We start from the raw sequence: 57,671 nt of genomic DNA, 5'->3' as shown, positions 1-57,671 counted from the left end.
AAACTCACATAGCTCTTATATGTTTTCTTGGTTTGCGAAACTTAAAAAACAATTAAATCAAGAAAATGTAGATTTAGGCTTAGACCCAGTAAGAAATAAAAAATTTGGAAATAGCTATAATCCGAGTATTAACGAGTTTAAATTAATGAACGGTGAATTACCTAACCAAGTGTTTGGTAATTTCTCGCTTTCACCATTTTTAGCTTCTAGACCGAAAGGCACCATGAAAGCTTCTATGTTAGGCATGGCTAAAGCACATTTACCTTCAAATTTCACTGGAGCAAATAAAAGTGTTTTAGGAGGTGGAGTTGGCGGTCTTCCCCCTAATCAACCTCCTGGTGGAGGAGATAAGAAATCAGGAGGTATTTATCCTCCTGTTAAGAAAAAAACTCTTAGAGTTGTACCTTTTCAAACATATAGGTTAAGGCTTATACCAGGAGGGCCTTATACACATTTTGTTGACTTGCCTGATTTAAATAGTCCATATGCAAGAAACCTGCTGGTAGAAAGAAAGTATACTATATATGATATCCATACAGAGAGTGTGTATTGTATAGGTTCATTTGATTTGAGCCAAAACATGCTGTCAATAGCAGTCATTATGGAGTCATTTTCATATTACCATAACGGTATTGGCTATATTTTTGAGTTGGATCGTGTTGCTGAGTATGTTACTGGTCAGTATGAAACACACTTTAGAGTTAATTTTGATTGTGTTTCTAATCCAATGATAGTTTCTTGTGGGGAAAGTTATGATACCATACTTGGGCAAATTAATTATAATAGCAGATTTTTTCATATAGCTCTTGAGAATATGAGTGAGATTAGTTATAGGATAAGTTATCGGGGAGCCACATGTATTTTACGTCTATTTGCTCCATTGATAGATGGCGACGGTTATATTAATGACCAGGAGACTTTTGAGATTAACCAGGTGTCCACTTTTGATCCAGCGCATCCTTTTAATAACATTGCTGATATCAGGTTTAGTAGAGGCTTAGCGCCTGCAGGACAAGTTGTACTAGAATACGTACATGGTAATCCAAACGCAAATCTAAATCTAAATCCAAATTGGAGAAATACTGGAGTTGTAATGCCTTCAATATCTTTACCACAAGTTAATAGAATTTTCTATTTCTAAATAAAAGATATAAACTTTGGTTATTTAGATTTAGACCAAATTTTTGTTATTTCTTGGTTTAAAACGCTGTAAAATAAGGCGTATGTCGCTATGAAATATTGGAGTTCAAAGAACATTAGAAAGATGTTTATATGACCCTGCTTTGAGCAAAAGCAGAAATTGATCTTAATGAGAAATAGTTATTTAATACCAATTCCCACACATATTATTACTTTCTAACTTTGTATTTCATACCTAATTTAATCCTTTAATATTTGCCAATAGCTACTGCTATTGCCTGCACATCAAAAACTTAAATTAGTCATAAACTCCTTTGTGATAAATGCAACAATTTATGTTGGAATTGGTATAAGATTATTTTTTAATAATTATATCTGGAAAGAAATGCTTAACACAGTTAGTGTAGTCACCTGTTTTGAAAGCTGAGAATGGCGTTTGGTAACCTACTAGTTTACATGCGTAAGATTTACCTTCAGGGTTTTTAGCTACCCAACTATAGTCTTGTTCCCAATAAATGTTAGTAGCACCAGCGCCTGCAGCATCAAATTGTTTCATTAGTTTACAACCTAATACTTCATCTGCTGGTATTTCTACACCCAGGTATTTGGCAAAATTCTCATAGTAGTTGATACGGTTCATAGATTGAGCAACCTCTACGCTGCCACCACATTCTACACCACCATTGATAATTTGGGTTGTAACACCAAACCCTGGGGTTAATCCGTTAGTCTTATCAGCAGCGTTTGGTTTCCATGTACCATCAATTACGTGTAGCATAGAAGGTTTTGGAGGTTGCGGGTATACAAAGAAAAACACAGCAGAAGCTAAGTTTAACCATGTATCTGCAACTAATTCTGGATTGTCTAATAATACTCTTACGTCACCATACATAGCTTCTGAGAAAGGACCATAGTTATAGTTGTAGCTCAACTGTTTTGCGCCTCTACCAAAATATGATTTAAAGTCACCATTTTCAAATTTTCCACATGGCCAAGTTTGCCCTTGCCAAGTGTCAGGGTTACATTCGCCATTGTAGCCACCACGCATGTTTTCATCCCACCCCATTTCACGGACATGAACTAGACCTTGACGCCATTCTGGAACTTCCCAGTGTATTGTGTGTCCACCAGTTTCTTGAGTAAAATGTGCAAACATAGTAGCTAGTGATTTACGACAGATAGCATCAGCATCCCTACCATCATCATAATTTCCACAGAAAGCTGGGAATTTAGCAACAGCTTTTAAAAAGTTTTCGTAAGTATATTCTGGTGATCGTTTAGGAAATATGTACTCCCAATCTTTTTCAGAAATTATACTCTCAACTCTTTTTACGTTTTCTGGGTTGCTAGGATCTTTAGCTTTAACTGCTTCGACAATATTATTATCTCTAGTTCGGATCGAGTTTTTAATTTCAGTCATCAATGGATCACTAGTTAATTCAGCTTCTTTTGCATCTAGTTCTGCTTGGGTAGTTACATATTCATCACTTGGATCAACTGGATCAACTGGATCAACTGGATCATCAGGGTTGCTAGGGTCATAATTTTCCCAAGCCATATACCAAGCACTTCCTGTACCTGGAGCATAAGCCCAAGCTGCTCCTGAACACCAAGCTGCTACTCCATCTTTACAACTATAAAGTTTTCCATCTTTTTTGACTATATCTCCACTTTTGTATGTAGTAGCTTCTGAATATTGTGGGTATTCTGAACCTGGATCAACTGGATCAACTGGATCAACTGGATCAACTGGATCAACTGGATCAACTGGATCAACTGGATCAACTGGATCAACTGGATCAACTGGATCAACTGGATCAACTGGATCAACTGGATCAACTGGATCAACTGGATCAACTGGATCAACTGGATCAACTGGATCTGCAGAACCAGCTTTAAAATCTTGAACACTAAAATCAGGAGCACTAGGAGAAAATTGTATAGTAGCAGATTCTCCTTTTTTTAGAATCGTTGGGTTACCACCCCAATCCTTCGAAGTTATAGATACAGAACTACCATTAGTCTCTAGGTCAGTATTACCTAGGTTCCAAACGCTATTTACTTTTACTCCATTAGTTAATTTAAAGCTAATAGGGTTTTTAACTAAGTCAGTATCTCTATCACAACTAAATTTGATACTAGCTGTCCAACCTGTGTTAACTTCTTCAGTACTACAGTTAGCAAACGCTGCTGTACTTATTAAAGCTAAAGTTATAGTAGAAATTACTTTCATTTTTAAGCGCATATTTTATTCCTTTGATTTATTGTTATATCTCCTCTTAAGAGCGGAAATATTTTATAATATGAGCTTTAGAAAAGCTAGAGAATAAATGGTTTTCAACTTGTTAGATTTTAATAGCATACTTGTTATTTATGATATGGATGCCCTTCTAAAATAGTGTGTGCTCTATATATTTGCTCTGCTATTATTATCCTAACTATAGGATGGGGGAAAGTCATTTTTGAAATAGAAATTTTATCTTTAGCTAAATTTTTAATGCTTTGATCAATACCATCTGGACCACCAATTAAGATTACAATATTTGGATTGTTAAGTTTCCAAATTTGCATTTTGTTAGCTAATTCCTCAGTAGATATTATCTTAGATTGAACATCTAATATGACTAGATAATCATTTTCATTAAGCCGGTTTAGTATAGTTTTTGCCTCCTGTTCTAACCACAGAGTAGGGTTACCAGTTTTAGTACGCTTTGCTATTGGTAACTCTATAAGTTCAAGAGGAATAGCTTTACTGAGGCGCTTTTTGTACTCTTCAAAACCATCTGTTACCCACTTAGAAGGTTTTTCACCGAGTGATAAAATTTTGATTTTCATAATTATCTAGTAAAACAGAAAAGGTTACCTTGGGAAAATTCAGGATTATATTGGTAGCCCTCAACTTTAAAATTTTTAATATCTTGGATATTCTCGACTCTATTTTCAAGGATAAATCTAGTCATCAATCCACGAGCTTTTTTTGCGTATATGCCTATGGTTTTGTAAGAGCCATTTTTATTTTCCTTAAAGTCTATGTCTAGCCAGTTAGCCTCTAAAAGCTTTTTATCAATAGCTTGAGAATACTCATTGGAAGCTAGGTTTATAAGGGTTTTATCATTTTGCTTTTCAAAAAAAATGTTTAACTGAGTAGTTATTTTATTTTGCCAGTATTTGTATAGTATTTTGTTATCTATTTTGATTTTTGTACCCATTTCTAATCTATATGCTTGCATTAGATCAAGAGGACGTAAGAGTCCATATAATCCAGATAATATTAACAAATGTTCTTGGGCGTAGTTGATAGTTTTTTCATCTAAAGTTTCAGCATTTAAACCTTTATAAACATCACCATTAAAAGTAAATATTGCAGCTTTTGAGTTTGTGCTATCAAAGTTAGTTGGTTCAAAACTATTATGCTTGTCAAAAACTTCTTGTGCCAACTTAGGGCTTATTTTCATTAACTTTTCAATTTCTTCAATTTCATAGTGTTTGAGCTTATTTATCAACTCTTTGATTTCTTGCTTAAATTTGGGCTGTGTAAAATTATAGTTTGCTTTTATTGGCTCAAAGTTTTGGCTCTTTGCAGGAGAAATTACGACGATCATTTGTTTAACATTTATTTAAAAATTCACTTTGCTAAATAATACCAATTTATGAGCAATAATGGAATTTGCAATGAGAACTTGTAATTTAAATCTATCTCTAGTAATATGTAGCCTGCTGACTTGGTTTCCACGCAATGATAGATTGTGAACCCCGCCAGGTCCGGAAGGAAGCAACGGTAACAGTTGATTCATGTGCCGTGATAAGGCTAAGTCAGCGCTTCGAAGAAATACTCTTTTATAAAATTTGCCCTTATTTGTGTTCTAAAGATTCCCTAATAATTTATGGCGTTTTACATTTTATTTACCTTTACTTTCTGTATGGCACACCCAGAGGGACTCGAACCCCCGCATCCGCCTCCGGAGGGCGACGCTCTATCCAGTTAAGCTATAGGTGCATAAGCATATGATATAAACAAAAAGTGCTTTTGGCCAGCTTTTGGTCAATTTAATTATGACATTAGCTCAAATATTAGGTTTGCTTTCTTAAAGCAAAACCGTCTTTGGTAGATTTATTACTCTAGGCTGTGCCATTTCTGGCTATTATGCTTATTAAAAATCCTTAGGGCTTATTAAAAAAAGACAAGTTGATAAATAACTAACTAACTAATTTGATATAACTAGAATATAATTAACCAGTTAAAACTTTAAACATATGATGGTTAATATTTACCGAAGTTAACAAGGGAGCTGCTAATATGCCTAGATTTTTTTATCAAAATGAAGTAAGAAACATCGGTTATAAGGGACAATTTTTAGATACTTCTAAATTTTTTACAGAATTTAGCCAAGGAGAAATGTTTTCTCAAGGACTATGTTTAACTTTGAGTATTTTACTTGGAGAGTTAATAAAAGGTCAAAAGAAACCTACACATTTATTATTTAATTATATTTCTCAAAACGCATCAGAAATAAAAGGTAATTTGACTAAAACAGATAAATTATTGAGTTCTGTACATAAAAAGCAAAATTCTTATAATAAAAAGATTAATATTAACTTCTTTAGTCATAATCTAGACAAAAATTTTAACGTGTTCGATTTATGGGGTGATTTTACACGACAACAGTTAACGGACAGTATAGATACTATATCAAAACAGTTATTTGCAAACGATAATTTTAAGATTGTTAAAAATTGGTATATTTTAAATGAGATATCTCGACAGAATACTATTTATAACCAAATCAATAACCAGCTTAGTCGTATGGCTGAAAGCTTAAATGATTATAGAGGTAGAAAAGGTTTGTTTATAGTATCATTTTCATTTGGTTTATTTATTAAGAAGGATTCTAAGCCAGCAATAGTTTCTTATGCTGGTAGAAATTTTCATAAAGATATAGAAGTGGCATCTAGTAAGAACCATTCTTGTTTACTATATATTTCTGGTGATTCTTTTCTTTTTTTTGACCCTAATATAGGAATTGTAAATCAAGATATAAGAAATATAGAATCTTTTTTCTCATACTTATATGCATATTATGATCTTGTTAATACAGATGAGAATGTCTTTTTCTTTCATGAGATCGAAATGAATTAATTTCTAATGTGGTTTTAAAACTTATGTAGACTAAGAGTTGCGTAAACTGTATTAGGACGTATAAAAAAACAAAAAATTACCTTGAAAAGAAATTTTTAGTCACAATATCTAGCTTTGCAAGTCTATAGAATTTAGGTGAGTCTATAGTTGCATAAGATTTGAGATTTTCTATAAATAACAAAGGAGTAAGATCGTTATGAATATTAGACCATTACAAGATAGAGTGTTAGTTCGTCGTGCAGAAGAAGAAACAAAATCTGCAGGTGGAATTATCTTAACTGGTAGTGCTCAAGAAAAGCCAAGTCAAGGTGAGGTAGTAGCTGTTGGTAACGGTAAAAAGCTAGAAAGTGGTGCTACCCAGCCTATGGATGTAAAAGTTGGCGATAAGGTGCTATTTGGTAAATATTCAGGTAGTGAAGTAAAGGTAGGTGATGAAACTCTTCTGATGATGTCAGAAGATGACATTATGGGTATTATTGGGTAACTTAAAAGTCTTACAAATTTTAAAGGAGAAATAATATGGCAGCAAAAAAAGTTTTATTTTCGGATGAAGCACGTGTAAAGATGTTAGACGGGGTAAATACACTAGCTAATGCAGTTAAAGTAACCCTAGGACCAAAAGGGCGTAACGTTGTATTAGACAAGGCATATGGTGCTCCTGCTATAACTAAAGATGGCGTATCAGTAGCTAAAGAAATAGAACTAGAAGACAAGTTTGAGAACATGGGCGCTCAAATTGTAAAAGAAGTAGCATCAAAAACAGCTGATGTTGCAGGTGATGGTACTACTACAGCTACTGTTCTTGCTCAAGCTTTACTTACAGAAGGTTTAAAAGCTGTTGCTGCAGGTATGAACCCAATGGATTTAAAAAGAGGTATCGATAAAGCAGCTGCTAAATTAGTAGAAGAATTAAAAGTACTTTCAAAGCCTTGTTCAGATGCTAAATCTATAGAGCAAGTAGGTACTATATCTGCTAACTCTGACTCTACAGTTGGTAAAATCATTGCTGATGCGATGGCAAAAGTTGGTAAAGAAGGTGTTATAACTGTAGAAGAAGGCAAAGGTTTTGAGGATGAACTAGATGTGGTAGAAGGTATGCAGTTTGATAGAGGTTACTTATCTCCATACTTTGCTACAAACCAAGAAAACATGACTACAGATTTAGAAAGTCCATACATCTTGCTTGTAGATAAGAAAATTTCTAATATTCGTGAGTTACTTCCAGTATTAGAAGGTGTATCTAAATCTGGCAAAGCATTGCTAGTTATCGCAGAAGATGTTGAAAGTGAAGCTTTAGCAACTCTAGTAGTAAACAATATGAGAGGAATTGTTAAAGTATGTGCTGTAAAAGCCCCTGGTTTTGGTGATCGTCGTAAAGCTATGCTAGAAGATATTGCAATCTTAACAGGTGCTACAGTAATTTCTGAAGATCTTGGTATGAAACTTGAAGAAACTAATATGGAGCATCTAGGCACAGCAGGTAGAGTACAAGTAACCAAAGACGATACCACTATAATTGATGGTGCTGGTGATAAAGATGCAATAGCTAATAGAATTAAACAAATTAAGGCGAATATCGAAGAAGTAACTTCTGATTATGACCGCGAAAAATTACAAGAAAGATTAGCTAAGCTTTCTGGCGGTGTAGCAGTGATTAAAGTTGGTGCTGTTACAGAAGCTGAAATGAAAGAGAAAAAAGACCGTGTAGATGATGCTTTACATGCAACTCGAGCAGCTGTTGAAGAAGGTATCGTGCCAGGTGGTGGGGTTGCTTTAATTAGAGCTCAAAAAGCTTTAGAGGGCTTAAAAGGTGACAATGAAGACCAAAATCACGGTATCCTACTACTAAAAAGAGCAATAGAAGCTCCTCTTAGACAGATCGTAGCAAATGCTGGTGGAGAACCTTCTGTAGTTGTAAATGAAGTAAAAGCTAAACAAGGTAATCATGGCTACAATGCTGCAAATGACACTTATGGTGATATGGTTGAGATGGGTATCTTAGATCCTACTAAAGTTACTCGTTCTGCTTTACAGCATGCAGCATCAATTGCAGGTTTGATGATCACTACAGAAGCAATGGTTGGTGAGATCAAAGAAGATGCTCCAGCTATGCCTATGGGTGGTGGCATGGGTGGCATGCCAGGGATGATGTAATTTATTCTAATTTTATTTGTCTTTTTATATAATTTTTTCTTATTATTAAACTTAATTTGACCTATAATAATATATATTAATTACAAAATAGGTGTTCTTATGGGTTTATCTTCTTCAGATAATAATAAAGTTCTTGGTTTTAAAGACGTCACTATTATGGCTGTTACAGCTAACTTTGGTATTAGATGGATACCAGTAGCAGCATGTTTAGGGGCTTCAGCTGTATTCTTTTGGATACTTGGTGCTTTGATTTTCTTTCTACCATTAGTAGTTATAGCTGTTCAACTGTCCAGGAAGTATCCTGATGAAGGTGGTATGTATGCTTGGACAACCAGAGCCTTAGGTGAAAAATCTGGTTTTATGGTCGCTTGGCTATATTGGGTAAACACTATATTTTATTATCCAGCTGTGTTGATGTTTTTAGCAACTAACTTTGCTTATTTTATAGGCCACCCTGAGTTAGTTAACAATAATTATTATATAGTCATAGTAGTATTAAGTGCTTTTTGGCTAGTTACATTTGTTAGTTTTTATGGTCTAAAAGTTAATAAATATCTTGTTGACGTTGGTGGGATACTTGGTTCATTTATACCTGCTATAGCTATTATTGTTTTAGGGTTTGCTGCTTATTTTGTAGCTGGTAAAAGTGCTACTGATTTTTCAGCTTCTAATTTTATACCACAGGGTAGTACGTGGGGGAATCTATCTACGCTTACTATTATAATGTTTGCTATGGCTGGTATAGAAATTATTCCGACATTTGCTAATTCAGTTAGAAATGTAAAAAGAAATCTTTATTATGGATTATTAGCATCTGCCTTTATATTATTAGGTTTATATATATTGGGAACTGTAGCCTTAAATTTAGTTTCTTCTCCCGAGAGTATTAATGGAACCTCTGGATTAATGACTGCTTTTGAAATAATCGGTCATAGATTTGACTGGGCATGGTTTCCAAAACTAATGGCATTTTTACTAACATTTGCTGAACTAGCAGCTGTAAGTATATGGTTATTGGCACCTGTGGTTATGTTTTTTAAGTGTACACCAAGAGGAATTTTGCCAGAGTGGTTACATAAAACAAACAAACATGACTCTCCAAAAAACGCTCTAGTAGCTATGGGCGTTTTGGTTACAGTTATAGTATTGTTGACTAGCTTTTTACCATCAGTAAATGTTATGTATCAAGCACTAATATTGATGGCAACAATACTTTACTTTATACCTTATTTGTATTTGGTAATTGCTTATATAAAGCTTATGAGTAATAAGTTTAGGTATTTATTAGGTTTTTTAGTATTTGTTTCAACAACACTAGGTATTTTATTTAGCTTTCAACCACCAAGTGATATTCAGACATTAAGTGAAATGCTTATATATGAATCAGAGCTTATCATTGGTCCAGCTATATTTATATTAATAGGGTGGGGATTATACAAGTTTAGAAAGTAATTTTTATAAGTTAATCCTTAAACTCTAGCATAAGTTTGCATATAATTCATTGTATGGGACTGTTGCAAACCAAAATTATATGTTTCTAACTGTGTTAAAAATATTCTTAAAATGCTCATTTACTACATGTAAACTGCGCTTTTTCGAATATTTTTGCCTTGTTACGACCCATCTAATTCCAGCTTGCAACAGTCCCTGTATATATTTGTATGGTTAAACTGGAAACTGTGAAAAAATCGGTCGTCATCTCCATGCAAATGGAAATCTCTGGACTGTTATAGGTGCTAAAGATGAAAAAAATAGTTATAATAGGCGCTGGTTTTGTTGGTATAAATTGTATACAAAAACTATCTAAATATAGTGACCAATTTGAAATTACTTTATTAGATAAAAGTAACCATCATGTGTTTCAACCTATGTTATATCAGGCAGCTACTGCTTTTATACCTTTGAATTCCGTCGTAGCTCCTATTAGAAAAGTACTGCATAATAAACCTAACGTTAAATTTAAGATGGGTGAAGTAATAGATATCTGTCCCAGTAAACAAGTAGTAAAAACCTCAGAAAATGTTTATAAATATGACTATCTAGTAGTAGCTCCAGGGGTTGAGTATGACTATCTAGGTAATGATGAATGGAAAAATTATACACTATCTTTAAAAACAGCATATGATGCTCAAAAGATTAAATCCCATATTATAAAGCAATTTGAGTTAGCAGAAAGTGCTAGCTCCAAAACTGAAACACTTAAGCATCTAACTTTTATTATAATTGGCGCAGGAGCAACAGGCGTTGAGATTACAGGTGCTTTGTTGGACATGCTTTTAACTGATGTTTTTGAAACTTACACTAGTTTTACTGTAAAAGATGTAAATATCCATTTGGTTGATTGTGGGGATAAAATCCTATCAGCTTTTCCTAAGAAATTATCTGATTATGCTTATTATTCATTGGTAAAACGTGGTGTAAAAATCCATTTGAATGAAACAGTTATTGATATTTCTGAACACTGTGTGCAAACAGATAAATCTATCTATCAGGGTGCTACTATTATATGGAGTACTGTTTTAAAAGGAAAACCCTTAGGGTCATGGATGGAGAAACAAATGTCAAAAAGTAAAGTAAATGTCTTACCAGATTTGACTCATAGTGAGTACAGCAATATTTATTTGGGGGGTGATATTTCTAGATGTACAGATAACCCTTTACCTGGATTAGCTTCTGTAGCTAAGCAGCAAGGCAAATATATTGCTAATCATATTGTTAAAAGGAACAAGTCAAAGCAATATAAAAATTTTAAATATAGGGATCTAGGTACTATGGCTATAATACAAAAACACTCTGCTATAGCTAGGATATTTGGTTTAAATCTTACAGGTAAATTAGGTTGGTTTATATGGGGTGGTGTGCATATAACTTTTTTGGTTAGCATAAGAAATAAATTTGTTGTTAGCTTTAACTGGTTAAGTTACTATTTGTTCAATAGGATAGGTTCTCCAGAAATCTTGGAGCCTGACAAGAAAGAAAATCATAAGGTAAACTTTGATAAAGATAAAATCTAGTATTTGCTCAGAAAAGTATCCATAAGTTTGCTAGTAAGTATTCTTTTTAAAATAGCCATGATTACCGTAGCTTTTGTTATGTAGTATCTTGGTTTTGGCTTATTTGAGTTTATTATTTTTTCTACTACTTTAGCTACTGAAATAGCAGATTCATTAAAAGGAACTTTTTTGTGTTTACCAGCTAGTATTTTTTCATATTGGAGCTTATGAGCTGATTTTTCAAACTCAACATTTTTGATAGTTTTTAATGAGTTCTCCCTAAACTTACTCGTAATTGGTCCTGTATTTAGAGTGCTCATGTATATGTCAGAGCCTTTAAGCTCTAATCTCATAGTGTCGGCTAGACCTTCAACAGCATATTTACTAGCGTTATAAGCTCCGCGATATTTCATTGCTATAAGACCTAGTACTGAGCTGTGTTGGATAATTTTTCCATATCCTTGCTTACGCATTATTTTTAGAGCTTTTACTGTTAAATTATGCAGTCCAAAAACATTAGTTTCAAACTGTTTTTTAAGGTGTTTTGTTTCAATATCTTCTAGAGCACCAGCTTGTCCAAAGCCAGCATTGTTAAATACAACATCAAGTGTTCCATTAGTTTTCTGTAAAATGTTGGCTAAAGCATTATCAATATGCTTATAGTTAGTTACATCAATTAGATATGTTTCAAAGCCTTCTGCATTTAGGATATCAACATCTTTTTGTTGTCGCGCTGATGCAAAAACTCTATGCCCTAAATCTCTAAGGTATACAGCTGTAGCATAACCAATACCACCGTGGGAACAACCTGTTATTAATATATTATATTTTTTCATTGGGATCTTTATGCTAGCTAATAGTTAAGAGCAGTTTAAGTTAAAAGTGCTATTATGTAAATATTGTAGACATTAGTATATGGATTTATAGGGGTTATTATTTTTTTTAAACTTTCTTAGTAATTTTTTAAATACACCCTTTTCATTATCATGTTCTTGTTTTGTCTTTCTCATTCTCATTTCTTCAACCTTTGATTGAAGTCGTTGTTCGATGTCATCACGCATTGATGTGTCTTTTATTTTAGTGTATTTAGCAGGTGTACAAGTTTCTATAGCTAGAGAAAATGAATTATCAAATTCTTCGGTAGGATGTTGTATTGAAAATTTGTTTACTACTATAACATATATGCCATTTTCATTTTTTTTGACAAAGCCTTGGTCTCTTAGTGCCCGACGGTACTTGTAGATAGTGCTTTTGGAAATCCCAAATGAACTAGCTAATTTTGCAGGACTCGCATTTTTTTCTATAGCCTTAAGTATAGACTTCTTTATTATAAATTCATTTTCATACGGTATTCTCATGATATAAATAAATACTTTGATTAGTTAAATTTTATTATAACTTAAAGTTTAGGATTATACAACTTGTCCAGTAACCCAACCAGAAGACCAAGCCCACTGGAAATTATAGCCTCCAAGCCACCCAGTTATATCAACAACTTCACCTATAAAATATAGATTTTTAACTTTCTTAGATTCAAGAGTTTTAGAGGAAAGCTCATCACAGTTTATACCACCTAGAGTTACTTCTGCGGTACGGTAGCCTTCGGTAGTCTGTGGGTAAATAACCCAGTTGTGTAGCTTAGAGACTACTAGGTTTATTTCTTCATTGGATAGGTCACATATTCTTTTAGACAAAAATTCTTCATCAATAAAAGTAGTCACAAAATTTTTTGGTAATAATTCAGTTAAAGTATTTTTAAGTATGCTTTTAAGACCAGATTGTTTTTTCTCTACTAAGAAATCTTGAATACTAACCTTAGGCGATAAGTTTATATTTATAGCTTCGCCAGTATTCCAATAAGATGATATCTGTAAAATAGCTGGTCCACTTAATCCTTTATGAGTAAATAAAATATTTTCATCAAAGCTAGCTTTATCATTAGAGACATTACAGAAAATTGAGATGCCTTTTAGCTCTGCAAACTTTTGTTGATCTTCTTTGCTAAAAATAAAAGGCACAAGTCCAGCTCTTTGAGAGTTTACTTTTAGTCCAAATTGTTTTGCTATTTTATAACCAAATCCAGTGGCTCCCATAGTTGGTATTGAAAGGCCTCCAGTTGCTATAACTAGAGATTCACAACTATAATCCAAAGTTTCTGTTATCACATTAAAACAGGTTTGTTGTTTGTAAATTTTATTAATTTTAGTTTCTAGTTTTATCTTGACATTATATTTATCACATTCAGCTAGAAGCATATTTACTATATCTTTAGCCTTATTATCACAAAAAAGTTGTCCTAAAGTTTTTTCATGGTAAGGAATATTATAATCACTAACTAAACTAATAAAATCCCACTGTGTATAACGGCTAAGAGCAGATTTCATAAAATGTTGGTTATCAGATAAATATCTATCAGGAGCAACATTGTAGTTTGTGAAATTACAACGTCCGCCACCAGACATTAAAATCTTTTTACCGACTTTGTTAGCATGATCTATAACTAAAACTTTACGTTGTCTTTTGCCTGCTTCTATAGCACACATAAGTCCAGCAGCTCCAGCGCCTATTATAATTACATCATAGTGACTGTTGTGTTGTGTTAACATCAGAAAAAATAAAAATATATACTCTTAAATAAATTTAGTAAGTATACCAGTTGTTTGAAATTTTTTTAGGAAAAAGAAATGTATAAAAGAGTGAGAAATTAATATCTACCTTGTTGAATCATTGCTTCAGCTACTTTTTCAAATCCTGCTAAGTTAGCACCAGCGACTAGATTATAACCAAGACCATATTTTTCACTCGCTATTCTGCAAGAGTCAAAAATATTAGCCATAATCTGCTGTAGCTTGGTTTCTACCTCTTCAGCTGTCCAAGCAATTCTAGCAGAGTTTTGGCACATTTCTAAACCAGAAGTTGCAACACCACCAGCGTTAGCGGCTTTACCAGGAGCAAGGATTATACCTTCATTCATCAGGTATTCTATAGCTTCGTTTGTTGTTGGCATGTTAGAAGCTTCAACTATATATTTAACACCTGATTGGATAAGTTTTTCAGCATCTTCAACGCCGATTTCGTTTTGAGTTGCGCATGGAATAGCGATATCCGCGTTGATTCCCCAAGGTTTTTGGCCCGCGTGGAAAGTAGCGCCAAACTTATCAGCGTAATCTTGCATGCTAGCTTTACCTTCACGAATTTTTAATAAAAATTCGATCTTCTCATTTCCAATAATACCAGCTGGATCATGTACAAAACCTTTTGAACCTGAAATTGTAACAGCTTTAGCCCCAAGTTGGTCAAGTTTTTTACATACACCCCAAGACACATTACCATAACCAGATACAACCACTGTTTTACCTTTTAGTGATACACCATCATGTCTTAGCATTTCGTCTAAAAAGAAAACAGCACCATATCCTGTAGCTTCTGGGCGGATTAAGCTTCCGCCAGATTCTAGAGACTTACCAGTTAAGACACCATTTTCAAAAGCGCCACGAATTCTTCTATATTGGCCATACATATAACCAATTTCTTTTCCACCAACTCCAATATCACCAGCTGGAACATCAATATCAGGGCCAATATGTCTTTGTAATTCAGTCATAAAGCTTTGACAGAAATTCATAATTTCAGTATCTGTCTTATCCTTAGGATCAAAGTCAGAACCACCTTTACCGCCACCTAGAGGTAAAGTAGTAAGACTATTTTTAAAAATTTGTTCAAAGCCTAAGAACTTAATAATTCCAGAGTAAACGCTTGGATGGAATCTAATACCACCTTTGTAAGGTCCAATAGCACCGTTAAACTGGTATCTATAACCTCTATTTACTTGTACATTACCATTTCTATCGACCCAAGGCACTCTAAAAGTAACGCCCCTTTCTGGCTCTACTATTCTACCTAGTATATTTTCTTCTATATATTTAGGATTTTTTTCCAAAGCTGGTTTTAAAGTATGAAGAACCTCTTTGACTGCTTGAATAAATTCTTTTTCATGAGAGTCTTTCTTTTCAACTTCAGCTATAATCTTTTCGATATATTCTTGTGCTTGCATGTATGCTTCTCCTTATTGTTTAGCATTTCGTAAGGTACATATTTTTAATTTTGTACCTTATTTTAGTATTTTTTGTTTAAACCAAACTAGTCTACAACTAAGTTGAGTTAATTGGTATCATTTTATAATAAATTTTTAAGTATTAGAAATGAAAGGTTACCAATTTATCGTTTAAAATATCTTTGCAAAATAGTTGATATTACATAATCACTATAATCTAGGATCAAAAGTTAAAGAATATTTTATTTAGGGGTTAGTATGCAGCAGTTAAATAGAAAGATTTCAACGTTATCACTTACCATGTTGAATATTTCCGCAATAATAAATTTAAGTTCTATTGCTTATATGGCAACTATAGGACTTCAAAGCATTTTCTTTTATCTAGTAGCTGCTATTACATTTTTGCTACCAACAGCGCTTATATGTGCTGAGCTTAGTAGTATGATTACGCATAATAATGGAGGTGTCTTTAGTTGGGTTAAAGCAGGCCTTGGTGAAAAGGCAGGTGTATTGGCTATGTGGTTGGAATGGTTTAATAATGTAGTTGGCTTCCCTAGCTCAGTTACTGCTTTGATAGCTACTTTTTCTTACATAGGGTTCCGTGGGTTTGCTGAAAATACACAGACTAGTTTTTCCTTTTGGTTAGCTATGGTAGCGGTATTTATAGTTATCAGTTTGTTTAATTGTTTACCATTTAAAAGAGTTATTATCTTAAATATAACCGGGGCTATTTTTGGTATGATTGTGCCTGGAGTTTTACTAATAGCTGGAGCGATATATTTTCTAGCAACAGGACAAAACAATTTAGAGTATTATGGCTTTAATGAGATATTGCCTGTTTTTTCTTTAAGTACATATGCATTATTAGTCAAGACATTCTCTTCTTACTCAGGTATACAATCGGTTGCTTTTCATATGACTAATATCAATAACCCTGAAAAAAATATTCCTAGGTCAATATTAATGGCGGTTGTAATTATAGTATCTTTAACTATTTTAGCCACAATATCTTTAACAATTATTATTCCTGTAAAAGACGTAAATGTATTAAATGGTTTAATACAAGGGATATCCCAAGTGTTAAATATTATTGGTTTAGCAAATGCTAAACCTTTAATAGTAGTGTTGATAACTGTAGGAATGTTAGCAGCTCTTAGTACCTGGATTTTAGGTCCAGCTAGAGGTATGCAAACAGCAGCAGAGCAAAAATTTTTCCCAAAAATTATGTCAGGAAAAAACAGATTCGGTATGCCAGTTAATATGTTAATGATTCAGGTACTTATTGTTGTGGTTCTATCTTTAACTTTTTTAATTATGCCTTCGGTATACGCAGCATTTGCTCTGCTGGTGGCTATTACATCGCAGTTTACTGTAGTTATGTGGATTATGGTATTTATCTCTGCTATCAGGCTTAGGTTTACTAAGCCAGGTATTTATAGGGTATTTTATGTTGGCAAACGAAATACAAATTGGCTACTTATAGCAATGTCAGTAGTTGCGATAGTGATGTGTATACTAGGCTTTATATTAGGGTTATTTCCGCCTGCTTTTTCTCGGGTAAGTAATGTTTTTCAATACACGGTAATTTTAGTGATAGCAGATATAATAATTATAGCTATACCTTTAGTTTGGATATGGTTGCATAGAAAACGTATCATCTAAAATTTAAGGAAAATTACTTTCACAATTAAGTAAAAACCCCTTTTTATCTATTCCTCCAGTATACCCGCCTAACTTCCCATTAGCGTTTATAACCCTATGACAAGGGACTATTATAGATATAGGATTTTTTCCATTAGCATTTGCTACAGCCCGATAAGCTTTAGCTTTATCGATATTTTGAGCTTGTTCCAGATAACTAATAGTTTTACCATACGGGATTTTTAGTAATTCTTGCCAGGCCTGTTTTTGAAAGTCAGTACCTACTAGTTTTAATGGTATATTGAAACTTTTTAGTTGGCTTTTAAAATATGCTTCTAGTTCTTTTTTTAGGTTGTCTAAAATATTATTTGTTTGAAACAATATTTTCTCATGATAATATTTTGGTATATCTTCAAAAGAGTCTTGTTTCAAGTCATTTATAAATGATAGCCAATAGAGGTAGTTATCATTTGCCATAGCAAGCGTCATACCAATAGGCGTACTTATTTTTTGTACGCAAAATTTATTTGTTTTACTATCGCTAGGTATAAAAGTCATAGAGGTCTTAGTTGGACGATAGTGGCGTTAATTAAGAGATATATTAAATGAAAAATCGCTGTGTGTAAAATGTAAAATATGGGAACATACCTGTTATTCGCTTGCCTTTAATGTATGTTGAAATTTAGTCTTTAATCAATATTCCTTGTTTTTAGCAGAAATGTCCTTATCTTTAGGGAGATAAAGTTAAATATGTGTGATCAATTATTAAATATAAGAGTCTATAATTAGTTAAAGCATGTTGTAGCTGAGTGCTTTACTTTGCAGTTGCTGAGCTTGTAGTAATACTTCGCAGCTGTAGGATGAGCATAGTTGGATTATAGATAAAATATACATAGAAATGACTATATGTATAACATTTTTATATATAACTTTGTTAGAATAAGATAATTAGATATATAGAATAAATGACAGTTGGGAGTTTTAAGCTAAATGGCAGATTATTATTCATTATTAGGTGTAAGTAGAGATTGCTCTGATGCTGATTTAAAAAAAGCATATAGAAGGTTAGCTAAAAAATATCATCCAGATGTAAACAAAGAAGCTGGAGCTGAAGAAAAATTCAAAGAAATTCAAAAGGCGTATGAAGTTCTTAAAGATAAAGAAAAGAGAACCCTGTATGATAATTATGGTGAGAATTGGGACAAAGTACAACAAGGTGGTTTTGGAGGTCAAGGCGGCTTTAGTGGATTTTCTGGAGCAAGTTCAAGTTCACAAAGTTTTAACTTTGAGGATCTAGGTGATATTTTTGGAGATCTGTTTAGTGGAGCAAGTGGCGGTCCAAGAGGTTTTGGTAGTGGCCAAACAAAAGCAGTAAAAGGTGAGGATATGACAGTATCTTTACGCTTGAACGTTGAAGAGGCTATTAAAGGTGGTAAGCGAACAGTGTCTTATAGTTATCAAGAGGCTGGGGCTCAAGGAATGCCAACTATGCAACACAAAACTGTAGAGGTAAATATCCCTGAAGCTATAGGAAATGGCAAAAAGCTTAGATTAAAAGGTAAAGGAGCTAAAGGAAAAGGTATAAATGCTCCTAGTGGTGACTTATATATAAAGATAGAAGTGGTTGCGCATAAAAATTATGAAATTGATAACAATGATGTCTATGAGCACGTTAGTGTAGCACCATGGGAAGCAGCTCTTGGAACAACTTTAGAGATAGATACCCCTTTTGGTAAAAAAAGGATGAAGGTACCAGAGGGTACACAATCTGGGCGTAAAATGCGTATAAAAGGCAAAGGTCTTGCTGGAGGTGATTTTTATATAGTATATGATGTTAAATTACCTTTAGCAGATACTGAAGATAAAAAAGAATTTTACCTACAAATGAAAGAAAAAATGGATTTTGATCCTAGAAATTAGCGTTTTGCTTGCTTTTTATTATTGACTGCTTCTATTTATAAAATAACTGATAAGTATCAAAGCGCCACCAACTATAGTTGAAACGTATATTTTTTCACCATTTATTAATTTACCAAAAAAACGTTGCAAAAACTGGCTCAAAGGCAAAAATGGTAGAGTCACTTGAGACGTACTTTAATTTAATTTGTTACTTATTTATATTTACATTTGGTTTGGTTATGTTAGGTTTTAACTTGTAAATCAAGTTTTATAGTGGGATTTTATTAGAGATATTAGTTATTGGGACTGTTGCAAACTAAAATTATATGTTTCTAACTGTGTTAAAAATATTCTCCAAATGCTCATTTACTAAGAGTAAACTGCGCTTTTTCGAATATTTTTGCCTTGTTACCACCCATCTAATTCCAGCTTGCAACAGCCCCTTATTTGTTGTTATAATTTGACGTTTGGATAGCGTTTGGGATAATCATGAAAGAAGTTTCTATCGTAAAACAGTTAGGCGCAATAGCTATAATAGCTGGTACAGCAGTTGGCGCAGGAATGCTTGGTATACCATTTGCTGTGGCAGCTGTTGGTTTTAAGTATGCTATAGTGTTGCTGTTTTTAGTTTGGATTATCATGTTTGCTACAGCTATGCTTATGGTTGAGGCTAATACTTCGCAGCCTTTAGGTACAGATATGGATTCTATTACCTACAACCTACTAGGAAAGTTTGGTAGAACATTAAATTTTCTGTTTTATTTATTATTGTTATATTCTCTACTAACAGCTTATATATTTATGGGAGGACAACTTTTTCAAACTTATGTATTTAGCTTATGTGGAATAACTGATAGTAACGTTGCAAAGTTCGTATTCTGTGTGGTATTTGGTTTTTTTATATTCAAGGGTATACGAGTAGTTTTTAGAGTTAATGAGTTGTTTTTGAGTTTGAAAATTCTAGCATTTGTACTATTTGTAGTCTTTGTTGCTCCTGAAATCAAAAGTTCTTTGTTAGAAAACAAAGCTTTGGGCATTGAGTACGCTTGGTTTGCTATTCCAATATTAGTCACATCTTTTGGTTTTCATATAGTTATTCCTTCTATTCGGAACTACTTTGGTAATGATAAAGTATTCAAAAAAACAGTAGCAATAGGTGCTTTAACACCTTTGTTGGTATATATGGTTTGGGTTATTGCCACCTTAGGTACAGTTAATTTATATGGTACTAATGGCTTTATTGATCTAAGTAGTAAAGCTCAAACACTAACACAAGCATATAAAGGATTAGGACAAACTAAACCATTGTTATTTATTCAGCTTTTTGAGAATTTTGCTACTATAACTTCATTCTTAGGGGTTGCACTGGCGTTGTTTTCTTTTAATAAGGATTTATATAAGTTAGATACTTCGAAAAAATTACAAAAACTCTTAGCTGTGATCATAACGTTAGTTCCTCCTTTAATTTTTGCAATATACTTTGTTAATAGTTTTATAGCTGCTTTAGGTTATGCAAGTATTTTTGTGGCTTTTTTACTGGTTATTCAGCCTGCTATTATGGTTTGGATACTTAGAAATAGAGAATCCAGAAACCACTTGCTAAGTAAGCTGTACCTTGTTATGATATTACTATCTGGAATAGCTACTATTGCATTGCAATTATTAGTAGCTTTTGGCAGATTGGCACACATATAGTTTTTATTAAATTTAAGTCATTACATGCTCATAAAGAAACCAAATTTTGATATAATAAACCAATCTGATGATTACAATTATAGAGCCGAAGAAGGCTTTAGTATTAATAAGCTAAATGAATATCCAAAGGATATAGTAGAGTTGTTTAAGCTTATTCAGGCTGTTAGATACGATAGAATTCAGTTACAAGAACAGTATAATGATTATAGGGAAAAGCTAAATAATGATAGAATGGAACTTGGAACTGAGCTTATAAAAATAAAAAAAGCTTATAATGCCAAGATAGTTACTTTGCAGGAAGAATATAATTCTGTAAAATCTAATACCATGATTGAATTAGCTAAGCTTAGGCAAGGTTAAAAGATTACAAAGTTGATCGGGCAGTCGCGTCTGACCAATAAAGTGTTTCATTATTACATGTGGCTATTAAATATAGCTAGATTTATATAAGATAGCTTTAGTGGTTAGATGAGGAAAGTCCGGGCTTTATAGAGCAAGATGCCAGATAACATCTGGGAGGTGTGAGCCTACGGAAAGTGCAACAGAAAATATACCGCCTTGTTAAAAAGGTAAGGGTGAAAAGGTGTGGTAAGAGCACACCGCATTGGTGGTAACACTCAATGGCATTGTAAACCCCATCTAAAGCAAGACCAAATAGTGCTACAATAGTGTTGCTCGCACTGTAGCAGGGTAGGTCGCTTGAGCTTGTTGGTGACAGCAAGCCTAGATAAATGGCTGCTTATTACAGAACCCGGCTTATAGATTAACTTTGTATTTTTTTATAAAGAATGGATATTTATGCAAGTCATTGATTCGAAATTGCTTGATAGTGATGGTCAGATAAACGATCAAGCTTTGATTACAGAATTAAAAAGCTTTTATTCTGATGATAAGTTTGAGCTTATAAGTTCAGCATTAGAATTACTAAAAATAAAAAGTGCAGATTTAGTACGCCATCCAACAGGTATTAGTTCATTTTTATATGCTATAGAGATTGCTTATATACTTTTTAAAATCCGAGCAGATGAAGATTCGGTTGCTGCAGGTATTCTTTATGAGTTATACAATTTTGGCGATGTCAGCGATGAAGAAATAGTAGAGACCTGTAACCATACTGTGTTAAAAATATTACAAGGCACACGTAAGATGTCTGCTATTAGGATGTATCGTTCAGATAGGATATCTCTTGAGCAAATAGATACATTTAGAAAGATGCTTTTGACTATTATAGAAGATGTCAGAATAGTTTTAGTGAAGATAGTTGATAAATTGTGTACTATTAGGCACTTAAAATCTTTAAACCATAAAACCCAGCAAGTTATAGCTAGAGAAACTTTAGATATATATGCACCATTAGCAAATCGATTAGGCTTGAGTGCTATAAAGTGGGAATTAGAAGATAGAGCATTTTTTTTTCTAGAGCGTCAACAGTATAAAAAGATTGCTGAAAGCCTAGGAGCTACTCGTAAACAGAGAGAGGAGTTTTTACATAAGGTTATAGAAGAGTTAAAAGCTATATTAAAAAAATATAACTTACATGCTGGTGTGCAAGGTAGAGTTAAACATATATACAGCATATATAAAAAGCTAAAAAACAAAAACTATAAAGATATAGATGAGCTTTTTGATATTACAGCGATTAGGGTTGTAGCAAATAATGTTGATGAATGTTATAAAGTTTTAGCAGAAGTGAATAATCTATATTGCCCTATACCGGAAGAGTTTAGTGACTATATAGCAAGCCCGAAGTCTAATGGATATAAATCTATACATACTGTTGTTAAAGCCCATGGTCAAAATCTTGAAATACAAATTAGAACTCATAAAATGCACGAGGAGTCTGAGCTTGGATTTGCAGCACACTGGCGTTATAAAGAAGGTGTTAAGTTTGATGCTTCTTACGAGGCAAGAGTTGCTTGGTTGAGATCACTTCTTGAGTGGGAGAAAGAAATTAATGACTATAGTAGGGTGTCTAAAGAATTAACTAAACGACTGTATGTATTTACTCCAGCTAATGAGCTTATTGATCTTGCAGAAGGCTCAACAGTGTTAGACTTTGCATACTCTGTACACACTATGGTGGGACATCGTACAAAAGGAGCTAAGTTAAATGGTAAAATTGTACCTTTAACTACTAAGCTCACTACAGGAGATCAAGTAGAGATACTAACTCAAAAAGAACCAAATCCTAGTAAAGATTGGGCGTCTGAAAATTTAGGATATTTAACTTCAGCCCGCAATAGATCAAGAGTTGTAAAGTGGTTCAATGAACAAAACAAAGAAGATAACGTAGCCCTCGGTAAAGAAAGGATTTTAAAAGAGCTTAAAGGTTATGACCTTAAGGAAGTAGATTTCGGTGAGGTTGCTAATAAATTTAATATGCAGATGGCAGATAGCTTATTTGCAGCTATTGAAAATGGTAGTGTACGTATAAAAAGTATAGTTAACTACATAATTGATACTTACTCTGCCCAAGAGAAGCTAATAAAAAGGCAGCAAACTAAAAAAAGCCCTCTACAGAAACCAGAGCTTATGAAAGTTCTAGTTTCAGGTTTTGACGGTATGAAATATGAGTTTGCAAGATGTTGTCAACCTATATATCCCGATAGAATCGAAGGGTATATGAGTGTATCCAAAGGAGTTGTAGTACATACGATTAAATGCCCTAACTTGAAACATTTAAAAGAAAAAAATCAAGATAAGTTTATAGAAGTTAGATGGGAATAAATTTAAATAATTTAATTTTTATGATTTACTGTTTGTTTGTAAGTTTCCGGTATTTTTAGATTGCTGTAACCAACCATTTTTGATGTAGAAAACAGAAATATTAGCTTGGTTGATATTTTTGCCATCAGCTGTATGGCCAGATATAATAAGTTCATTTTTTCCTGGGGTGGGTCTAGGAATTTGCCAAGTTCCATCTTCAAAACTTGCTGCTATAACGTTACCATTAATTGTAAACACAGGTTTATCATTAGCTGTAAGAGCAGGATTTGTTTTTATAGGTATGTATTCTTCTTTTGTAAATATATTTGCGTCATTATCTGGTGATGTTACTTGTATATCTAAATCATTTTGATTCTTTTTAAGAACTTGTTTATTCTTTTTAGCAAGTTGTGAGTCATCTAATTTTTGTATATCGTCTTGTTTAATCTTAACGACGTCGCTGCTTTCAGACTCCTCGGGTGAGTTTGTATCAACAACTGTAGGGCTGCCTACATTTATGATTTTATACTCAACGTCTTCAGGTGGTTTAGTTTCAGAAAAAACAAGGTTTCCATTTTCAGCTCTCCATGAGTAAACTTCAGTTTCTGCTTGAGCTAGTATATTAGTCAGAGCAATGATTATGAAACTCATAAATATCTTATTTAAATTATGCATCTCTAGTTGATAATCTTCAAAAAAATAGTAGTTATATGCCAAGTATAGCTAAAATATAGCGTAAGCAAAAGCTTAAAATTAAACTATAGACTTAAATTATGAGATAATATTTAAAATAGTAAATAATCTAACAATTAGAATGGTCACTTTAAATGATATTATATACGATAGTATTGGTAATTTTTGCTTCCTTATATTTGCATTTCTACTTTATAGGAAAAACAGATTCGCTTGGTTGGCGGTAGTTCTCGCTTTGTTAACTAAGCTTTTTCTATATGGTAAGTATAGTATGTTTCTTTCTTTTACATATTTATCCATGCAGCTATGTGTAGTTGTTTTAGCAACAATAGTTTGGATTTTAGAGCCAAGCTATACAAAGTTACAAGGAAATAGGCTAGTTTTAGCTTTATTAACTAGTGCGATTATGATTATAATATGGATTTGGTTAGTTTATGCCTTTATAAATCCCGCTATTTTGACTTATGAGTTTTTATTTGGCTTTGAGTATTTTTGCTATATGCTGTTTGTCATAGGGGGAGCTTTATTAGTATATAGAATTCCCCAAGGGCTAATAATCGTCGCAGCAGTTTTTATAAGCTATGCTCTATATTATGCAAATTCGGCACTAGTAGCTTCAAAAGCTCCGCCACAATATATTAAAGATTTCGCCATTTACTATTGGTTTTCAGCAATATTTTTGTTTGTAGCTGGAATTATATTGGTTAGTGTTTATACGCGTGTAAAGAGAAGTATTTAGAACGTCACAAGCAATAAATATCAAAACGGTTAGTCTTTCCTTTTAGTTGAGATGTTGGTTTTCTATCAGATAAAAAAGAGCCATTAATAGGTCTTTTAACAACAATTTTTTTAGCTTTTGCACTCGAGTAAGCATTATCAAAAAGTGATTTATTGCTATTTTCATTGTTTTGTAATAACTCGTGAAGGGATTGCATATCTAATTTTACCTTAGCACTTTTTTTACGTGGTGGAAACATAGGATCTATATATACGCAATCAAAAAACTCATTAGTGCTTGATATGTAATCACAGCTATTATCATAAATTAATGTGATATTTTTTGTAATAAGTTCTAAAGTTGGTATATCTTTTGCTCTTTTTATAGAGTCGCTAAGTAGTAAAAAAATATAAGGATCTTTTTCGATAGCTGTAACTTTATGTCCTCTAGCAGCAAGTGTAAAAAAATCTCTACCAAGACCAGCTGTGGTGTCAAGTATATGTAATTTGGATTTGTTTCTACCTTCTACAGCTTGTACTACACTACACTTTTTAGCTTGAGGGTTTATTCTATTTAAAATATCATTACTGTTAAAGTCTATATAAAGTTCTTTATTTTTATTGTATAACTTTAAAAAACCATTTTCGTAAAAAAGATATTTGTCTTCTTTGCAAATTGAAAAATCAAACCGTAAATTTAAACCTTTTATTTGATCAATTATATTTTTATCAAAAACATTAATAGTAATCATAAATTATTTTTTCTTAGCTCTTGGATGTGCCTTGTCAAAAACATTAGCTAATTGTTGAAAGTTAAGATGAGTATAAATTTGGGTACTAGAAATATCAACATGGCCTAACAGGTCTTTTACAGCAAGTAAATCTTTTGAAGAGTCAAGAACATGACTTGCAAAAGAGTGTCTAAGCATATGTGGGTGAATATGTCGAGAGGCGTACTTTCGTGCAAATAATTCTAGCCGTTTCTGGATAGATCTATTTGTAAGTTGCTTGCCGTCACGGGAGATAAATAAATGTTCAGTTTGGGGTTTGTATTTTTCACGAATGCTTAACCACCTTTTTAAGCTATTAGTTGTTTTTTCACCAAAGTATACTATACGTTGTTTATTGCCTTTACCAGTTACACGTACACTGCACTGGGACATACTTATGTCTTTTAGCTGTATAGCTGAAAGCTCGCTAAGTCTGATTCCGCAGCTATAAAGTAAATCAAAGCTAGCTATGTCACGAGCTTCAATATCACTGCAAGGAGTGATACCAAGTAAATATGCTAATTCATCTATATTTAAAGCTTTTGGCAGTTTTTTAGAGCCTTTTGGGGCTTTAATGTTGCTAGCTGGATTTGTGTTAATTATTTCACTGTTAATTAGAAAGTTAAAAAAACTTCTTGTTGAGCTAAGCTTCCTTTGTAATGTTTTTGGAGATGCTCCTTGAGAATGTAATTTTTTTATCCAACCAAGTATATCTTGAGATTTTAGCTTAGTAATATCTGTATTCCCAATAAAATCACTTAACTGGTATAAATCTCTTTTATAGTTACCAATAGTCTCTTTAGAGTAGCTTTTATGATATAGGATATTATCAAGAAAATTATTTATAAGAGTAGAATTTAGGTTAAGTAACATTTTAAGCGATAACACACAGTACAACAATTACACCGCTTACTATAGATACTAGCCATAAACTTTTATAGCTAGAAATCTTATAGTTAAAGCTTTCTTTAAGCTTATTTATTTTAAATGCCATTAAGGCAGGCATGACCATAAGCAATATCGCTATAGAAAGTCCAACACAAGTCATGGCATATATAAAGATATTTGGGTTAAGTTGGTTTATAATCAAAGGTATACCAAAAGTTAGTACCGTTGCAATAGAGTAGCTTATAATTCTTTTGGTTTTATATAGTTTATAAGTATCTATATTAAAGTGAAAAAGTGATAAGTTAACACTTAAGAAAGAAGTCATAATTGCCACATAAGTAAATATATGTAAAACGATATCTGTAACAGGTGTTTTAATTTTATGCCCTAGAGTAGTCAATATGTCACCAATATTCGCTTGGGTAACTGGTATATGACTAAATATAGAAGTCATAAAGCTTATAGGTCCATGTAAAGGAAGAACTCCTAATATGGTAATTACCCAAGTTATATAAAGAAATAATGGGATTATACTTCCTATAATAATTACTCTTTTCATATCTTTTGTATTTTTTGCTAGGTAGTCAGAAAGTGCAGGTACAATGATATGTGAAGTAAATGATGTAGTAAAAACAGGTATCGCAATCACAAGAGATATACCAAGATCAACAGGTGATTCAAGTAAGTTTGGCAATTCTATGTATTTATTGAAAACCACACATAATATGACTAAAACTAAAATCTTTAAAACTATGAAAAATCTATTGGCATAATCTACAAAGCGAGTTCCTAAAACAACTATGCTACCAAATATGATTACAAAAATTAAAGCTGATAGTTTTTGGCTTAGCATAGGGAAGGTGGTTGATAGTGAAGAAGCTGCAGCGGAAATATATGCAGTACTAATAAAATACATAAGTACTAAAAAAGCTATACTTGCTACTATACCACCAGTTTGACCAAGGTATCTTTGGGCTATAGTTTTAAAGCTACTTCCGTATGGCATAGAGCAAGAAATATCGGAAATTACTATAGCTGTGTATGTCATGATACTCCAAATGACAATAATTAATATCGAGCCTATCACAAAACCAAGCTTAGCTGTAATTATTGGTAAAGCTAATATTCCTCCACCTATCATGGTGCCGACTATTATCATTATCGAGCCTAAAATTTTAATTAAGCTATTTTGTGAATTATCCATTTGCTACTCTTTTTTTAGTGTTTTGGTTGCTGAGATTTTTTTTGTAAATAGATTGCATCAAAGTTTATTGGAACTAGATTAAGAGGTAAAAAACCACCTTTTGTGACAGATGAGTCAATGACCCTTTTAGCATAAGGAAACAAAGTATTAGCACAATAAGTGTTAAGTACTGATTCTATTTGTTCCTCAGGCATATTTGTAATTGTAAAAAGTCCAGATTGAGTCACTTCTACAATATATACATTGTTATTATTATTTTTTGTGGTTATTGTAATTGTTAGGTCTAATTCAAAATTTTCAGTATTTATCTTTTTTGTATTTATATCTATATTAAAATCTGAAGTTGGAGCCCATTGTTCTTTAAAACTTATTGGGGAGTTTATAGTTTCAAATGAGACATCCTTTGTATATACCTTTTGAATTAAAAAAGAAGGTTGGTTTTTATCAGTTTGCATATTTTTCACCTAAAATATTATAAATGTAGTTTTAAAAAATTATAACAAATTAGAAGTAATTGTATAACTAAATTACTAGTAATTGATGGTTTTTCCTTAAAACTAGCCTAGATTAATAGCTGTATGGGTGGTTTAGTTATAATAAAATAGTTGTTTTAATTCTCTATGTTGTGAGTTTCACTGTCATTTTGTAGTGTGTTCCAATATTCATAAAATAATAGATAACGATCTTCGACAAATATTTTAAAATTTTCTTTATCAAAAACTTTAGGGGCTCGGTTAGACTGACAATAAGCAAGAAGAGGATATTTGTGGCTAGTTCCATCACTATTGTTAAATAAATACGCTTGGTCAAATAAATGCATCCATGTCTGGAATCTTATTCCATAAGTATAATTTTGCATTGCAATATTAAAATCAGTATCTGCTCGACCTTCTTTGATTGATCGTTCGCTAATTCGTCTAAATAACTGATCAGGAAATAAGACAACTGGAGACATTAAGATAGTTGAATATTTTAATGATTTACAGTGTTTAACAAGTTCATACACAAGTCTATAATTATTTCCACGGCAGTCAACCAATAGATTTTTATGTTGTTTATTTGCTTCATTAACTTTTTCTAAATAAGCATCTAACTGTAAATAGTATTTATTGAATTGATTTTTTAAGTGCGATATAGATTTAGAATGAGCTTTTAATACATTCATCGATCTTTCGATATATGCTGTAATACCACTTTTACCATTACCAGGTGCTCCAAGAACAAAAAAAGCGATATTTTTAGACATTTTTGAGAAACGAATATCTTGTAAGTATGTTGCCGTAAGTTGCTCCTTATTTTGGCAACATTCATGTATTTCCTTTAAGATTATGTCACCGCAGTTAAGACAAACATTTTGATGCATATAAATTTATACCTCTTAATTTTTTGACGTTTACTTCTTAATCGCGTATTTTTTTATAGTTTTTCTATAAATAAGAGAGTTTTTTTAATTCAAATAAAATATTTAAAGCTTCTAGAGGAGTGATACTATTAACCTCAAGTTTACTCAATTTTGCTTGTAACAAGCTTTCTTGTGGTGAAAATAATTCTAAAGTAGCTTGTTGAGTTGGTTGAGTATCGATTAAAGTGCTTTTATTTTCTAGCTTTTGGAGGTTTTTAGTTGCTGATTCTAAAACATCGGTTGGTATACCAGCTAGTTTTGCAACTTGGATTCCATAAGACTTTTTAGCAGCACCTGCTATAGCTTTATGCATAAAGTAAATATTGTCTTTGTACTCTTTAGCTTCAAAATGAATATTTTTAATATTAGTATATTTATTAACCAATTCTGTAAGCTCAAAATAGTGTGTAGCAAATAGTGTGAATGCTCCTATTTTAGCAAACTTTTCAGCGCAAGCTTCTGCTAATGATAAGCCATCAAACGTGCTAGTACCTCTACCTATCTCATCCATAATTACTAAAGACTTATCAGTGGCATTATTAAGGATATAAGCAGTTTCTGTCATTTCAACCATAAAAGTTGATCTACCACTTGATATATCATCAGAAGCACCGATTCTAGTATAAATGGTATCTATATCACAAATATCTGCAGAACTTGCTGGTACAAATGAACCAATATGTGCTAGAAAAATCAACTGAGCCACTTGACGCATGTAAGTTGATTTACCACCCATATTTGGACCTGTTATAATTTCTAAAGTATGAGTATCTTTGCCTAGAAAAGTATCATTAGGTATAAACGGCTCATCTATATTTTGCTCTATAGCAAGGTGACGAACATCCTTAAGCTTAAGTTTTTCAGAACTATTAAAGCTTGGTTGAACTAGATTAAGCTTGACTGCGCGTTCTGCAAAATTAGCTAGAACATCTATTTTGGCAATGCTTTCTGCTGATTTTTGGATTTGGCTATAATATTTAAGCACTTGTTGTAATAAATTTTCGTAGATTAGCTTTTCTCTAGCTAAAGCTTTTTCTTTAGACGATAAGATTTTGTTTTCAAAGTCTTTAAGTTCATCAGTTATATAACGTTCACTTGTTTTAAGAGTTTGTCGTCTTACGTATTCAAGAGGAACTTTATCAGCATATTGTTTGGAAAGCTCAATATAGTAGCCATGGACACGATTATAACCAACTTTGAGATTGCTAATCCCAGTTTTTTGTTTTTGGAGTTGTTCAAATTTTAGTAAAAAATCGTAAGAATTATCTTTAATGCCTTTTAACTCATCAAGCTCAGGATCAAAACCTTCTTTAATAACTCCACCATCACGGATGGTTGCTGGAGGATTTTCTATAATAGCTTTTTTAAGAAGCTCTGCTAGATCATCAAGCTGGTAAATATTTTGGTTTATATTGTTTATATCTTGAGAAGATATTTCTTCTAATAATTTTTTCAGTTTAGGTATTTCTTCTAAAGTACTTTGTAATGAAACCAAATCTTTTGGTTTAACTGTATTTAAAGCAACTCGTGAAATTATTCTTTCTATGTCACTAATGTATCTAAGAGTCTCTTGGATCTTCAAAAAACTTTGTTTATCTTTTAATGCGTTGATTACATTATGACGAATTGCTATTTTATCAAGGTTCTTGATTGGATTTTTAAAATACCTTTTAATTAAACGACTACCTAAACTAGTTTTACAATTATCAATTATACTTATTAGACTAGATTTTGAATTGTTATCTATTTCAAGATTATTGCGACTGTTTACATCTATCTTAAGTATCTGGATGTCTTTTTCAAAACTAATATCTGTAATATGTTTAGGAGATTGTTTTAAAATATCTGTTAAATAAGCTAATATCGAGCCTATAGCTATCAATTGTTCACTCTTATTATTTTGTAACACAGTTGTAGCTAGAGAAATATCCAAAGTGTTATTGATTTGTTTCTTTGCTTGATAACTACTGTAGTACCACTCTTCAAGGTGTTTTATTGGGACTTTAAAAAAGCTCTCTACAGCAAGATTATTACAGTTAGTTATAATTTCTTTAGGAGAAAGTCGAAGCACCTCATTTTTTAATTCTGGTAAATTATTGATAGTTTTAAGTAAATAAACCTTTCCTTGAGTATAGCTTGTATAAGCTAAGTAGTATTTGTCATTTTTAACAAAAATACTAAGTAGTAAACTGTCTTGATTTGTATCTAAAAAAGCTTCTTCAGAAACTGTAGCAGGGGTGATAATGCGAGTAACTTGACGCTCAACAGGACCTTTTGATGTAGCAGGGTCACCTATTTGCTCACATATGGCCACAGATAAGCCTTTTTTAATAATTTTAGCAATGTAGCCTTCAGCTGCGTGATACGGTACTCCAGCCATTGGAATAGGCTCTCCACTGGACTTGCCACGAGCTGTTAAGGTTATATCAAGTAAATTGGCAGCTTCTTTAGCATCCTCAAAGAATAATTCGTAAAAATCCCCCATACGGTAAAAAAGTAGTATATTTGGGTATTGTGATTTTATCTTTAGATACTGCTGTATCATCGGTGTGTGATTAGACATACCTAAACTAGCTTAAAATTGTGATTAGTTAAACATTGATTATATAATACATCTATGACATAGCAAACTAACAAAATCATACATAGTTGTTTTTTATTTTGCGAAAATAATTTATCATATTTGGTAACTTATTTTAAGAATTGTAAGCACACGTAGGGAACCTAGGATGAATTACTTGGATTTTGAGGCAAAAATTAAGGAAATAGAAGATAAAATTACTTCGCTTTCTCATATTTTTGATGATGAAAAAACGGAAGCAGAATTAAAAAAACTAAACAAAAAAAGACTAGAATTAATGGAGTCGACTTATTCAAAACTTACTGACTGGCAGGTAGTACAGTTATCAAGACATCCAAATAGACCATACTTCAAAGACTTATTACCCCTAGTTTTTACTGATTTCCAGGAGCTTCATGGTGATAGAGCTTTTGGTGATGATTTAGCTGTTATAGGGGGATTAGCGAAACTCAATAATCGTCCTATTATGGTTATAGGTCAAGAAAAAGGTCGTGACACAAAAAGCAAAATAAAACATAACTTTGGCATGATGCATCCAGAAGGATATCGAAAAGCTTTAAGGCTTATGAAATTAGCTGAAAAGTTTAATATGCCTGTGGTTACGTTTATTGATACCCCAGGAGCTTATCCAGGTATTAAAGCAGAAGAGCGTGGCCAGAGTGAAGCTATTGCGAGAAACCTTTTTGAGATGAGTGCACTTAAGGTTCCTATAGTTTGTACGGTGATAGGTGAAGGTTGTTCTGGCGGGGCACTAGGAATTGGTGTGGGAGATAAACTTTTGATGCTTCAATATAGCTATTTTGCTACTATTTCCCCAGAAGGATGTGCTTCAATTCTGCATAAAACTGCGGAAAAAGCATCTGAAGTTACTCAAATGATGAATATAACTTCAGGGAGGTTGAAAGAGTTAAACATAGTTGATGAAGTAATCCCTGAACCGTTAGGCGGTGCTCACAGAGACTTCGTAACTACAGCTGAAAATATCAAAAATGCATTAACTAAAGAGTTAAAAGATTTATGCCAAATGTCAGTAGAAGAACGCAACTTACAAAGGTATGATAAATTAATGTCTTTTGGGAAGTTTAAAGAAGCTTAATTCTTATCTATTTTTATTTTGATTTAGGTTAGGAAAATTTTGTATAAAAAAGAGTCACAAGCAGGCCTTGGTATAGTCGAAGCAATGTTGGCAGCATTAATTTTGCTGTTTGTTCTTTCTTCAGGTTTTTTACTGTTAAATAGTGTTCTAGTAAGTATTACGTTAGATAATAGACGCAATGAGATATCAAGTGTTTTAGATGATCGTGTTAGTGTATATAGACTAACAGGTGTTTTTGATGATTCAGCAACTAAAGACGGTATTAAATTTAAAAAAACAGTTGTAGCAGAGCAAAGCAATAATGCTATGTCTTTAGGGCAGGAAAAGCCTGTGAATAGATTTAAAATTTTGGGAATAGAAGATATAAAAGAGATGGCTAAAAGAGCTGATTATGAGGCCAAAAAAGCTAAAGCTAATGATGTTGAAATTATATATAAGGTGGTAAACATAGCTGCATTTGATGATAAGCTTGGTGTAGCAGATAGAGTCAAGATTATACAAAGAGAAATAAAGCAAAATGATGGCGAAGAACAGTAAAGAAATCGCTGGATTTACCTTGCCAGAGCTAATGGTTTCAATGGTTATAGCAGCTATAGTTATGGCGATGGCAATAAATGTCTATATAGACATGAAAAATCAATACAATAAGCTTAATAGTAAACACCAGACCAATTCTAAACAGCTTATAACGAAACAGATTTTCTACAACGCTATTTCACAAGCAGGCTTTGCTACAAAGTATGGCGATATGTATCAAGAGCTTGTGGATAACTCAGGGGATAGTTCTGGTGATATCTTCGGGAAATTTGGAATTTTAACTATAGGAAAAAGCCCTATAAGTAAAGTTCAAGGTCTACCTGAAATTTTGAGTTTAGATCCAGAATCCTGTGATGAGAAAGTAAAAACTGAAAAATATTTCAGTCAGCAAAACAGTATTAACTGTATTCAACCAAATACAGATTATATAGCTATCCAGCGTGCCAGCTTAAGTTCAACTTTAAAAACTAACTCATCAAATAATATTTTCAAGGTAAACGAGTTTCAAAAAGAAGTTGTACCAGAAAAAGATATTTCTATGGATGATTATTTGGTTTTGTGTAATGTTTTTGAGTGTGATTTAGTAAAGACTATGGCTGTTACAGGTGATTTTGTATCAACTTATTCACGTGTTGAGGATAAGTTTAAAGTGGGTGACTATGTTGGTAAATATATTTTAGAAATATTTTTTGTGGCAGATTCTGGTCAAAAAGATAAACAGGGTAATAAAATTTATTCATTGTACGAGTATGTGAAACAAAATGCTAATGATTCTGAGATTTATGAGTTGATAAATGATGTCAGTAACCTAAAGATTGAGTATGTTTTAAACGCAGATATTAGTCAAGGCAGTGCTAACCTTAACTGGAAGCAAATAGCAACACAGCCTATTAGTGTTAAAAGCGATTCAGTCGCGGCTTTGAGAATATCTTTTAAAGTTGCGGATGATATTTTTAGTAAGATATTTTTGTTAAAAAACACATAAAGAGATTAGTTTAATGTTTAAGAGGATAAAAAGTAATAATAATTCAGGATCTGTATTACTTATGGCATTGATATTCTCTTTTGTGATTATGGTGATGCTTACCGCGCTTTTATACTCTTTTAAAATGGGTTTACTTACTACCAAAAGTATTATAAAAAATAGCAATGAAAAGGTAATTGGGGAAACATATATAGCAAGTGCTAAGGATGATATTGACTTTTCTAAACCAAGTGAGCTTAAAATAGGTAATAGTACCTTTAAAATAACAGTAGATGAAGATGATATTTCAACATTTTTTCCAAAAAATAGTAACGCTGAATTATTCCAAGCGCAGCAATATAGTAGTTTTAAATCTACATATAAAGCATATAATGATGGTTCAAAAGTTGATTTAGCCAAAAAAATTATTTATAACGTTCCATCGGCTAATATTTATAAAAATTATAATACTGATTACGTGCCTATTAATGTACCAATGATAGACATTGCTGCGATGACAGATTATCAAGCAAGAAATTATCGTTTAACAATCGATGGGCGATTAAAAGATGCGCCTAAAGGCTTTATTGGCTTTATTGAAAAACAAAATAAACAGATAAATATATTTATAAATAAAGCAAAAATTGGTGTGCCAATTCCACAAGGTATGGGTACAGACTATAAAATTAAGGTTGGTTGGAATCTTGAAAATGGACAATGGCAGTTAGTGCTACTGATGTATGATATAAACAAGCTTTTTACAACTAGTGTTGCTCTTGAAGATTTACTAGCTGATAATGTTGAAGGTTTAGAAGCAGATACAAAAGCATTAGGTGATGAGATAGGTAAGTGGCAGCCAGTTATTTCTGGAGATTCAAAAGGTGGTTCGTCAGGAGCATCGTTTGTTAGAGAAAATATCTTTGATGCAGCATGGTATTTTGAGGATAGCGATGCTCCTCCCCAAATACTTTTAGCAAGAAAAGCTGATCAAAAGAAGGGTAATCAAGAAGTGTTAGAAGTTTATTATTCAACTTATTCAACTACTAATAATCAATATAGCCTTAAACTAGGTGACAGCTTAAATTTAAAAGCTAACCTTAAAGAAGAAAATGTAAAACTTTTAGTACCGGATTTTGCTAATAACCTTGATGCAAAAATGGCTTTTATATTTCATCCAAATAACCAAAGTAAAAATCTTACGGGTATAAGTGATTTTAACTATAATGGTGATCATAGAGTTGGTAAAAGTCTAGATACTTACATAGATGGAGAAAGCTTTGGTAAGCCTGTTATTATTTCTAAATCAGACAATTCGTTATTTATAGTAACTTTTGAGCCAGATAAAGTACATCGCTATGAGTACAAAAAAGGTTTAGGTAGTTTTATATCCCTAGATTTTGGAACTAATGGTCTAGAAAAGGAACTCAAAACGCAAGATGAAGAAGACGATGTTTTTAAACTTTTCTTATCCAAAGATGATAACAATGAACAGAATAAAGATATTGTAGAGCAGATTATTGCTAAATTTGGTTATTTATTTGTTTTTACTAAAACAAAAGTAATGCAGATGGACGAAAACTTAGAGATTTTACAGGAAATAGATTTAAGCGGTGAAGAGCCACAAATCTTAGCTGATTTAGAGGCTGTCAAGAACACTATTAATAAGATTTATATACAACCTAAAGCTTTAGATGCTAAGGTTCAAGAAATACGTGATGAACTAGGGGATAAGCCTGAGCCAAAAGACAAAAATGAAATTGAAGATAGATTTGAAAAAAGTAAGGATAATAGAATAGATATTAAAAGCAGGCAACCGAGTAAACAACAAGATCAAGGTGATAGTTCTGGAGAAGAACCTATACCGGCTCCTGTATATTTAGACAGTAAATATTTTTATCCATTAGGAGTAGTTAAGCAGATAACATTATGAGTATATTAAAGGATATAAATACTGAGCTGAGAAATCCAAAAAGTTTTAATCTAAATACAATGTCTATTTCAGATGCAGTAACTTTGATGATAAATGAGGAGTATAACATTATCGAAGCTTTAAGAGAGCAACATAACAACATAGTCCAAGTTATTACCCGAAGCTCTCAAGTGCTTAAAAATAACGGTAGGATTATATATGTTGGAGCGGGTACAAGTGGTCGGCTAGGTATTTTAGATGCAGTTGAGTGTCCACCAACGTTTAGTGTGGACTATAATACGATCGTCGGAATTATAGCTGGTGGTGAGAAAGCTTTTATCAAAGCTCAAGAAGGAGCTGAAGATGATCCGCAATTGGCTTACCAAGATTTAAAGAAAATAGGTTTAAGTGAAAATGACATGGTTGTAGGAATTGCAGCTAGTGGTAGGACCCCCTATGTTATAGGAGCACTTGAGTATGCAAAGCTAGTCAAAGCTGAAACTGTAGCGGTTAGTTGCACGAAAAAAGCAAAGATCTCAGAGTATGCAAATTATAGTATAGAAGCAGTACCAGGTCCGGAAATTTTAACAGGCTCAACTAGGTTAAAAGCTGGAACAACTCAAAAATTAATTTTAAATATGATTTCTACCTTATCCATGGTGTCTATAGGTAAGGTTTATCAAAACCTTATGATAGATGTTAAACCAACTAATGAAAAGTTAGTCGAAAGAGCAAAGTTAATAATTTGTGAAGCTACTGGCATTGATTATGCTACAGCAGAAGCATTTTATATAAAAGCAAACAAGTCAGTTAAAATAGCTATAGTAATGATATTAAATGATTGTGATTATGATCAGGCTTTGGCAATATTAAAGAATAGTAATAATTTTATAAAGAGATAAGAAAATGAAAGTATTACTGATTTTTATATTTGCGTTAATGTCAACATTTATGTTGTATGCTAATGTTTATGAAGGTCAAGAAAATGGTGTGGCTGCTTTTTCTAATACTAAATTTAAAGGCTCTAAAGAAATAAATCTTTCATCAGAGCCTATTACTGTGGTTAAGACGGTTGGATTAAAGAACTATTCACAAAAAGCATATTTAGATAACACTGATAAATCTTATAGAGATAATAGCTATAGCAATAATTACAGTAATCAAGATACTTTGCGAGGATCGTTTCCTGAGGAGTTCACAGATAACTATTATGATTTTTATGGCCGTAATTTTCAATATCAAAACTTAATGTCTTCAACTATAGGTATGAGTATGTACACCCAAGGTGGAGCTAATAATTCTAGATTAGAAAATAATTATTAGAGTTTCTAATAAAGTTATACCAATTCCAACATAAATTGGTGCATTTATCACAAAGGAGTTTATGACTAATTTAAGCCTTTAATATGTATTAGATGAGGGAGATAGTAATATGAAAAAAAGTTTTTTGAGTTTAGCGATTTTTTTATGTGGTTTGAAATCTGGATTTTCAGACACTTGTCATCCATCTATAGATGGCTCTAAACAGAATTTTATAATTGGTTATGGTAGTTTAGTAAACGATAAATCACGTCAAAGAACAAATCCTGAAGCGGTAAATGCCTATCCAATAGAAGTGAAAAACTTTAAAAGAACTTGGGGATTAAGAGCAACAGGCTCATTTAAGGGTACATTCTTATTAGCAGTTCCATCGACAGGTAGCACATTAAATGCAGTGTATTATCTAACAAATGAAAAAGCAGTTGAGGCTACTGATAAAAGAGAAAGTGATTATTGCCGTTATAAGGTGCCTAGTACAGATGTAGAAGCTTTAGGATTAAAGAACCTTCAACAAGGAGATTACTGGATATATGCTAGAGATGCAAAAGCGATACAAAAACCTAATGAAGAGTTTCCAATTATTCAGTCATACGTTGATATATTTATCAAAGGGTGTATGGAAATTCAAAATAGATATTTGGTAGCAAATTATGTTCAACAGTGTATAAACACAACTAGTCTTTGGGATAATAATACTTGGGTAAATGATAGAGTAAATCCAAGAAGACCAACTGACTCAACCCCAGATGCAATAGCTATAGATAAAGCTTTAGTTAGACACCTTGGTATTGATTATTATTCTCATAAGTATGAATAAACCTTTAACTTAACAGAGTTTTTTTTAAGCTTTTCTTATTTCTATTTCATCATTGGCAGCACGTTTGATAGCTTTAGGTGGATAGATCATGTTTACCACAATTTTTAGTGTTGATCCTTGAGCTAATATAGAAAGTATAACTACTATATATGTCACGCTAACGATAAGATGGCCTTCGTCAGGAAGCGATAGTGCTAATGCCAAAGATATTCCACCTCTAACTCCTGACCACGCTACTAGTATATTATCTTTTGTCGAAGCTCTAGTGAGTTTCTTATCGATAACAGTAATAGGTATTGAAATACTAATAAACCTTGCGAAAGTGACTATGAATATACCAACTACGCCAATCCAAAGAGCAACACGGTTGAAAGTTATGCTAGTTAACTCTAGTCCTATTAAGATAAATAAAAAAGAGTTAAGCATATTATCAATAATCATCCAAAAGTTATCTACCTTCTTAACTTGGTCAGGACAAGATTTTTTGTTATCTGATAAATTATTGCCAATAAAAAGACCAGCTATGACCATGGCAATAGGACCAGAAACGTGTAGACTATGTGCTATTAGGTAACCCATACTTGCAACAGCTAGTGTTACAAAAATAGATGTTTCAGCATCTTTATTGGTTTTTAAAAAGACTAAAGCTATTCTTGCAAAAATATAACCTAGGATAATTCCACCGCCAGCCTCTATAGAAATCTGTTTAGTGATAAGCCAAAGATAATCAACATTATTATCTATATACTGTCCAAATCCTCCACCACTACCAAAAAAAACCACATTTGACAAAATTACAAATAAAACGATACCTGTAGCATCATTAAACAATGACTCGCCAACAACACGAGTTTTTATATAGTTTGGTATAGTTTTATTTCCAGCTAATGTGCTAATTACAGCTATAGGGTCTGTCGGTGAGATTAATGCTCCAAAGACTAAACAATAACCAAAACTAAGCTCAAAGCCGACTAGTTTACAAAAGCCATATATTAAAACAGCAGTAGTAAATGCAGATAGAAGTAGTCCAACACTAGCTAATCCAAAGATAGCTTTTAACTCTTTTTTTAGCTCAATCATATTAAAATGTAAGGCATTTGCAAAAAGTAAAAATGATAGCATCCCATCTAAGACTGTAGTTTGGAAATCAAAACTGGATAAGGCAACTACCAGAAAGTTAGTAGTGCTTAAAAAAGATGCACAAATTGCTGAAAAAGTTATTGAAAGGATGGTCAAGCCTATAGCTTTTGGCAATTTGAGAAATTTGGTATTTATATAGCTCATCATAGCAGCTACTACAGTTAGTAAACTAAATAAAAAATATTCATTCATAGGCAATATTCCTTATAAACCACAGCTATACTCCCAACTACAAGCTTTCGAGAGCTCCTGCAAGATATTCTTTTTACTTAAAAATTCAGCCTTTAGTTTGTTAAAAGGTTGACCAAAAAACATATAAGCATTAATCTGCTTTTCTAATGATATTACTTTTTTTATATCTTCTGAAGAAATATTTTTAAACTCTTGTTGTGTCATATGAATGCATGGTTGACACTCAAGACTATGGTTTGCTGGCTTAAAAGGCAAATCTTTTGTTAGTTGAGATATATCTTCAAAGGTTTTATCTAAAAGTGGATACTCGAGTCTTCTATAATCATACTTTTCTTCTTCATCTACATTTTTTAACAGTTGTGAAACTTTAGATAAGCTTTTACGGTGGCTAAGTAAGATTGTAGCTTCAGCATTTGGATCAAGCGTATCAATCTTATTTAGTAAAGTTATTCCTTTTAGAAATCCAGCACACCAGCTAAATTGTTGAGAAGGAAATTGCTTACGAGCATTAACAAGCTCTGAGAAAGAGTGTTCAGCTTTTAAATGAAAATAGTTAATGTTTTGTTGCTCTAGCCAGCTAAATACATTCTTTAAGTAACTATTCCAGTCATGTGATGCAAAACCAGTATCAACTGATAATACAAAAACCTCGCTTGATAAATTTTGTTTTGCCCAGCAAATTAGAGCTAAAGAGTGTATACTATAGTTTGCTATTATAATATTTTTAGTTTGTGCCATTAACTATATTCCGATGGTGTCTTTAATACCTTTGAGTTTTTTTATAGCATAAGGACGCGCTTTTGCTGCACCTTTAGCAAGTATTTCATCAACTATATTGGGATTATTTATAAAGTAATCATACTTTTCACGTGCTAATAAAAGATGTTGATTTACTTTTTCAAACAGAAGTTGTTTAGCATCACCCCAGCCAAGTCCGCCAGCTAGATATTTCTCCCCAAGAGTTTTGATTTCGTCTGTATTAGCTATGCTTTTGTAGATAGCAAATATAGTGCAGCTATTAGGATCTTTCTTTTCTTCAGGAGTTTGTGAGTTTGTGATAATTTTCATTATCTGTTTTCTTAATTTTTTTTCAGTTGAAAAAATAGGGATAGTATTATCATAGCTTTTTGACATTTTGCGTCCATCTAAACCTAAAATTGTTTGTGTATCTTCATTTGTTAAAGCTTGAGGAGCTTTAAGGCAAGAACTTTTGTAAATATGGTTAAAACGATTTGCTATGTCTCTAGCTATTTCTAAATGTTGAATCTGATCTTTTCCAACAGGGACTAAGTCAGCATCAAACATTAAAATATCCGCAGTCATAAGAACAGGATAGTTAAATAAACCCATAGTAATACCTTTATCAGGATCACTATTTTCTTCTTGAAGGTTTTGGTCAACTAAAGCTTTATATGCATGAGCACGGTTAAGTAGTCCTTTGGCAGTAGTTGTTGCGATAATCCAGTTTAGCTCCATAATCTCAGGGATATCAGACTGACGATAAAAGATGGTTTTATCTGTATCAAGTCCAAGAGCTAGCCATGTACAAGCTATTTCTTTGATATATTGTTGTCTAAGATTTTTATCCCATAATTTGACTAAAGAATGTTGATCAGCAATAAAATATAAACATTCATAAGCATCATTATGAGATAACTCAATAGCTGGTTTAATGGCACCTATGTAGTTGCCTAAATGTGGCGAACCAGATGGCGTAATTCCTGTTAAAATAATCTTTTTTGTCATATTATTGCTCTTTAAAATCTAGAGGAAGGTTTTAACGTAAAATATAGCTTACTTAAGTTTAGTTTCAAGTTTTTGTTTAAATGAATCTTAAATAAAAGCTGTAAAAAACAATTAAATCCATAAGTTATAAATCTTTACAAGATTTTACCACATTAAGCATTAGTAAATAAATAGTTAGATGAATAAAGTTTAGATAGTTTTGGAGCGGGAAACGAGGCTTGAACTCGCGACCCCAACCTTGGCAAGGTTGTGCTCTACCACTGAGCTATTCCCGCAACGTTAAATTAATGGCGCACCCAGAAGGACTCGAACCTCCAACCGCTCGGTTCGTAGCCGAGTACTCTATCCAGTTGAGCTATGGGTGCTAAATAATTGTTGGCTATTATAATCTTTTGGGTTTGTCTAGTCAAGCTTTGTTATATCATTTATAACTTCTATTAGTCTATTTTCAAACCCTAGGTCATCTAAATTTGTGTTATCTACCACATAGTCTGCTATTTTTTCTCTTTCTTGGTCCGATATTTGTAAGTTTATAAAAGCTACAGCTTGTTGTCTGTCTTTACCATCACGTTCCATTAGTCTTCTTATTCTTGTCTCAAGATCTGCTTTTATTACTATAACTTTTTTTAAGTAATCATAGTGGCGAATGTTATATGGACCAAGTAAAGGTATATCAACTATAGTTAAAATGGTGGGGGATTCATTAACTTGTTTTTTTATTTCCCTATTAATTACAGGATGTAAATAATCTTCGAGCCATTTTTTAGCTTCTTTTGATTCTGTAATAATTGCTCTAAGCATGGCTCTATTAATCTGTTTGTTTATGATTATATCATTACCAAACTTTTCAGCTATATTTTTAATTACAGAAGGTTTTTTGGTTATTTCTCTGCTTATCGTGTCAGCACAAACCACATTTAGATTAAGCCTTTGTTTTAAAATTTTTGTAGCAGTAGACTTTCCGCTAGCTATTCCACCAGTTATACCTACAGGATATGTGTTGATAGTTGTCATTATTCTTAAACTAAAAATTATTTTAAAAAAAGATTTTAATATTTTTTTTTATTAAAGTCATATATTTTTTGATTAAAAGTTAGTTTCGCCATACAATATGTTTATTTAACAGAATATATCCACTAGTGATGGAAATTAAAGAAAGAGTTGTAGCAAAGATAAAATCTCAGGGTGGAAGTATCAGTTTTAGAGAGTATATGCAACTAGCTTTATATTATCCAAATTATGGATATTACTCTAGCTCTAGAGATAAGATATCAAGCAGTGGTGATTTTATCACAGCAACTTCACAAACATCTTTATTTGCACGCACTTTTGCAAATCAGTTTGCAACCATACTCTCTGAATTTGAACAAGAAGGTAATATTATAGAATTTGGAGCTGGGACAGGTAAGTTTGCGATAGACTGTATGGATGAATTAAATAAACTAGGTGTTCTTCCAGAGTCGTACTATATAGTAGAATTAAGTGCAGATCTTAGATTTAGGCAACAAGAGTATGTTAAACAAAACCTCCCTCATCTTTTTGATAAATTTGTATGGTTAAAAGAACTTCCAAAGCAAAAATTAAAAGCTATAGTTTTTGCTAATGAAGTCTTAGATGCTATGCCTGTAGATATTTTTAAAGCAAAAGATAACAAACTTATCCAACAGGGTGTAACTTTTGATGGTAGTAAATTTAAATTTGTAGATTTGCAAGTTAATGATTCTCTTTTTGAATACGAAGCCCAAAGAATACTATCTGATAATATAAGTTTTGAAGATGGATATATTAGTGAATTAAACACTTGGATACGTCCATGGATCAAATCTTTAAGAGATTGCTTAGATCAAGCAGTTATATTTTTATGCGACTATGGATACCACAGAAAATTATATTATACACCAGCACGTAGTATGGGAACTTTAGCTTGTTATCATAAGCATCAAGTTAACTTTGATCCATTTATAAATATAGGTTTGCAAGATATAACCTCGCATGTTGACTTTACAGCAGTTGCTGAAGCTGCTACAGAAGTTGGCTTTGAGTTAGACGGTTATATGAATCAAGCTAATTTTTTAAAAAGAGCAGGTATAGATAAGGTATTTACTAATTTGTTTCAAAGCTTAGAACAAAAGGATCAACTAATATATAATAGCGACCTAAAGGAGCTTTTACTGGGTGATAAACTTGCAGAGACTTTTAAGGTTATTTGTTTTTCTCTTGGGTTTGAAACCATTTTAGAGGTTTTTGATAACGAGGATAATATCGATTATTTATTATAGGGAGATTTGATGTATAAAAATGTGCAAAATATGTCTAAATATATATTTAGAGCGTATGATATTAGAGGTGTCGTTCCAACTGATCTTAATGAGGATGTCGTTTTTAATATAGGTTTAGCATTTGGGACAAAAGCACAAGAGTTAAACCAAAACCAAGTTGCTATTGCTAGAGACGGGCGTTTATCTGGACCTAGTTTATTAGCTGCTTTAGAAAGTGGTATATTAGCAAGTGGTTGCGATGTTATTAATATTGGCGCAGTACCAACCCCAGTTTTATATTTTGCTGCTAAAAAGTTAACCAATGGCACAGGCATTATGCTGACAGGTAGTCATAATCCAGCAGATTATAATGGTTTAAAGATGACTTTGGCTGATAACACATTAGCGAATGAAGAAATTTTAGAAATAGAGAGTTTAATAAGAAAAAATATTTTTTCCCAAGGTAAGGGAGTATCTATTAAGAAAGATATTTCGCAAGAATATATAGATTTTATTTTAGAGAAAGAGACTCTTGGTAAAAAGCTTAAGGTAGTTATAGATGCTGGTAATGGTATAGCAGGTAACATAGCTCCAGAATTATTTGAAAAACTAGGCTGTGATGTTATTAAAATGTATTGTGAAGTTGACGGTAATTTTCCTAATCATCATCCAGACCCAAGTAAACTTAAGAATTTACAAGACCTTATAGTTAAAGTAAAAGAATTAAAAGCAGATGTTGGACTTGCCTTTGATGGTGATGGTGATAGGCTTGGTTTAGTTACTAATAGTGGCGATATTATAGCAGCAGATAGACAACTTATGCTTTATGCAAAAGATGTGCTTAGTAATAAGCCAGGAGCTCATATTCTTTATGATGTTAAATCTACCAAAAACTTAGATAATTTTGTTAAAAGTCTTGGTGGTAAGGCGACTATGTATAAAACTGGCCATGCATTAATTAAGAAAAAGATGAAACAAGAGCCTGTGGATTTAGCAGGTGAGATGAGTGGTCATATATTTTTTAACGATAGGTGGCCAGGGTTTGATGATGGTTTATATACTGGCGTTAGACTTTTAAATATCCTTTCTAAAACTAATAAAACTTTAGATGAAATCTTTGCAGAAATTCCTCAAAGTGTAGCTACTCCAGAGATTAATATGGATGTTACAGAAGACACTAAATTTGAAATAGTAGAGGCTATTTTACAATCATGTAAAAAAGAATTTTCTGATGCAAATATTATTTCGATAGATGGTGTAAGAGTTGAATTTGAGAATGGTTGGGCGCTTCTTCGCGCATCAAATACAACTCCTTGTTTAGTTTTAAGATTTGAGGCTGATAGTCAAGAGAGTTTAGAATTAATCAGAACCAAATTTATGAGTGTGGTTAAGAAAACTATTTCTTAAAATTTACTCTATTAACTACACCAAAGTGAATTTATTTGTTGCTCTTATTATAAAAAATGGCAAAGATGATAAAATATTGATAATCAGATTACACTTAGAAATGTGTCTTTTAAATTTTTTGAGAGTGATGGCAAGTGATAAAGTCCTTTTGTAATCTATGTTATATATGATTTGTGTTAATATCATTTTAAATTATTGAAGAGTATTTTTATGAAAAAAATTGCAATAATAGGTTATAGTTTTGTATTGCCTAAGGGTATTGATGATGATAAAAAACTTTGGAGTGTTTTGGAGCAGGGTGGCGATCTTGTTACAGAGATACCAATATCTAGGTTTGATAAAAGAAAATTTTTTCATCCTTCACGTAAGAAAAATGGTAAAGCTTATAATTTTTCTGCCGGTATTATTCCAAATATTGACCAGTTTGATCCAAGTATTTTTAATATCAGCTCCAGAGAGGCTAATCAATTAGATCCTCAGCAGCGCCTATTATTAAATCATACATATTTTGCATTGCAAGAAACTGGAAGTTCACCAGAAAGCTGGGCTGGTAGTAATTGTGGAGTGTTTGTTGGAGCCTCTAATCCAGACTATAGCTATCTTTCTGTTGAAGATGGTAAAAAAATTAACTCATATACGATGACTGGTGCAGCAAAAAGCATTATAGCAAATCGTGTTTCATATGTTTTTGACTTTAAAGGGCCTAGTATGGTTATTGATACTGCCTGTTCTTCAGCATTAGTGGCCTTAGATACGGCCATAAGAAGTATACAGTCAGGACAAATAGAAACAGCTATTGTTGGTGGAGTAAATGCATTACTTCATGTTACGCCATTTATAGGGTTTTCTAAAGCACATATGATATCACCTACAGGTCGTTGTCGTAGTTTTTCAGCAGATGCTGATGGTTATGTACGTTCAGAAGGTTGTATTGTCTTTGTAATTAAAGATTATCAAAAAGCTGTGAAAGATGGTGATACTATTCATGGTATTATAAATAAAACAGGAGTTAATAGTGATGGTAAAACGTCTGGTCTACCATTACCTAGTTTTGAGTCACAAAGAAACTTGTTAAATGAAATTTATTCAGACGTTGATTTAGATAACTTAGTATATTTAGAAGCTCATGGAACAGGGACTCCAGTTGGAGACCCTTTAGAAATTCAAGCAATAGCGGAAGCTATTGCATTAAAGCGAAAATCTCCTCTTATAGCAGGATCTATTAAATCAAATATAGGTCATCTTGAACCAGCTTCAGGTCTTGCTGGAGTATTAAAAGCTTTAATGATATTTAAACATAAGAAAATACCTATAAATGTTAATTTCTCTGAGCCAAATCCAAAGCTTAATTTAGACACCAATCAAATTATAATCCCTACACAAACAATTTCTACGAACATAACACCAAAAAGCCTAATAGGAGTTAACTCTTTTGGTTTTGGTGGAACTAATGCACATGTATTGTTACAAGCACCATCTTCTGAGCTTTCGACAAAACGCCAATATTTAAATAACAAGTACTTCCATAATAAATTAGTAATAAAAAGTCATTCAATAGTGACATTAGAAAAACAAAAGCAATTTCAAAAGAACATTATTGAAAGTGAGCATGATTATGATAAATATGCTTTAGTCTCTAAAATTTGTTGTGGCTATAAAGGTTACTATGCTATCTATAATAGTTATGCTGACATGCAGAACAACAAAAGCTCAGATTACGAAATAGATTTTGAATCACAAAAAGTCGCTTTTGTTTTTTCTGGGAATGGCTGTCAATATCCAGGAATGTTAAAGCTTTTAGAGAGTTCTGTTGAATTATCGAGTTATTTTAAAAACTTTATAGAAGAGCTATTGCCAATTAGTCATAGAAGTTTAGAAGATTGGTTACTAGTAGATAATAGAGATTCTTATACTGATACAACAATAGCACAACCAGCTTTATTTATTTTTCAAGTTTCTGTTGCAAGATATTTTTTAGACAATGGGCTTAAGATCAATTGTGTTTTAGGTCATAGTATAGGAGAGCTGGCAGCAGCTTATATAAGCGATAATATTTCACTTGTTGAGGCATATAAGCTAGTCGTTGCTAGAAGTCAAGCTCAAGCGACTACGCAGGGCAAGGGTTCTATGTTTGCGATTAATATAAGTGCTGAGAAGTTTAAAGAGATAGCAAAAAAATTACCATTCCAGAGTCTAGATATTGCTGCTATTAACTCACCAGAATCTTTAACGATAGCTGGAAGGTACGAAGTTCTGCAGGTTCTAGCAGATTTCTGCGAAAAGGAACAAATTTTTTGTCGTCATTTAGATGTTGATTACCCATTTCATTCTTCATTTATGAATGAAAATGTACGAACCTTATTTTTAGAGAACATTCCAGAGTTTAATGATGCTATCACAAGTAGTAAAATTGAGTTTATTTCAACAGTCTCTGGTGAAAGCATAGAATCTAACTTATTGAGAAATAGTAACTACTGGTGGGACAATATTGCAAAGCCTGTTAATTTTAATGTAGGGGTAGAAAAACTGTTTTTAAAGGGGGTTGATACATTAATTGAAATTAGTCCTAGGAGTGTTCTTAAACATTATATAAAGCAAATTTCACAAAAAAGAAAATGCTCTTATTTAAGTGTTGTTGAAAATAACAAATTAGTATTAAAAAAAGTTATTGAGCGTCTATATCTTGCAGGGGCTCCGTGGAAGAATGAGATTGTTGAATCTGAAAATGTTCCTCTTATTAAATCTGAACTTAATTTACAAAGATATTGGTTTGAAATAAATAAAACCATCGCATCAGAGGTGGACCATATTTTATTAGGCTGGCGAGTTAGTGATAAAACAAATACATGGGTAAATCATATAGATTACCAAACAGCGATTGATTTCCAAGGCCATCAGGTCCATGGAGTTGCTGTTTTACCTGCATCAGCTTGGCTTGAATTAGTGTACCAATTAGTTAAACACGTTAATAAGTTAGAAGATAGCGAAGTGGTTATACTAAAAGATGTGCAAATTTACGCGCCATTATTGCTTCAAGAAGATGATATGCGGACCCTAATCAGTAGTTGTGTTGACAATGGTATTGTTACGATAAAGAGCTTATCTCAATATGGTGAGAATGAAACTATCCATATTAAATCACGATATTTATTACAAAATATAAAACCAACCACTGATTTGGGCATAAATATAAGTTTGGATTTAAATACCGAATTTTTATCAGTGGATAATCACTATAGTGATGCCAAAGCTATAGGTTTAAGTTACACTGAAAGATTTCGTATAATTGAGCAACTAGAAGTTGCTGATGATATTGCGATTACATGTTTTAATTTAGACAAACAAACAAAAGATTATGCGCTATCTCCATTTGCTGTAGATGGTGGTTTTCAAACTATTATTTCAATTTTGTCGAAAAAGCTTAATAATCCTCAGGCTTTGTTTTTACCTATGGGTTTTGATTTTAATTATATTTTAAAGCCATATCAGCTTATAAAAAAAGCTGTTATAAAGTTAAAGTATATAAGTGAGAATCTAATAGTTGCAGATTGTTATTATTATGATGTAAGTAATAGCTTAGTTAATATTATTAAAGGAGCACGCTTTGAAAGCGTTGCAAATCAAAGTGTAGCCTTATTACCTAGTGATTGCTATATTGAAAATTTACGACCTTTAAATACAGGAAAGGTGAGTTATTGTAATCAACCTAAGTTACCTCAGCAGTCTCAGGATGAATTAGCTGCTCAGCAAGAAAAAATAATAGTAAGCTTTTTACGTCTACTAATAGTAAATCGAGCATATCAACTATATTTAGAAAATCCAAATTTTCAATATTCATCTGAAGTAGTAGCAATATTAAAACTTTACTTAAAAGAAAATAATTCTTGGGGTAATACAGATTTTGTTAATGAAATGCATGAAATATTACAGTTGGCGTTTGTAGAGTATCCAAATTTGGTTAAACTGTTATTGCAGTTTTATACAAAAAGCTTGAAATTAGACCTTGAGTCATTGTGTTTTGAAGAAGAACCATCAAACGATATTGATACTTTCTGGTTATCTTATTTGGGCTTGAGTATCCAAAAAAGAGTGGATCAAGTTGTTGAAAGTCTAAGCCAAAGTTATAAAAAAGAAAAAATTCCATTAAAGATACTTGTAATTGGAGATGCTTTACAAGCAGAAGCACTAAAATTTTTAAATAAGTATTCGCTAGATATTACACTAAAAGATAGTTGGGCTGACTTATATAACGAACAAAATAGTTATTATGATTGTGTATTTATAGAAAGTGCTCCCACATTTGTGAAGAAAGATTTTACTGATCTATTTATGAGTAAGCTTAAGCCTGGAGGAATAGCAAAACTTTATCTATGGTTAGATAGTATTGAGGGACAGTTACTACTAAATATACTTAAACCTGGTGTTAAATGTATTAAACAAAATGTTATAGATGATATTGTCAGTCAGGTTAATGAATATGGAGGTAAAGTAGTTAAAAATATTTTTGGGCAAGAATTTCTGCTGCAGAAATCTTGGCAGCAGGAGAATGTTGGACAGTCTGACTTGAAAGCTTTAGAGTGTCAATTATACTGTTATGGAAGAAAACCAGCAAACTTTGTGGTTAATGATGGTATCAATTTGCCTGTAGTATTTACTATAGATAAAAATGTTTCAGAACAGGATATATGGGAAATATTACAAAAAATTTATAATAACTCAGCAAAAACTATTTTTGTTATACTTGAAAGTAAGTGGGAAAATGGCATTTTAATTTCCTCAGTACATCAATCTTTATTGGCTACATTAAGGGTTGTAGCAAATGAAAAACCTTTAATGTCAATAACTAGAATTGTTACAGATAATTTAGATTATCAACAAGATTGGAGTATTATTCTTAATAAGAGTAACCAGGGTCAGGAGATTTTTCTCCAAGAGAATGTGTTATATAATCATGAGATTATACCGTTAAATAATGCAAGTCTAGATAAACAGTACAAACTACATATAGCTCATAGAGGGTCTTTTAATCATTTACAATGGCTTGAAAAAGAACATGTTGTGTGTGAAAAACAAAATGTGCGCGTCAAGGTGCATTATGTGGGCCTAAATTTTAGAGATGTCATGTATGCATTAGGTTTGATACCTCAAGAATCATTAGAATTTGGTTATTTAGGTGCATATTTAGGTATGGAATTTAGCGGGGAGGTTATTGAGGTTGGAGATGAGGTTTCTCAATTTAAGGTTTCAGATCGTGTTTTTGGTTGTGCTAGACAGAGTTTCTCAACAGAATTGGTTGTTGATAGTAACTATATAAGCCATTTACCCAAGCATTGTTCTATGCAGCAGGGTGCAACAATATCTGTTGCTTTTATGACAGCTTATTATGCAATAAATAAAGTTGCTAAAGCCGAGCCTGGACAAAAAATCCTTATACATGGTGCTGCTGGAGCGATTGGTTTAGCTGCTATTGAGATTGCACATCTTTTAGATCTTGAAATACATGCAACTGTTGGGTCTCAGCAAAAACGTATTTTGATTGAATCATTAGGTGTGGAAAATATTTATGATTCACGCAGTACAGATTTTTTTGTGCAAATGAATCAGAAAGATATTCAAATGGATATTGTACTTAATTCTCTTTCTAGTGACTTGTTAGAAGCAAGTCTGGCAGTGTTAGCTCCTTTTGGTCATTTTATAGAGTTAGGTAAGAGGGATATCTTCGAAAATAATACTTTAGCGATGAAAGTTTTTCGTAATAATATTACATTCTCTGGAATTGATTTAGATCAGTTAATTAAATATAAGCCACAAGTAATACAACAAATGTTAGCAGAATTGACACAGTATTTTGATGAGCAAACTTTTGTAGCTTTGCCATATCAAGAGTTTCCTATGTATAAGATCCAAAGCGCTTTTCGTTGTATGCAGCAGGGCCAACAGCTAGGCAAAGTTATCATTAATATGCAATCTAGAGAGTTTATTAAACTAGAGCAATGGGCTTCTGAATGTGCGATTGTAAAAGGGGCATACTTGGTTACAGGAGGAACCCAAGGCTTTGGGCTTTATGCAGCTAAAGAGTTAGTAAGGCATGGAGCAGAACATTTAATACTAGTTAGTTATAGTGGTAAAATCACTCCAGAAAATAAAAAACAGTTAGATGAACTAGGTGTCAGTTTTGAGGTTCATGCTGTTGATGTAAGTAAAGAGTTAAGTGTTAAAGAATTTATGCAGAGATTACATCAAAACGGTATAGATTTACAAGGGATTATCCATGCTGCTGTAGTATATGATGATCAAGCTCTAGATAATTTGACAAAGGATTCGTTTGATAAGGTTTTTAATGTTAAAGCTTTAGGTGGATATTGGCTTGATAAATTTTCACGCGTATGGGATCTGAAACATTTTATAGTATTTTCTTCAATTGCTGCAACAGTTGGTAATCTTCACCAAGCAAATTATGTGGCTGCGAATGCTTATTTGGAAGGGTTAGTAGCTCAAAGGAAATCACAAAAATTAGCTGGTCAGTATATCGCTTGGGGACCTATTGCAGATGTTGGTTTATTAACTAGAAACGAATCATTAAAGCAAATAATGTCTGGTGGATTAGGATTACTTCCTCTATCTTTAGTTGACTGTCAGAACGTATTAAACCAAATTTTAAGCATACCAAATCAGAGTTTTATGGCTGCAAAGCTAGAAGGTAATAATAAGCTATTAAAGGTATTACCTACATTAAAAACCTCTCGTTATCACCAGTTCATTAGAGAATCAAATGCAGAGTCTGTAGTGGCAAGCTTAGACTTAAATACATTAAGAGAGATGTCAAAAGAAAATGCCCAAACGTTGATTCAAGACAATGTAATATCACAAGTAGCTCATATCTTAGGTATTAGTAAAACAAAAATAGGATTATCAGCAGATTTAAGAGATTTGGGTATGGATTCTCTAATGACATTTGAATTATCTGTAAGTTTAGAAAATAAATTTACGGGTATTTCTATTTCAGTTATGGCTATGACACAATTAAAAACTACCCAAGATATTGTCGATATGATAAAGCGTAATATATTTGGTGATAAAAAACAAAATACAGAAGAAACTATAAATATAATTAAACAAAGGCACGGTGAAGAATAAAGTGGCAAAAAAAATATTTACTAATTTATCTAAAGTAAAATCAAAAATTATGGCAATAGATGATGCTACTCAAAGTATATTAACCAAACAAAATAGTTATGACTTTACAAGGCATCCTGCATATCAAGAGTTAGATTATATGCGCCAAACTGTAAAAAAAGTTGGTATAAAAGACCCTTTATATCGTAAATATAATGGTCTGGCAGATAATAATATTAATTATGAGAATAGATTGTTAATAAATTATAGCTCGTATAACTACCTGGGTTTAAACGGTCATCCTCAGACTATTACTCAAGTGTCAGAGATTCTTAAGAAAGAAGGGACATCTGTGTCGGCTAGTCGTATTGTAGCAGGGGAAAGATCAATTCATAAAGAATTAGAAGGCTCTATAGCAAAGCTTTATGAGTCAGAAGCTGCTGTTGTATTTGTTAGTGGGCATGCGACCAATGTTTCAGTAATCAGCTGTTTGACACATGATAGAAGTTTGATTTTATATGATCAATTAGCTCATAATAGTATTATACAGGGGGTTAAGTTATCAAGTGCTAAGGCTATTGGTTTTCGTCATAATGATATAACTCATTTAACACAGTTACTGCAGCAAAATTCCCATAAGTATGATCAAATTTTTATTGTTATAGAAGGATTGTATAGTATGGATGGAGATATCCCAGATCTTTTATCTATTATCCAACTTAAAAAAGAATATAATGCTGTACTAATGGTTGACGAAGCTCATAGTTTGGGTGTGCTAGGTGGTACCGGAAAAGGTATTTTTGAGCATTATGAAATATCACCTAAAGAAGTAGATATATGGATGGGAACTTTAAGTAAAACTTTATGTAGTTGCGGTGGTTATATAGCTGCAAATAATGTAATAGTTGATATCTTACGCCATTATGCTCCTGGACTAGTATACAGTGTGGGATTATCTCCAACAAATACTGTTGCAGCATTAAGCTCTCTAAAATTGATGCTTAACGAACCAGATAGAGTTAAACTTTTACAACAAAATAGTGAGTATTTGCTATCTCAGATGAAAAAAAATGGTTTTGATACAGGGGAGGCTATTGGTCGGGCAATTATCCCAGTTATTGTGGGAAGTTCTCGAAATGCTGTGGCTCTTTCAAATAAATTTTTCGATGAGTATGATATAAATGTAATGCCAATAATGTATCCAGCAGTAGAAGAAAGAAAAGCTCGGTTACGGTTTTTTGTTTCAAGTAAGCATACAAAAGATCAGTTAGATAGAACTGTAGATGCTTTAAAACAAAATATAGTCTGATCATACCCTCCTATTTGGGACACTTAAGTGTTAAGAAAAGGAGACAAGATGAAGTATCAAAGATATACAAAAGAATTTAAAGATAATGCTGTTAAATTATGTTTACAACCAGATACAAATAGGCGAGAAATAGCAGATAATTTAGGAGTTAAATATAAAACCATTTGCAACTGGATATCCAAAGCTATGTCGAATCCTCCTAAAGAGATAAAGATAGATTATAAAACGCAGTATCAGCAATTATCTTCTGAAAATGCTGATTTAAAGAAAAAGCTTAAACAAGTAGAAACAGAGCGTGAAATACTAAAAAAGGCAGCAGCGTACTTTGCAAAGCAAGGACTGTAAGGTACGCTTTTATTAAGGAGCATTGCAAAGTCATGCCAGTAACAACATTATGTAAATATTTGAATGTAAGTACATCCTCATATTACAGATGGATACATGAGCCTATAGGTAAAAGACAATCTAATGATGCTGAGCTAGATAATGCTATTACTGCTATATTTAACGAACATAAATCTAGATATGGGAGTGTTAGGATATACAAACAACTTAAAGATATGGGTTGGAAAGTTACTCAACCTAGAGTATCTAAACGTATGAAATTACTTGATTTGCAGGCAAAAGCTGCTCGTAAACATAAAGCAATGACAGACTCTAACCATAACAAACATGTTTCTGAGAACTTATTAGAACAGAACTTCACAGCGTTGTCTATGAACCATAGGTGGGTTACAGATATAACTTACATACCTACACAAGAAGGATGGCTGTATCTTTTTGTGATTATAGATTTATTCTCAAGGGCAGTTTTAGGTTGGGCAATGGATTCTAGAATGAAAGCAGACTTAATCTGTAGTGCTTTAAATATGGCATTATTTAGAAGAAATTTTCCTAGTGGTGTTATTATACATTCTGACAAAGGGTCACAATATTGTAGTAAACAGTATCAGGATGTTATTAAAAATAACTGGCTATTATCAAGTATGAGTTCTAAAGGATGTTGTTATGATAATGCTGCTTGTGAGAGTTTCTTTGGTACTTTAAAAGTTGAGTTAGTTCATGATGAAAACTATAAAACTAGAGAAGAAGCTAAGCTATCTATATTTGAGTATATTGAGGCTTACTATAATACAAAAAGGAAACATTCTACAATAAATTATATGACTCCAAATCAGTTTGAATATATAATGGAAAATAAAAAGGTAAACTGTCCCAAATTGACGGGGTAGATCAGTCTTATAAAAATGGCTATAAAAACTTATAGAGAAAAATCTAAAAATCTTAGAAAAACAGATATTGCTAAGATACTAACTCTTTTAAAAAAAAGTTTTATTAATGATCCTCATACTAGAGAATTTTTTCACCCTAAACATTTAAAGGATTTAGAAAGTAATAAAAAGTATGATACTTTTATGCTTTATAATATACACCATGCTTACTCTCAAGGTTTTGTAGCTACAGATAATCAAACTAGAAGTATAGGGTTATTTGCACATATTGGTAAGACAAATTTGTCTTGGAAGTTTCATATTGTTTCGAGTATAAAGATGTTAAAAGCCTTTGGTGTTTTTGGGATTGTAAAAATATTAAAAATACAGCATCAGATAGAGAAAAGTCGTGATACTAAAGAGTTTTTACATTTAATTTACCTTTGTACAGAAGAACAATCAAGAGGTATAGGCTTAGCCAAGCAACTTATAGAATATGGATATCAAGAAGCTAAAGCTAAAAATATCCCTCTTTTGTTGGAAACTAGTAAAAAAAAGAATGTTGCGATATACAAAAAGCTTGGGTTTAGTCTTTATAAACAATGCTGTATAAATAAAAAAACCAGTTTGAACATTTATTTTCTAAAACTAACCTCAGTTTGATATTAAAAGTTCAAATAATACAAAATGATCCTATAATGGCTAATGCAACCATGGACAGAATTATTAATTAGGCCCTCTTGGGGGATGCTAATATTGTAGTATTTTGCTATACTAAATATATAAATAATTGAGACCTTGAATAATGGGAGTGTTGCAAACTAAAATTATATGTTTCTAACTGTGTTAAAAATATTCTCAAAATGCTCATTTACTACATGTAAACTGCGCTTTTTCGAATATTTTTGCCTTGTTACCACCCATTTAATTCCAGCGTGCAACAGTCCCATAATATGTTTGAATGGGATGAAAATAAAAACCAGCAGAATATTGAAAAGCATGGTTTTGATTTTGAAGATGCAAGGGATGTTATACCTGAAAATGTAATTCGTATTACTCTTGACGATAGAAAGGATTATACCGAGACTAGATATAATATTTTTGGTAAAAAGAATAATAGAGAGGTTATTATAACGGCAACAATAAGAAATGGAAAATATAGGATTATTTCTTTTCGTAAGTGTAACAATAGAGAGATAAAAAGGTTTTTCAAGGAGTAGGTTATGAGTAAGAGAAAAGATTTTAATAAAGTATGGGATAGTATAGGTGATAAAGATATTGTTTATGACAATGATAGCCCTGATTTATCTAAAGTAGGTAACTATGAGAGTATGACTTTTGATCAGCTTGAAAATTTAAGATTAGCTAGTCAACTTGAGTATGATGAAAAAGAGGTGAAAGATAAAAAGCTTAGTGTAAAAGTATCAGAGTCAGAGCTTAAAGAAATAAAAGATTTTTGGGGTAAAAACTATACAGCAAAAGTAAGGAAATTTTTATTAGATTTTATTCATTATTCTGAAAAAAAACATACATAGTGCTAAAAACTGCCCAAAAAAATTTAGATAAAAAACTCGCTTACGCCCAAATAGTTTTATTTTCTAATCATTTGTTTTTGCAACAGCCCCAATAATCGTTTAACTTAAGTTAGATTAGCAATTTTATCTGGGAGTAAATCTAATATTTATAGGCTTATCAGGTTTTAGCGTTACTCTACCTATAGGAATTACATCTTTAGTTAGATTTTCAAGTTTAAAAGTTTTTATTATGCTACTTAAAACTAAAAGGGATTCTTGTAATGCAAATGCAGATCCAATGCAAACTCTATCACCCTTGCCAAAAGGCATATATACAGGACAAACGTCAGTGGTATTCTTTTTATAGAATCTATACGGATTAAATTCTATAGGATTAGCCCATTTGTCAGCATGTCTATGTTGTATCCAGATAGGTATTACTATCTCATCTTTGGGAGTTATTAATTTGTCACGCATATATACGTTTTCACAGGTTTCTCTTGATAATACTACTACAGGTGGATACAGACGAAGAGTTTCTTCAAAAACAGCTGTCAAGAGTGGTAATTTTTTTAAGGATTGATATTGGATACTATTATCAATTAGCGCATGGTTTATTTCTAAAAGTAAATCATTTTGCAAATCATCACTTTGTGATATTAGATATAATGCCCATGTAAGGGCTGTTGCAGAAGTTTCATGTCCTGCTAAAAATAACATACAGATTTGCTCATTTAGGTCTTTTTGGGAGAATTTTTTTCCTGTTTTCTCATCGATCTTAGTAATTAAGCTACCTAAAATATCGTTATGCTGATCATTATTTTTATATCTTTTTGCTATTTCTGGATAAAATTGACTATGAATTTCTTTGGCATATTTATTTTGTTTATATTTTAATAAAGGATAGATAATATACTTTAAAGGAGTATCTGTTAATAGGTAAGAAACGTTTTGGTAGCAGTTAAAAGAGTTAAATAACTTAGTAGCATTTGCGTAGGAAAAATCTATAGAAAAAATAGTTCTAAATATAATATTTGCTGTGACATATGTCATTAAAGAGTCTATGGAGATTATTTCTGAAGTTTTATGTTTTTGATTTATTAAATTTATTAAATTTTCTGTGGCTTCATTCATTAGTGAAAATGTTTTTTTGGGCTGAAGTGCGGCAAAAGATTTATTCATTATATTTCTTTGAAATCTCCAAATATCTCCGTTTGTTGTAAATATACTATCACCTAGTAGCGGGCTTAGGACTTTATGGACAATTTTACTTTTAGGATAGGCTTTATAGTCTGATAAAACTTGAAGCACATATTCATTCTGGCATAATGAAACCCTTCTTGACCCTAATTTTTTTTGGGGGTAGCCCATTTTCATTTTATAGTGTTTTTCCTTGTGAAACTGTATAAAGGATTTGGCTTTAAGAAGTTTTATTAAAGATACTTTTTCAGGTGTATAATA

48 protein-coding genes, 3 tRNA genes, 2 other RNA genes and 1 pseudogene (1 of these 54 running past the window's edge) are annotated in these 57,671 nt (G+C 32.3%); 30 read left to right on the top strand and 24 right to left on the bottom strand.

Features of this window, described 5'->3' with window-relative positions; all coding sequences use genetic code 11:
* A protein-coding gene (locus tag E4K63_RS06865; protein WP_133941994.1) for a recombinase family protein crosses the window boundary here: on the top strand, nucleotides 1-1,141 show its 3' portion. It extends 314 nt beyond the left edge of the window; only the last 1,141 of its 1,455 coding nucleotides appear in the window; its start codon lies beyond the left edge, outside the window; its stop codon occupies nucleotides 1,139-1,141.
* A gap of 354 nt (nucleotides 1,142-1,495) precedes the next feature.
* On the opposite strand, the gene E4K63_RS06860 is transcribed toward E4K63_RS06865, so the two are convergent.
* The 3 genes from E4K63_RS06860 to yaaA all read right to left on the bottom strand — a co-directional run bounded on the left by E4K63_RS06860 (nucleotide 1,496) and on the right by yaaA (nucleotide 4,742).
* Entirely contained in the window at nucleotides 1,496-3,385 is a 1,890-nt protein-coding gene (locus tag E4K63_RS06860; RefSeq protein WP_179965699.1) for a glycoside hydrolase family 19 protein, read from the bottom strand.
* Nucleotides 3,386-3,507: 122 nt separating this feature from the next.
* Complete coding sequence (gene rlmH / locus E4K63_RS06855) at nucleotides 3,508-3,975, bottom strand: 23S rRNA (pseudouridine(1915)-N(3))-methyltransferase RlmH (protein ID WP_133941996.1); 468 nt, start codon at nucleotides 3,973-3,975, stop codon at nucleotides 3,508-3,510.
* A 2-nt stretch (nucleotides 3,976-3,977) separates the two neighbouring features.
* Nucleotides 3,978-4,742 carry a peroxide stress protein YaaA gene (gene yaaA / locus E4K63_RS06850; RefSeq protein WP_133941998.1) on the bottom strand — a complete coding sequence of 255 codons (765 nt, stop codon included), beginning with the start codon at nucleotides 4,740-4,742 and terminating at the stop codon, nucleotides 3,978-3,980.
* A 118-nt stretch (nucleotides 4,743-4,860) separates the two neighbouring features.
* Here yaaA and ffs point away from each other — a divergent pair.
* Nucleotides 4,861-4,957: signal recognition particle sRNA small type (ffs, locus tag E4K63_RS06845), an RNA gene on the top strand.
* Between the two features lie 104 nt (nucleotides 4,958-5,061).
* Here the strand turns inward: ffs and E4K63_RS06840 are convergent.
* Nucleotides 5,062-5,137, bottom strand: a tRNA-Arg gene (locus E4K63_RS06840).
* A 300-nt stretch (nucleotides 5,138-5,437) separates the two neighbouring features.
* Between E4K63_RS06840 and E4K63_RS06835 the strand changes: the two genes are divergently transcribed.
* The 5 genes from E4K63_RS06835 (at nucleotide 5,438) to E4K63_RS06815 (ending at nucleotide 11,445) form a co-directional block, all read left to right on the top strand.
* On the top strand, nucleotides 5,438-6,277 hold the full coding sequence (locus E4K63_RS06835; RefSeq protein ID WP_133942001.1) for a hypothetical protein: 840 nt from the start codon (nucleotides 5,438-5,440) through the stop codon (nucleotides 6,275-6,277).
* Nucleotides 6,278-6,473: 196 nt separating this feature from the next.
* Nucleotides 6,474-6,761 carry a co-chaperone GroES gene (locus E4K63_RS06830; protein WP_035720971.1) on the top strand — a complete coding sequence of 96 codons (288 nt, stop codon included), beginning with the start codon at nucleotides 6,474-6,476 and terminating at the stop codon, nucleotides 6,759-6,761.
* Between the two features lie 35 nt (nucleotides 6,762-6,796).
* On the top strand, nucleotides 6,797-8,431 hold the full coding sequence (groL, locus tag E4K63_RS06825) for a chaperonin GroEL (protein ID WP_133942003.1): 1,635 nt from the start codon (nucleotides 6,797-6,799) through the stop codon (nucleotides 8,429-8,431).
* A 99-nt stretch (nucleotides 8,432-8,530) separates the two neighbouring features.
* Complete coding sequence (locus E4K63_RS06820; RefSeq protein WP_133942005.1) at nucleotides 8,531-9,883, top strand: APC family permease; 1,353 nt, start codon at nucleotides 8,531-8,533, stop codon at nucleotides 9,881-9,883.
* A 290-nt stretch (nucleotides 9,884-10,173) separates the two neighbouring features.
* A complete protein-coding gene (locus E4K63_RS06815) occupies nucleotides 10,174-11,445 on the top strand; it encodes an NAD(P)/FAD-dependent oxidoreductase (protein ID WP_133942007.1) in 1,272 nt (423 codons plus the stop codon).
* On the opposite strand, the gene E4K63_RS06810 is transcribed toward E4K63_RS06815, so the two are convergent.
* The 4 genes from E4K63_RS06810 to gdhA all read right to left on the bottom strand — a co-directional run bounded on the left by E4K63_RS06810 (nucleotide 11,442) and on the right by gdhA (nucleotide 15,478).
* Nucleotides 11,442-12,260, bottom strand: coding sequence for an SDR family NAD(P)-dependent oxidoreductase (locus tag E4K63_RS06810; RefSeq protein ID WP_133942009.1), 819 nt, complete (start codon nucleotides 12,258-12,260; stop codon nucleotides 11,442-11,444). The genes E4K63_RS06815 and E4K63_RS06810 overlap by 4 nt on opposite strands.
* A gap of 72 nt (nucleotides 12,261-12,332) precedes the next feature.
* Nucleotides 12,333-12,782 carry an FTL_1293 family small RNA FtrC-regulated protein gene (locus E4K63_RS06805; RefSeq protein WP_133942011.1) on the bottom strand — a complete coding sequence of 150 codons (450 nt, stop codon included), beginning with the start codon at nucleotides 12,780-12,782 and terminating at the stop codon, nucleotides 12,333-12,335.
* Nucleotides 12,783-12,836: 54 nt separating this feature from the next.
* Nucleotides 12,837-14,030, bottom strand: coding sequence for a BaiN/RdsA family NAD(P)/FAD-dependent oxidoreductase (locus tag E4K63_RS06800; protein WP_133942012.1), 1,194 nt, complete (start codon nucleotides 14,028-14,030; stop codon nucleotides 12,837-12,839).
* Nucleotides 14,031-14,128: 98 nt separating this feature from the next.
* Entirely contained in the window at nucleotides 14,129-15,478 is a 1,350-nt protein-coding gene (gene gdhA, locus E4K63_RS06795; RefSeq protein WP_133942014.1) for an NADP-specific glutamate dehydrogenase, read from the bottom strand.
* Between the two features lie 258 nt (nucleotides 15,479-15,736).
* On the opposite strand from gdhA, the gene E4K63_RS06790 reads away from it, so the two are divergent.
* Nucleotides 15,737-17,140: an APC family permease gene (locus tag E4K63_RS06790; RefSeq protein WP_133942016.1), complete on the top strand. Its 1,404-nt coding sequence runs from the start codon at nucleotides 15,737-15,739 to the stop codon at nucleotides 17,138-17,140.
* Nucleotides 17,141-17,143: 3 nt separating this feature from the next.
* Here E4K63_RS06790 and E4K63_RS06785 read toward each other — a convergent pair whose 3' ends face one another.
* A complete protein-coding gene (locus E4K63_RS06785; RefSeq protein ID WP_166666899.1) occupies nucleotides 17,144-17,677 on the bottom strand; it encodes a methylated-DNA--[protein]-cysteine S-methyltransferase in 534 nt (177 codons plus the stop codon).
* Nucleotides 17,678-18,109: 432 nt separating this feature from the next.
* Between E4K63_RS06785 and E4K63_RS06780 the strand changes: the two genes are divergently transcribed.
* On the top strand, nucleotides 18,110-19,039 hold the full coding sequence (locus E4K63_RS06780; RefSeq protein ID WP_133942018.1) for a DnaJ C-terminal domain-containing protein: 930 nt from the start codon (nucleotides 18,110-18,112) through the stop codon (nucleotides 19,037-19,039).
* Here E4K63_RS06780 and E4K63_RS08345 read toward each other — a convergent pair.
* Nucleotides 19,036-19,190: pseudogene (locus E4K63_RS08345) on the bottom strand (DMT family transporter); the annotation flags it as partial. The gene E4K63_RS06780 and the pseudogene E4K63_RS08345 overlap by 4 nt on opposite strands.
* 317 nt (nucleotides 19,191-19,507) lie before the next feature.
* Between E4K63_RS08345 and E4K63_RS06775 the strand changes: the two are divergent.
* The 4 genes from E4K63_RS06775 (at nucleotide 19,508) to E4K63_RS06760 (ending at nucleotide 23,440) form a co-directional block, all read left to right on the top strand.
* Entirely contained in the window at nucleotides 19,508-20,713 is a 1,206-nt protein-coding gene (locus tag E4K63_RS06775) for an amino acid permease (protein ID WP_133942019.1), read from the top strand.
* Between the two features lie 30 nt (nucleotides 20,714-20,743).
* On the top strand, nucleotides 20,744-21,073 hold the full coding sequence (locus E4K63_RS06770) for a hypothetical protein (RefSeq protein WP_133942044.1): 330 nt from the start codon (nucleotides 20,744-20,746) through the stop codon (nucleotides 21,071-21,073).
* Nucleotides 21,074-21,081: 8 nt separating this feature from the next.
* Nucleotides 21,082-21,488: RNase P RNA component class A (gene rnpB, locus E4K63_RS06765), an RNA gene on the top strand.
* Between the two features lie 23 nt (nucleotides 21,489-21,511).
* Entirely contained in the window at nucleotides 21,512-23,440 is a 1,929-nt protein-coding gene (locus tag E4K63_RS06760; protein WP_133942020.1) for a RelA/SpoT family protein, read from the top strand.
* A gap of 18 nt (nucleotides 23,441-23,458) precedes the next feature.
* Here the strand turns inward: E4K63_RS06760 and E4K63_RS06755 are convergent, their stop codons facing one another.
* Entirely contained in the window at nucleotides 23,459-24,094 is a 636-nt protein-coding gene (locus E4K63_RS06755; protein WP_133942021.1) for a DUF4124 domain-containing protein, read from the bottom strand.
* A 289-nt stretch (nucleotides 24,095-24,383) separates the two neighbouring features.
* Here E4K63_RS06755 and E4K63_RS06750 point away from each other — a divergent pair, with 289 nt between their 5' ends.
* Nucleotides 24,384-24,851 carry a hypothetical protein gene (locus E4K63_RS06750; RefSeq protein WP_244947444.1) on the top strand — a complete coding sequence of 156 codons (468 nt, stop codon included), beginning with the start codon at nucleotides 24,384-24,386 and terminating at the stop codon, nucleotides 24,849-24,851.
* Between the two features lie 4 nt (nucleotides 24,852-24,855).
* Here the strand turns inward: E4K63_RS06750 and E4K63_RS06745 are convergent, their stop codons facing one another.
* The 6 genes from E4K63_RS06745 to mutS all read right to left on the bottom strand — a co-directional run bounded on the left by E4K63_RS06745 (nucleotide 24,856) and on the right by mutS (nucleotide 31,656).
* On the bottom strand, nucleotides 24,856-25,572 hold the full coding sequence (locus tag E4K63_RS06745; RefSeq protein WP_166666900.1) for a class I SAM-dependent methyltransferase: 717 nt from the start codon (nucleotides 25,570-25,572) through the stop codon (nucleotides 24,856-24,858).
* Between the two features lie 12 nt (nucleotides 25,573-25,584).
* Nucleotides 25,585-26,472, bottom strand: a complete 888-nt coding sequence (locus E4K63_RS06740) for a tyrosine-type recombinase/integrase (RefSeq protein WP_133942024.1) — start codon at nucleotides 26,470-26,472, stop codon at nucleotides 25,585-25,587.
* Nucleotide 26,473: 1 nt separating this feature from the next.
* Nucleotides 26,474-27,691, bottom strand: a complete 1,218-nt coding sequence (locus E4K63_RS06735; RefSeq protein WP_133942025.1) for an amino acid permease — start codon at nucleotides 27,689-27,691, stop codon at nucleotides 26,474-26,476.
* Between the two features lie 14 nt (nucleotides 27,692-27,705).
* The gene (gene secB / locus E4K63_RS06730) at nucleotides 27,706-28,146 is read right to left on the bottom strand and encodes a protein-export chaperone SecB (RefSeq protein WP_133942026.1); all 441 of its coding nucleotides are present in this window, start codon (nucleotides 28,144-28,146) and stop codon (nucleotides 27,706-27,708) included.
* Nucleotides 28,147-28,301: 155 nt separating this feature from the next.
* A complete protein-coding gene (locus E4K63_RS06725; protein WP_133942027.1) occupies nucleotides 28,302-29,054 on the bottom strand; it encodes a hypothetical protein in 753 nt (250 codons plus the stop codon).
* Between the two features lie 64 nt (nucleotides 29,055-29,118).
* Nucleotides 29,119-31,656: a DNA mismatch repair protein MutS gene (mutS, locus tag E4K63_RS06720; RefSeq protein WP_133942028.1), complete on the bottom strand. Its 2,538-nt coding sequence runs from the start codon at nucleotides 31,654-31,656 to the stop codon at nucleotides 29,119-29,121.
* A 166-nt stretch (nucleotides 31,657-31,822) separates the two neighbouring features.
* Here mutS and E4K63_RS06715 point away from each other — a divergent pair, with 166 nt between their 5' ends.
* The 7 genes from E4K63_RS06715 (at nucleotide 31,823) to E4K63_RS06685 (ending at nucleotide 38,317) form a co-directional block, all read left to right on the top strand.
* A complete protein-coding gene (locus E4K63_RS06715; RefSeq protein ID WP_133942029.1) occupies nucleotides 31,823-32,770 on the top strand; it encodes an acetyl-CoA carboxylase carboxyltransferase subunit alpha in 948 nt (315 codons plus the stop codon).
* Between the two features lie 84 nt (nucleotides 32,771-32,854).
* Nucleotides 32,855-33,307 carry a pilus assembly protein gene (locus E4K63_RS06710; protein WP_133942045.1) on the top strand — a complete coding sequence of 151 codons (453 nt, stop codon included), beginning with the start codon at nucleotides 32,855-32,857 and terminating at the stop codon, nucleotides 33,305-33,307.
* Nucleotides 33,288-34,292 (top strand): PilW family protein, encoded by a 1,005-nt coding sequence (locus E4K63_RS06705; RefSeq protein WP_133942030.1) that lies wholly within the window; start codon nucleotides 33,288-33,290, stop codon nucleotides 34,290-34,292. The genes E4K63_RS06710 and E4K63_RS06705 overlap by 20 nt, the downstream gene beginning before the upstream one ends.
* A gap of 13 nt (nucleotides 34,293-34,305) precedes the next feature.
* Nucleotides 34,306-36,201 carry a hypothetical protein gene (locus E4K63_RS06700; protein WP_133942031.1) on the top strand — a complete coding sequence of 632 codons (1,896 nt, stop codon included), beginning with the start codon at nucleotides 34,306-34,308 and terminating at the stop codon, nucleotides 36,199-36,201.
* Nucleotides 36,198-37,082: an N-acetylmuramic acid 6-phosphate etherase gene (gene murQ / locus E4K63_RS06695; RefSeq protein WP_133942032.1), complete on the top strand. Its 885-nt coding sequence runs from the start codon at nucleotides 36,198-36,200 to the stop codon at nucleotides 37,080-37,082. Before E4K63_RS06700 ends, murQ begins: the two co-directional genes overlap by 4 nt.
* 4 nt (nucleotides 37,083-37,086) lie before the next feature.
* Nucleotides 37,087-37,503 (top strand): hypothetical protein, encoded by a 417-nt coding sequence (locus E4K63_RS06690; protein WP_133942033.1) that lies wholly within the window; start codon nucleotides 37,087-37,089, stop codon nucleotides 37,501-37,503.
* A gap of 109 nt (nucleotides 37,504-37,612) precedes the next feature.
* The gene (locus E4K63_RS06685; RefSeq protein WP_133942034.1) at nucleotides 37,613-38,317 is read left to right on the top strand and encodes a gamma-glutamylcyclotransferase; all 705 of its coding nucleotides are present in this window, start codon (nucleotides 37,613-37,615) and stop codon (nucleotides 38,315-38,317) included.
* A 24-nt stretch (nucleotides 38,318-38,341) separates the two neighbouring features.
* Here the strand turns inward: E4K63_RS06685 and E4K63_RS06680 are convergent, their stop codons facing one another.
* From E4K63_RS06680 to coaE, 6 genes are all read right to left on the bottom strand, one after another.
* The gene (locus E4K63_RS06680) at nucleotides 38,342-39,649 is read right to left on the bottom strand and encodes a cation:proton antiporter (protein ID WP_133942035.1); all 1,308 of its coding nucleotides are present in this window, start codon (nucleotides 39,647-39,649) and stop codon (nucleotides 38,342-38,344) included.
* A gap of 12 nt (nucleotides 39,650-39,661) precedes the next feature.
* Nucleotides 39,662-40,387, bottom strand: coding sequence for a hypothetical protein (locus E4K63_RS06675; protein ID WP_133942036.1), 726 nt, complete (start codon nucleotides 40,385-40,387; stop codon nucleotides 39,662-39,664).
* 3 nt (nucleotides 40,388-40,390) lie between these two features.
* Complete coding sequence (gene trpS / locus E4K63_RS06670; protein WP_133942037.1) at nucleotides 40,391-41,395, bottom strand: tryptophan--tRNA ligase; 1,005 nt, start codon at nucleotides 41,393-41,395, stop codon at nucleotides 40,391-40,393.
* 200 nt (nucleotides 41,396-41,595) lie between these two features.
* Nucleotides 41,596-41,670, bottom strand: a tRNA-Gly gene (locus E4K63_RS06665).
* 13 nt (nucleotides 41,671-41,683) lie between these two features.
* Nucleotides 41,684-41,760 (bottom strand) — tRNA-Arg (locus E4K63_RS06660).
* A 37-nt stretch (nucleotides 41,761-41,797) separates the two neighbouring features.
* On the bottom strand, nucleotides 41,798-42,409 hold the full coding sequence (gene coaE, locus E4K63_RS06655) for a dephospho-CoA kinase (protein WP_133942038.1): 612 nt from the start codon (nucleotides 42,407-42,409) through the stop codon (nucleotides 41,798-41,800).
* A gap of 128 nt (nucleotides 42,410-42,537) precedes the next feature.
* Between coaE and E4K63_RS06650 the strand changes: the two genes are divergently transcribed.
* From E4K63_RS06650 to E4K63_RS06610, 9 genes are all read left to right on the top strand, one after another.
* A complete protein-coding gene (locus E4K63_RS06650; RefSeq protein WP_133942046.1) occupies nucleotides 42,538-43,674 on the top strand; it encodes a class I SAM-dependent methyltransferase in 1,137 nt (378 codons plus the stop codon).
* A gap of 9 nt (nucleotides 43,675-43,683) precedes the next feature.
* On the top strand, nucleotides 43,684-45,060 hold the full coding sequence (locus E4K63_RS06645) for a phosphomannomutase/phosphoglucomutase (protein WP_133942039.1): 1,377 nt from the start codon (nucleotides 43,684-43,686) through the stop codon (nucleotides 45,058-45,060).
* A gap of 210 nt (nucleotides 45,061-45,270) precedes the next feature.
* The gene (locus E4K63_RS06640) at nucleotides 45,271-52,197 is read left to right on the top strand and encodes a type I polyketide synthase (protein WP_133942040.1); all 6,927 of its coding nucleotides are present in this window, start codon (nucleotides 45,271-45,273) and stop codon (nucleotides 52,195-52,197) included.
* Between the two features lies 1 nt (nucleotide 52,198).
* Nucleotides 52,199-53,485 (top strand): aminotransferase class I/II-fold pyridoxal phosphate-dependent enzyme, encoded by a 1,287-nt coding sequence (locus E4K63_RS06635; RefSeq protein ID WP_133942041.1) that lies wholly within the window; start codon nucleotides 52,199-52,201, stop codon nucleotides 53,483-53,485.
* Nucleotides 53,486-53,533: 48 nt separating this feature from the next.
* A complete protein-coding gene (locus E4K63_RS06630; RefSeq protein ID WP_179965690.1) occupies nucleotides 53,534-53,830 on the top strand; it encodes a transposase in 297 nt (98 codons plus the stop codon).
* An 11-nt stretch (nucleotides 53,831-53,841) separates the two neighbouring features.
* Nucleotides 53,842-54,717: an IS3 family transposase gene (locus E4K63_RS06625; RefSeq protein ID WP_244947459.1), complete on the top strand. Its 876-nt coding sequence runs from the start codon at nucleotides 53,842-53,844 to the stop codon at nucleotides 54,715-54,717.
* Nucleotides 54,718-54,732: 15 nt separating this feature from the next.
* Nucleotides 54,733-55,359: a GNAT family N-acetyltransferase gene (locus E4K63_RS06620; RefSeq protein ID WP_133942331.1), complete on the top strand. Its 627-nt coding sequence runs from the start codon at nucleotides 54,733-54,735 to the stop codon at nucleotides 55,357-55,359.
* Nucleotides 55,360-55,631: 272 nt separating this feature from the next.
* Nucleotides 55,632-55,916, top strand: coding sequence for a BrnT family toxin (locus tag E4K63_RS06615; protein WP_166666914.1), 285 nt, complete (start codon nucleotides 55,632-55,634; stop codon nucleotides 55,914-55,916).
* 3 nt (nucleotides 55,917-55,919) lie between these two features.
* Nucleotides 55,920-56,231 (top strand): hypothetical protein, encoded by a 312-nt coding sequence (locus E4K63_RS06610; RefSeq protein WP_133942333.1) that lies wholly within the window; start codon nucleotides 55,920-55,922, stop codon nucleotides 56,229-56,231.
* A 123-nt stretch (nucleotides 56,232-56,354) separates the two neighbouring features.
* Here the strand turns inward: E4K63_RS06610 and E4K63_RS06605 are convergent, their stop codons facing one another.
* Nucleotides 56,355-57,587 carry a cytochrome P450 gene (locus E4K63_RS06605; protein ID WP_244947443.1) on the bottom strand — a complete coding sequence of 411 codons (1,233 nt, stop codon included), beginning with the start codon at nucleotides 57,585-57,587 and terminating at the stop codon, nucleotides 56,355-56,357.
* Nucleotides 57,588-57,671: the final 84 nt, after the last annotated feature.

This window comes from Allofrancisella inopinata (assembly GCF_012222965.1).
GTDB classification, from domain to species: Bacteria; Pseudomonadota; Gammaproteobacteria; order Francisellales; family Francisellaceae; genus Francisella; species Francisella inopinata.
The sequence above is the reverse complement of the archived record's forward strand: the minus strand, read 5'-3'. Positions and strand labels throughout refer to the sequence as shown.

Bases quoted from the DNA above. Each gene is read 5' to 3' on its own strand.
- E4K63_RS06860 (WP_179965699.1), bottom strand. From the start codon at position 3,385: ATGCGCTTAAAAATGAAAGTAATTTCTACTATAACTTTAGCTTTAATA.
- rlmH (WP_133941996.1), bottom strand. From the start codon at position 3,975: ATGAAAATCAAAATTTTATCACTCGGTGAAAAACCTTCTAAGTGGGTA.
- yaaA (WP_133941998.1), bottom strand. From the start codon at position 4,742: ATGATCGTCGTAATTTCTCCTGCAAAGAGCCAAAACTTTGAGCCAATA.
- E4K63_RS06835 (WP_133942001.1), top strand. From the start codon at position 5,438: ATGCCTAGATTTTTTTATCAAAATGAAGTAAGAAACATCGGTTATAAG.
- E4K63_RS06830 (WP_035720971.1), top strand. From the start codon at position 6,474: ATGAATATTAGACCATTACAAGATAGAGTGTTAGTTCGTCGTGCAGAA.
- groL (WP_133942003.1), top strand. From the start codon at position 6,797: ATGGCAGCAAAAAAAGTTTTATTTTCGGATGAAGCACGTGTAAAGATG.
- E4K63_RS06820 (WP_133942005.1), top strand. From the start codon at position 8,531: ATGGGTTTATCTTCTTCAGATAATAATAAAGTTCTTGGTTTTAAAGAC.
- E4K63_RS06815 (WP_133942007.1), top strand. From the start codon at position 10,174: ATGAAAAAAATAGTTATAATAGGCGCTGGTTTTGTTGGTATAAATTGT.
- E4K63_RS06810 (WP_133942009.1), bottom strand. From the start codon at position 12,260: ATGAAAAAATATAATATATTAATAACAGGTTGTTCCCACGGTGGTATT.
- E4K63_RS06805 (WP_133942011.1), bottom strand. From the start codon at position 12,782: ATGAGAATACCGTATGAAAATGAATTTATAATAAAGAAGTCTATACTT.
- E4K63_RS06800 (WP_133942012.1), bottom strand. From the start codon at position 14,030: ATGTTAACACAACACAACAGTCACTATGATGTAATTATAATAGGCGCT.
- gdhA (WP_133942014.1), bottom strand. From the start codon at position 15,478: ATGCAAGCACAAGAATATATCGAAAAGATTATAGCTGAAGTTGAAAAG.
- E4K63_RS06790 (WP_133942016.1), top strand. From the start codon at position 15,737: ATGCAGCAGTTAAATAGAAAGATTTCAACGTTATCACTTACCATGTTG.
- E4K63_RS06785 (WP_166666899.1), bottom strand. From the start codon at position 17,677: ATGACTTTTATACCTAGCGATAGTAAAACAAATAAATTTTGCGTACAA.
- E4K63_RS06780 (WP_133942018.1), top strand. From the start codon at position 18,110: ATGGCAGATTATTATTCATTATTAGGTGTAAGTAGAGATTGCTCTGAT.
- E4K63_RS06775 (WP_133942019.1), top strand. From the start codon at position 19,508: ATGAAAGAAGTTTCTATCGTAAAACAGTTAGGCGCAATAGCTATAATA.
- E4K63_RS06760 (WP_133942020.1), top strand. From the start codon at position 21,512: ATGCAAGTCATTGATTCGAAATTGCTTGATAGTGATGGTCAGATAAAC.
- E4K63_RS06755 (WP_133942021.1), bottom strand. From the start codon at position 24,094: ATGCATAATTTAAATAAGATATTTATGAGTTTCATAATCATTGCTCTG.
- E4K63_RS06750 (WP_244947444.1), top strand. From the start codon at position 24,384: ATGTTTCTTTCTTTTACATATTTATCCATGCAGCTATGTGTAGTTGTT.
- E4K63_RS06740 (WP_133942024.1), bottom strand. From the start codon at position 26,472: ATGTTACTTAACCTAAATTCTACTCTTATAAATAATTTTCTTGATAAT.
- E4K63_RS06735 (WP_133942025.1), bottom strand. From the start codon at position 27,691: ATGGATAATTCACAAAATAGCTTAATTAAAATTTTAGGCTCGATAATG.
- secB (WP_133942026.1), bottom strand. From the start codon at position 28,146: ATGCAAACTGATAAAAACCAACCTTCTTTTTTAATTCAAAAGGTATAT.
- E4K63_RS06725 (WP_133942027.1), bottom strand. From the start codon at position 29,054: ATGCATCAAAATGTTTGTCTTAACTGCGGTGACATAATCTTAAAGGAA.
- mutS (WP_133942028.1), bottom strand. From the start codon at position 31,656: ATGTCTAATCACACACCGATGATACAGCAGTATCTAAAGATAAAATCA.
- E4K63_RS06715 (WP_133942029.1), top strand. From the start codon at position 31,823: ATGAATTACTTGGATTTTGAGGCAAAAATTAAGGAAATAGAAGATAAA.
- E4K63_RS06710 (WP_133942045.1), top strand. From the start codon at position 32,855: ATGTTGGCAGCATTAATTTTGCTGTTTGTTCTTTCTTCAGGTTTTTTA.
- E4K63_RS06705 (WP_133942030.1), top strand. From the start codon at position 33,288: ATGATGGCGAAGAACAGTAAAGAAATCGCTGGATTTACCTTGCCAGAG.
- E4K63_RS06700 (WP_133942031.1), top strand. From the start codon at position 34,306: ATGTTTAAGAGGATAAAAAGTAATAATAATTCAGGATCTGTATTACTT.
- murQ (WP_133942032.1), top strand. From the start codon at position 36,198: ATGAGTATATTAAAGGATATAAATACTGAGCTGAGAAATCCAAAAAGT.
- E4K63_RS06690 (WP_133942033.1), top strand. From the start codon at position 37,087: ATGAAAGTATTACTGATTTTTATATTTGCGTTAATGTCAACATTTATG.
- E4K63_RS06685 (WP_133942034.1), top strand. From the start codon at position 37,613: ATGAAAAAAAGTTTTTTGAGTTTAGCGATTTTTTTATGTGGTTTGAAA.
- E4K63_RS06680 (WP_133942035.1), bottom strand. From the start codon at position 39,649: ATGAATGAATATTTTTTATTTAGTTTACTAACTGTAGTAGCTGCTATG.
- E4K63_RS06675 (WP_133942036.1), bottom strand. From the start codon at position 40,387: ATGGCACAAACTAAAAATATTATAATAGCAAACTATAGTATACACTCT.
- trpS (WP_133942037.1), bottom strand. From the start codon at position 41,395: ATGACAAAAAAGATTATTTTAACAGGAATTACGCCATCTGGTTCGCCA.
- coaE (WP_133942038.1), bottom strand. From the start codon at position 42,409: ATGACAACTATCAACACATATCCTGTAGGTATAACTGGTGGAATAGCT.
- E4K63_RS06650 (WP_133942046.1), top strand. From the start codon at position 42,538: ATGGAAATTAAAGAAAGAGTTGTAGCAAAGATAAAATCTCAGGGTGGA.
- E4K63_RS06645 (WP_133942039.1), top strand. From the start codon at position 43,684: ATGTATAAAAATGTGCAAAATATGTCTAAATATATATTTAGAGCGTAT.
- E4K63_RS06640 (WP_133942040.1), top strand. From the start codon at position 45,271: ATGAAAAAAATTGCAATAATAGGTTATAGTTTTGTATTGCCTAAGGGT.
- E4K63_RS06630 (WP_179965690.1), top strand. From the start codon at position 53,534: ATGAAGTATCAAAGATATACAAAAGAATTTAAAGATAATGCTGTTAAA.
- E4K63_RS06620 (WP_133942331.1), top strand. From the start codon at position 54,733: ATGGCTATAAAAACTTATAGAGAAAAATCTAAAAATCTTAGAAAAACA.
- E4K63_RS06610 (WP_133942333.1), top strand. From the start codon at position 55,920: ATGAGTAAGAGAAAAGATTTTAATAAAGTATGGGATAGTATAGGTGAT.
- E4K63_RS06605 (WP_244947443.1), bottom strand. From the start codon at position 57,587: ATGAAAATGGGCTACCCCCAAAAAAAATTAGGGTCAAGAAGGGTTTCA.